The following is a 56,989-nucleotide window of genomic DNA, read 5'->3' as shown; positions in this document are numbered from 1 at the left end:
CACCAGCGGGTCGTCCTGCACGGCGGCTTCCACGGCCTCGGCGGGCAGCCGAAACAGGGTGCCCGCCGGCTCCCCGCTGTTCACCACGGCATCCACGATGATGAACCGCTCGTGCCCCGCCAGCTTAAAAAGCACCTCAAACGCCGACGTGCCCATGTCGAACAGGTGGATGTGCGCCGGCAAATCGGCCCGCTGCTGGAGCTGCTCGATGACGTAGCACCCCACGCCGTCGTCGCTACGCACGGGGTTGCCGAAGCCGAGAATGGCGGTTTTTGGGTTCATGGCAGGGGATAGAGGGATGGTGCCAACGGAATCTATTTGCCCTACAGCTTGAATTTCGCCAACTGCACCCCGCTCCTGGCATCGTGCGCGTGGACCGTACACACCAGGCACGAATCGAACGAGCGGGCCACCATTGCCACTTCCACCGGGTCGCTTTCGTCTTCTACCTCAATGCCTTGCAGGGCCGCTTCGATGGGGCCGGCCTGGCCCCGGTCGTCTTGCGGACCCACGTTCCAGGTGGTGGGGGCCACTACCTGGTAGTTTTTGATAACGCCGTTCTCGATTTCAATCCAGTGGGCCAGCGCACCACGGGCGGCCTCGGTGGCCCCGAAACCCTTGCCGTCGCGCTCCTCGGGCTTGATGTAGAACTCGCCGTTGAGGTCCAACTGGCTCAGCCACTCCGTCATGTAGTGGTAGAGAGTCGATGCTTCGTGCATCCGGGCCAGCACCCGCGTAAACACGCTCGGCCCGATTTGCTGCATGATGTCGCCGAAAAGCGGGTCGTAAATCTGGTGCGGCTCCCGGTGGTTGGGGTCGGCGGCGATGACGACGCGGGCCAGCGGCCCGGCCTCGGCGGCCATATCCAGGTAGCGCGGAGCCTTGGACCATGAGTATTTGCCGTTGACATCGGATTTTTGCAGGCTCTGCGACTGCACCGGGGTAGGCAGCGGCTCGTCCCAGGGGTGCAGGGCGGGCACGGTTTCGTACCAGGCGTGCTCCACGTGCTCCTTCACCAGCGCCTGGTCGAACACGGAGTAGTTTTTTCCGTCGTAAAAGCCCGCCCGGCTGATGAGCGCCTTGGTGCGCCCCTCGATGGTGGGGTGGTTATATAGGTCCTTCTGCAAGTAGCTGCCGGTGGTGATAAACCGCCCTACCCCCTGCCCGAACTTGTGCAGCCCAAACTGCATCCCGGCCCGAATAAACAGCCCTAAGTCGCTGTTTTTCTGCGACTCGTTTTCGTCCACCCAGGCCAGCAGCTGGTCCCAGGTTTTTACCTCGCGGTAGCGGGCCACCGAGCAGCCCAGCCACACGGTTTCGAGCCAGTCGTTCTTAAACTGGTTCTGGATGGCCGTGGCGCGGGTCACGTCCTTGAGGGTCGGGGCGCACATCACGCCGCCGGGCACCATGTAGCTGCTGTGCGGCCATTGCCCACCAAAGAGCGCGTAGATTTCCACCGGCCGCCCCGAAGCCGTGACGCCCTTCTGAAACGAAGTGCCCACGTAGGACGAAAACCGCTTCACCACTTCCGGGTACAGTGGGAAATTGGCGAATTTCTTATTCACCATATCGGGCGCGAAAATGGCGTAGAACCAGCGCGGAATACTCTGCAAGGTTTCGGCCGCCTGCCCGATACCGCGCAGCAGCAGCGCATTGGGGGGTAGGGTCGTTTTCCAGACCGTATCGAGCGCCGACGAGGCGCAGTATAAATGCGAGCCGCCGCAAATGCCGCAGATGCGCGGCGTCACGATAAGGCCCGCCTGCGGGTCCTTACCGGCCATAATGCGCTCGAAGCCGCGAAACATGGCCGCCTGCGTGTAGGCGCGGGTCACCACGCCGTTCTCGATGTACACGCGCACGTCGAGGTCGCCTTCCACGCGGCCCACGGGCGAGATATTCAATTCTTTAACAAGTGCCATGTTGGGTAGGAATAGGATGAGGGTGAGCTACTTGGAGCCTTCGTGGTAAGCTTCTTCCACGCCGGCCACCTTCTCGGCGGCCACTAGCGTTTTCTCGAAGCCGGCCCGCAGATAGTAGCCGATTTTAGAATCCCCGGTCGGCGTTTCAAGGGGCATTCCCAGGTAGGTCATGGTCTTGAAAATGCTGCCTTTCTTAAGGTCGTGGTGCGGGAAACCCGGCTCGGTGCAGCCCAGGCAGGGGTGGTTGACGCGCGTTTTGCTGGAATGCCGGTTCCACAGAATGCGGTTGCAGCTGGAGCGCGTCATCGGCCCCCGGCAGCCCACTTCGTAAAACAGGCAGCCGTTGCCGCGCTTGCCAAAGCCGCCGTCCACCTTGTGCAGGAAGTTGACCACGTTGGTGCAGCCCGTTTGCGTAAAGTCGGTGAAAAAGGTGCGTGGCCGCTGGTACTCGTCAATCAGCACGTCGCCGATGCGGCCCGTCGAAATGGCCACCAGTATCTGCGTTATCCAATCGGGGTGCGCCGGGCAACCCGGAATATTGATAACTGGCAGCCCGCCCTTCGACACGAAATCGGCCCCCAGGTAGCCGCCCCTGTGCTTCTTGAAAAACTGCATCCCCACTGAGTCGCTCGGGTTGGGCTCCACGGCCGGAATGCCGCCCCAGGTCGCGCAATCGCCAATAGCTACCACGTAGTTGGCGGCGGCGGCCAGCTCCTTCACCCAGTCCTTCATGGCCCGCTCGCCGAAGATGTTCATCATACCGGTGCCGTTCGGCCCCTGCACCACGGTGCCCTCAAACACGAAAATATCCAGCACCACCTTTCCCCCAATAATATCATGCAGCAGGTCCGTCACCTGATGCCCCAACTCCACGCCCAGCGACGGATGCCAGAGGATATTAATACCAAAGTCCGTCACGAGTTCGACGACGGTGGGTTCTTCGGCATTGAGGAACGACATGGTGTTGCCACTGCACGCGCCCCCCTGAAGCCACAAAACGTTTGCCATGAGATGGGTGGGGAAAAAGATGAAAAGAGCGATTAGTACCCGGCCGAAGCAGCCGGACAGCGCGTTGAAAAGCCGCCGTATTCTTTAGGCAACTGAGGAACTTGTTCGGCCCCTGCCTACCTGTTTCTGCACCGCTCAAAATTCGGCCCTACCCCCTGCCAACACCCTGATGAATAACGCCGGGCTACATGATTTTTATCAGGTTTTTGGGCAGTTGCTACCGCTACCTGGTTTCGTTGCTGCCCAGGCAGACCAGCCGTTGGGCCAGCGCGGCGGCGTGACAAACGTCAGGTAATAAGACCGTTATTGTCAGGGAATCGCTTTGAAGAGGCAGAGCTATTACCTGCCCGCCGCCACACGGGCCTGCCCGACGAAATGCCCCTGCGCATCCTGCTGCAACCAGCCGCAGCCCCCACTGCCGACGGCTACTACCCCTATCAGGCCCAGGTCGCCACCACCCGCCCCGCCAGTGATTTCACGGCCCGCATCCTGCCCGCCTACGAGGGCATCGCCGTGCCGCTGGAGGACCAGCACATTCGCTGGCAGCACTGAGGCGGGGGTAGCAGAGCGGCGAACAGTGTTAGACTCGTTTCGCGGAATTCTCCCTCAACACAACAAGGTTTCTCGGACAAATCTTGAAAATAGGCCATTTTTCGGCTCCTTTCCTAAGAATGGCCGGTGTGGTACTTTTCCAATACAGACTACTAAATTCAGGCTACTGTTACAAGCCTTGGCCTTGTTTTACAAAGCGAACCAGGGGCTGGAAATTCCCCTATCGAAGCACAGTAACTATTCTTTTTTACTGTTCGTCAGCGTCTTGCGCGGAATTACTACACTTGCCTCCCCCCAGCCAACCCTTCATTCAAAACTAGCATCTTCGGGGCATGAAAAAACTGGGAATACTTCTTTTGCTGACTGGTATAAGTGCATCAGCCCACTGCCAGACCGCTCCGGCGGCCTTGCCCGACTCCGTAGCAAGCTTTCTCGATAAGAGCCTTACCCTATTGCAGACCTACTCGCTGGAACGCAACACTGTCAACTGGCCCCAACTACGCCAAGTGGTACACCAAAAGGCCCAGGGAGCTACTACCGTCCGGGACCTGCTGCCCATTTATCCTTTCCTGTTCGAGCAACTGAGAGACGACCACGGCTGGCTCACCTACCAAGGCAAAATTTACAAATGGTATAATCCCGCCCGCCCTGCTTATGCGAATGAGGTAGTGAAGGCGGCGCTGAAGAAAAAGCCTGGCGTACTGGTGAAGATGCTGCCGGGCCGGGTGGGCTACATCCAACTGCCGGGCATCAACGCCGGGGGCAGCCTGGCGGCCATGCGCGTGGCGGCCCGAGTGGTGCAGGATTCGCTCTGCCGCCTCCCTCCTAACCAGGCCCGGGCCTGGATTCTCGACCTACGTCTCAACGATGGCGGGGCTATGGTGCCCATGCTGGCCGGCATTGCCCCGCTGCTCGGCGACGGGCATCTGGGCGGCTTCGTGGATAGCAACGGCCAGCCTGAACAGCAGTCGTACCTGCGCCAGGGTAACTTCTACATGGATACCATGCAGGTGACTATGCTGACCAACCGTTGTCCCGCTCGCCGCTCCGATTTGCCCATTGCCGTATTGCTCAGCGGGATGACGGCCAGCTCCGGCGAAATTGTCGCCATCAGCCTCAAGGGCCGCCCTGCCACCCGCTTCTTCGGAGAGCCTACCTATGGGGCCACCACCGCCAACCAAAGCTACCCCATCAGTGGTGGGTCCTACCTCACCATTGCGGGCTCGCAGGATGCCGACCGTACCGGCACCGCTTACAAAACTAGCCTCCTCCCCGATGTACTCATCCCGGGTGGCGACAACTTCACCGACTTGAGCCAGGACGCTAAAGTGACAGCGGCGCTCAAGTGGCTGAAGAAGGCGCGAAAAGGTGGGCGAGAATTGTAGGTCCTTTGCAACACGTAAAACCACAGCCTCAAAAGCTACCCCCCCCCTACTACTGTAGCACTACACTTTGTTAGTGTAATATGGATTTAAATTTCTTAAAGCCAGAATCTTAATCGTAAAAAACATAACAAGAAGGTTAGTCGGGGACTCTGGCTATCGGCGGGGGGTAGGGGAAACAGGGTGTGGGCAAGCTATCAAAAGCCCTCCGCCTCACAGCAAATAAAAGCCTTCGGGCGCGAGCGGCGCGGGCACGGCGCTCTCGTGCAGCAACTGCCGCAGGTTGATTTCTACGGTGCGGGCCAGGGCCGTGACCGGCGTGTCGGTGGGCTGGTTGCCGAAGGGGTCTTGTAGGTAGCGGGCGGTGCGCTCCAGAAGGAAAAAGGTGGAGCCGGTGGTCAGCAGCACCGGAATTTCCCACAGCCCAATGGCCTGCACCAGCCCCAGCGAGAGCGTAAATAGAAACAGGTAGATGAAAAAATGCACCAGCCGCCGGTAGCTGGCCGGAAACACCGTGTTCTTGAGGCGCTCGGCCTGGCCTAGCGCGTCGCAGAGGCGCACCAGCGTGGCATCCAGCTGCACCTGCTGGAAGGCGTTGAGCGCGCCTTCCTGGTAGAGGGTTTTGAGCTGCGCCGTGTGCAGGGCCAGCAGCGCCAGGGGCTTATTATCCTGATTATGCGTGTACGCCAGCTCGTCGGGGGGTAGGAACTTGGTGAGGGTGGCAGTGGAGTCGAGGCCGCGCAGAGTTTCGCCCAGGCAGTAGCACCAGGCTATCTGGCGGTGGGCCAGCGCGCGCAGCGGCCACGGCGCGGCGGCTAGCACGGCATCGGGCACGAAGCCGCCGGCTTGCAGCACCAGCGTGCGCGAGTCGTTAACGATGGCCCCCCACACCTTGCGGGCCTCCCACCAGCGCTCGTAGGATTGGTTGGTTTTGAAGGCCAGCAGCAGCGAAATCAGGCTCCCCAGAATGGTGGGTAATTGCAGCGGCACGGGCGGCAGGAAGGGCCCAAGTGAGAGCTTGAGCAGGTGGAAGAAGGTAGAAATTAGCAGCACCCGCACCAGGTCGGGGCGGATGCCCCGGAAGAGGTAGGCGGCCGGGAGCCTGGTATTGAGCAGCATAGTGGGTACGGGAAAGGGCGGACCTACGAAGCTAGCAGCAGCTGGCGGGCCGCGGCTTCCGAACTGAAGCCCACGAGCTGGCCGTCGCCATCTACCCGCGCCAGTACCAGCGCGGTGGCGAGGTGCCCGAAAAAGTCCTCGGCGAATACCACGGCGTGGTGCAGCAGGCCCGCCGCGTGGGCGCGCGGGTACCAGTTGGTGGCCATCCAGGTGGCCAGCTCATCCCACATCAGGCGCGAGGCGCGGCGGTCGTCAAGCAGGCGGTGGCAGTGCTGGGCCGGCAGCACGGCCAGTATCTGCTCGTAGCCGGCCTGGGTCGAGGCCAGCGTTTGCTCGGGGCCCCAGCGGGCGTGCAGCAGCTCGTCCACGGCGTCGTAGTCGAGCACGAGGGTAGGAGATTCAGATAAGAGGCGGTGCCGCATACGAAAAAACGCAACTGTTTGGAAATTGGTAAAGCTTCGGTTGAACATCATGCTCATCTAGCGTCCGCTTGTCGAAGCATGACGTTCTGTATTAATTTTCAAAAAGCTTCAACGAAACACCCTTCTACCCCACCAAAAAGCGCTAAAACGGGTCGATAAGAGCGCTCACGCGGATGAGCTTTTTATTGACGAACTCCTCGATGCCCAGCCCGGCCAGTTCGCGGCCGTAGCCCGAGCGCTTGGTGCCGCCGAAGGGCAGGTCGGCCTGCGTCCAGGTGGGGTGGTTGATGAAGACCATGCCCGTGTCGAGCTGGTCGGCCACGCGCTGGCCACGCGCCACATCCCGCGTGAAGACCGAGCCGCCGAGGCCAAATGGCGAGTCGTTGGCCAGGGCAATGGCGGCGGCCTCATCGGGCACGCGAAAAAAAGCCGCCACCGGCCCAAACAGTTCTTCATAAAAAACCGGATTGGTCGGGGTGAGGTCCGTGAGAATGGTCGGCTCCATAAATGCGCCCGGCCGGGCCACCCGCTGGCCGCCTAGCACCACCGTGGCCCCGCCGTGCACGGCCCGCTGCACTTGCTCCACCAGCCCGGCCGCGGCGGCCTCGCTGCTGAGGGGGCCCAGCTCGGTGGCCGGGTCCAGGGGGTCGCCCACGCGCAGAGCGGCCATTTTCGCCGTGAATTTCGCTAGAAATTCGTCGGCCACCGTCTCCACCGCGATGAAGCGCTTGGCGGCCACGCAGCACTCGCCGTTATTGTTTATCCGCCCCACCACGGCCCAGTCCACGGTCCGGTCAATGTCGGCATCTTCCAGAATAAGAAAGGCATCGCTGCCGCCCAGCTCCAGTACCGACTTTTTCAGGCTCTGGCCGGCGGCGGCGGCCACGCTGGCCCCGGCCGCTTCGCTGCCCGTCAGCGACACCCCCTTGATGCGCAGGTCGGTCACCAGCGTATCGGCCCGGTGGCCCGAAATCAGCAGGTTAGTATAGAGCCCGGCCGGGGCCCCGGCCTCGCGCAGCAGGCGCTCGATAGCCAGGCCGCACTGCGGCACGCTGGAGGCGTGTTTCACCAGCACCACGTTGCCAATCATGAGGTTGGGCGCGGCAAAGCGGGCCACCTGGTAGAAGGGGAAATTCCAGGGCTCGACCCCCAGCAGCACCCCCACGGGGCTGTGGCGCACCAGGGCCGTGCCGTGGTCGGGGTGCAGGGGCTGGTCGGCCAGAAACGCGGCTCCGTGCTCGGCGTAGTAATCAAAGATGTTGGCGCTCAGCTCAATTTCGCCCTCGGCCTGGGCCAACAGCTTGCCCATTTCCAGGGTAATGAGCCGAGCTAGGACCGATTTTTGGGCTCGCAGCCGCGCGGCCACTTGGCGCAGCAGCCGGGCCCGGTGGGGGTAGGCGGTCGTTTTCCAGGCCGCGAAAGCCGTGGCCGCCTGGGCAACCGCCGCCTCGATAGCCGGGTCGGTCATTTCCTCGAACGATTGGACGACCTCGTTAGTGGCGGGATTAATGGTTTGGATGGCCATGAGGGGGGTAGGATAAGTGCTAAGAATGAGGTGCTTGAATGATTAGTAAGCAGCTGTTTTTTCCCTCAGAGCCTGCACCAGCTCGTCCGAAGCGGCGGCGCTGTAGCTGCCGTAGCCGTTGACCAGGGTGCCTTTCAGGTTGAAGGTGGGCGATGAGATGGCGTACAACACGGCCTCCTCGTCGGGGTCGGAAGTTCCCTCGAAGCGGTAATGCTTGTCCACCGCAAACTCGTGCGGCGACAACCAGATGGCCGAGCGCCGGCCAGCCAGGTAGCGGTCTTGCAGGTTGAAATCTTCGGTGTAGCCCTCTTTTTTGAGTTGGGCCAGTAGCGCCGCAAGGGTGGTTATCGCTTCCATAGCAAAGTAGGATGGGCAGGGTAGTGGGAAGAATATTTTCTCGCTGCTGACCAACTCAAAGCTAGCGGCGCGGCCCCGCCGGAAGCCTGACGTAAATCAGTGAAAAACAGAATTTTTAGCAGGGCAGGCATTAGCTTCACGGCGGTACTTGCTGGCCTTTTCAGGCGGCCCATTAGGCCCTGCGCCCAGATGAGTTTCTGGATTACCTCTTTCCTGCGGAAACATTCGGCAGCGCTCGGTCTGGTCGGAGTGCTGGGGCTGGGTGGCGGACAGGCGGCCCTGGCTCAGCCGGCACCATCGCCCTACCAGACCCGGTTTGCCGTGGACGCGCCAATTACCCTGGGGCTGGCGGGCTTGAGCGCCACGGGCCTCTACCTGGTGCAGCACAAGCGCGTGGCAACGGCCGCCGAGCTAGCGGCGCTGGACCGCGCCCATGTGCCAGCTCTCGACCGGTTTTCAGCTGGCACGTACAGCGCGCGCGCTCAGGCAACCAGCGACGCGCTCTGTTACGGCACGCTGGCGCTGGTGCCCGCCCTGCTGGCCTTCGACGCGCCGGTGCACGGCCGCTACGGCCAGGTAGCGGGCCTCTACCTGGAAACGATGGCCACCACGGCCGCCATTTTCACACTCACCGTGGGCACCGTGTACCGCTACCGGCCCTACCTCTACGGGGCTGAGGGGGGTAGTAAACGCGGCGGGGCCGTGGCGGCCGACTCGTTTTTTGGCGGGCACGTGGCCCACACGGCGACGGCCACGTTTTTTGCGGCCCAGGTTTTTCACGACTTCAACCCCGGCTCTCGGGCGCAACCCTACGTGTGGGGCGCGGCGGCGGCCGTGCCGGTGGTGGTGGCCTACTTCCGCATCAAGGCCGGCAAACACTTCCTCACCGATAACCTGGTGGGCTACGTTGTGGGGGCCTCGGTGGGTGTGCTGGTGCCCCGGCTGCACCGCACGGCCGCCGGGTATGACGGCGCAGCCCTACCCCCCCAGCACTTCACCGACTCGCTCATCGGCTGCGCGGTAGGGGCCACGGCGGGGGTAGCCGTGCTGCACTTCTACAAAAAGCTGCACGGCAAAGACTTATACCTGACCCCCATTCAGGGCCTGAACATGAACGGCTACGCCTACGGCGGCGTGCGCCTAACCCGGCCGTTGTAGGCCGCCCGGCGCTAACCGATAAGACGGCTTAATAAACGCTAATAAATAGTAGAAAATTAATAATTTAGAGTATAATTTTTATTATTTAAATTAACTCTTAGTAGGCCGGGCTCATGCCCTGAAGCACCCTAGTGGCCGATTGGACCACAGTAGCCGAAGCCTCCGGCAAAGTGGTGGGTACGGCGGCCACCGTAGTGGGAAGTACCAGTATCGGCACAGGGCAATCGGCTAGCAGCCGGGCCGTCACGCTGTGGTGAAACAGCTCGCCCAGGTAGCTGCGCTGGCGGGCGAATACCACCACCAGGTCGGCCTGCGTGTCGCGCACGGCATCCAGCACGCCTTCTGCGTAATCATCTTGATTATAACCTCTTAGCTTTGGAATGGGCAGGCCCGCTACCAGGCCGCTATCCTGCACGGCGCGCAGGGCGGCGGCGCAGCCGGCATCGTCCTCGACCCCGCCCGAAACGTGGGCCACGAATAGCTCGGTGCCGGGCAGCGCGAGCAGCTCGCGGAGGGCCAGCGCCGCCGGGGCCAGGGCAAAAGCCTCGCGGTCGGCGGCCAGCAGGATGCGGCGGGGGGCGTGGTCGGCCGAGGCGGTGAGGGGCACTGCCAGCAGCGCGTGCTGCCCGGCCCGCAACAGCTCGGCGCAGTCGGCCACGACGCTGGCGGCGGGTTGGTCGGGGTCGGGCTGACTGAGCACGAACAGGGCCGGCTGGTAGCGGGTGGCCAAGTCATGGGCGATGGTGGGCAGCAGGTCGGTGGTGACGACCACGGTAGCCGGCGTGCGCAACGCCGCCGCCTGCCGGTGCAGGGCGGCCGTGGTGTCGGTTTCGACGGCCAGGTCGGCTTGGCGGTAGCGCTCGCCCACTATGAGGTAGGGGTCGAAGAGCGAAGCGCGGTTGACGTGCAGCAGCACCAGCTTGCTGCCGGGCAGGGCCTGGCCCAGGGTATCGACGTAGTGCTCCGCGTGGCGGGCCGCCTCGTAAAAACCGGCAAAAACAACGAGCGTCAGGGGCATGGTAAGGAGGAGAAAATGTGAAGTAGCTGACCAGCCCCTGACGCCAGCAAGCGCTAGTTCATCGCCACGGGCAGCAGGAGCACGGGCACCTGGGAGTAGCGCAGCACATCGGCGATGATGCTGCCGCTGAAGAGTTTATGCACCCAGCCGTGGCCCTGGTCGAGCAGTCCTATCAGGTCGGCCCCTAGCTCCTCGGCCGCCCGCCAGATACCCGTGGCGGGGCGCACGCCCACCACCCGGTGCAGCTTGGTGCCCGGCAGCGCGGCGGCCAGGCCGCAGGTTTGAGCGGCGAGCAGCCCGACCCCGCCAGCGGCCAGGGGATGGGGCAGGGGTAGCACGGTCACGGGCGTAATGGTGCAGGCCAGGGCATCGAGCAGCGGGGCCAGCGCCCGCACCGGCGGCGCGAGCTGGAAGGGCTGGTCCTCCACGGCCAGCAGCAGGTGGCGCGGTGGGCGCTGGGCGGCAGCGGGCAAGCGCTCAGGCACCAGCAGCAGGGGGTAGCCGGTTTGGTGCGGCAGCGGCAGGGTGCGGTTGCTCAGCAGCTCATCCAGCGGGCCATCGGTGGCGGTGAGGCCGGCCAGCACCAGCGCCGGCTGATAAGCGGCCAGCACCTGGGCCAGGGCGTCATGCCAGTCGCTTTCCAACACGTCCACGGTGGTGGGCACGGGCAGGCGGGCGGCGGCCCGCCGCAGGTCGTCGCGCACAGCCGGCACGTAGCTCGTACCGAGTAGCGGCAGGCCATATTGTATGGTGGCAATGGGCGGCATCGACGCCACGTGCACCAGGTGCAGGGTGGCCCCCACGGCGGCGGCCAGCGCGGCGGCGTAGCCGAGCAAGGGTTCACCGGTGGGGGCTGCATCGGTGAGGACAACGAAGGAAGGTTTCATAACTCAGAAGCGGCGGGTGAAGTAACGTTGAGACCTTAAAACCTTCAGGCAGCGCGCGACGAGTGAGCCCCCAAGTGCCAACCTACTAGAGCCAGCGCCGCGGCCAGCACTACCGAAAACAGAAAAACGGGCGTAACCAGGCGTAAAAAGGAGTTAGGAACAGCGAGCCGCCCAGTGAAGAAATAGGAGCTCCGTAAAAGTGCGGCGCTCATCCTGGCAATTACCTGATAATAATCTCCTTATCAGATGACATTTGTCAGGCTACCCTACCCCCCGCCCGGTGGCCGATACCCAGGGAAATTTTCGCGCTGATGCCCCAAGCACCTATTGGACGGCCCCCGCTGCTTGAAACATCTGGCACAGCCTGACCCTACTTCAAGCGCGGCTCCGACGCACGGCCTCATACACTTCTTCCTACTCTACTCCCATCAACGCGGCCAGCGCGCACCAACCCAACGCACCCGCCGATACCGGCGCGAAGCCGAACAGCCGCTGCGCCGCCGGTACCACCAGCGTAACCAGTAGCAGCACCAGCGTAAGGCCCAGCATCAGCCAGAGGATGCGGTTGGGCACGTGTAGGGTGCGCCACACCGATTGGGTAAACGAGCGGTTGACCAGGGTGAGGCCCATATTGCTGAACACCAGCGTGGTAAACACCAGCGTGCGGCCCACCGGCAGGGGTAGGCCCGCGTGCATGGCCACGTAGTACACGCCCAGCACCGCCGCCGCGATGCCCAGGCCCTGCGTCATGCTGCGACCCAACTCGGCCCCGGCCGGGAAGGTGCTGGCGAGCGGGTAGGGCGGCTGGTGTATCTGGCCGGCCTCGGCGGGCTCGTTTTCGAAGGCAATGGAGCAGGTCGGCCCCATTACCAGCTCTAGCAAGATGATGTGCACGGGCGTGAACAGGTTCGCCCAGGGCCAGCCCGCCAACAGCGGTCCCGTCACGGTGAACACCTACTATCTTGCTAATTCACTTACCTAACCCAAGTTGCGGCCTATAGGCCAGCCTGGTGCAAGGCGTGAGCAAAGATGAATAATGTAATTTTTAAGGCAAAACCGGCGGCCGTGACCGCATGAATCTGCTTAGGAAAGCGAGCGGTGAGCTGCCTAAAGCAGGTTTCGATGCCCTTGCGAAAATACTGTAGCAGAAAGGTTTGCGCCGGATGATGCGGGCGCTTGCTGTTTTTCCGACGGGCTGTCTGCTGCTGGCTACCGCTGGCCTCGTTGAACAGGTCTTCCGCTGCATAGTCCGTGTAGCCGGCATCGGTGTAGAGGACACTGCCCGCGGGCAGGTCCAGCGGCAAGCCGCGCTGGCCGGTTTGCTCCGACTCGGCTCCAGCATGAATATAGAACTCGACAGGGATGCCGTTGCTGGTGGCCACCACCTGCACCTTGAGGCCATAGAACCAGCTGCGTTTACTGGCGCAGCGGCCATGATAAGCCTTGCCTGTCAGCAGCTTACAGCGCGGGATGCGCGTCCCAAATGCTTGAAGCGCATTTTATGACACACGGCTACCGGAAACGAGTCCAGCACGTAGCGCGCCTCGGTGTGCAGCTGTTTGAGGATGTCGCCAAAGGTGGCGAACAGCGAGCAGAGCGTATCGGTGAGGGCGTGTAGGCGACGGGTAAAGCCGCTCTTGTCCAGGCGGTTCTGTCCCCAATGCTGCTCCATATAATGCTTGGCGACCACCAGGTTGCCCCCAAAAAAGCGGGCGGCTACCAGAGCCGTGGTCAGCACCTGGGCATCGGTCAAGCGCCGGCCCGAAGCCGGGGGCGGCGTGCCGGCGGGGCGAGAGAAGCGGATTAAATCATCAAGTACGCAGTACATTGCAACGGTCTGTTCGCGCATGGTCGGTTGGAGTTGAGGGGGTCGAATACCTCAAACCTAGCCTGTTCACGCCGAACAGACTTTTTTATGACCTCACCCTACCCCGCAACTTGGGTTACCTAACCCAAGTTGCGGAATAACTAACAGCCAGCTTGGGCAAGAGTATGAACGAAAACGAATAAAGCAATTTTCAAGGCGAAGCCGGCGGCGGTCACGGCGTGAATTTGTTTGGGGAAGCGAGTGGTCAGTTGACTGAAAGTAGTTTCAATACACTTTCTAACGTGCTGAACCAGGTAGTCTTGCGCCGGCGTGTGGGGGCGTTTGCTATTCTTCTTGCGGGCCGTTTGCTGCTGGTTGCCCGTGGCCTGCTCAAACAGTTCCTCCACAGCTTGCCGCAGGCCGGCTGCTGTCTCCTGCGCCACCACCCGGTAGAGGCTGCTGCCGGCCAGGGCTGGGGTCAGGCCGCACTGTTGAGCCGCCGCGAGGCCGTGTCGGCCGGCGGTGGGTTCATTGAGCCGGGCTACGGTGGTAGGCACCACGGTAGCATCCAGGGCTGCCAGGAGCGGGCGCAGGGCCAGGGCTTCGGGTGTAAGGGTAAATGCCTGGTCGCACACGGCCAGGGCCAGCCCGGCCACGTAGGATAGCGCCCGGTTGGTGACGGTGTAAAAATCGGTCAGCACGAAAAGGGGGGAAGGCATAGTGGTAGGGGAAAAGGGGGTGGGCAAATGGAAAAACCAGTAGGCGGCTCATCAAGCGCTAATCTATTGATTTACTGTAGTAAGCGCACTGCCTCGCGGTGGGATGCCTGGTGGGCGGGCTCCGCACTAACCCCGGTGTACTCGTGGCTCTCCGCTACCGTCATAGTCGCGTCGGCGTCCTACTTCATTCGCCGGCTGGCGGGGTCTAGGGGCAGGAAGGGCATCGCCCGGCTACGAAACCGGCCGTGCCAGGCCAGGCCGCTAGCCGTGCGCATCGGCGAGGAGTTCCAAGGTTTTAGCGGCCCGCGGCTCGTGGGCGGCAGGTTCCGCAGGGACCAGCACGCGCAGGTGGTTGTTTACGTCGCGGGCCCCGGCCTCGTAGGCGTCGAGAGCAGCCTGGTGGCGCTCAGGCCAGGTATCCACGGTACCGATGAGGGTGGCGCGGCCGTGGCTCACCCGCACCCCGATACCCTGGTCGTGCAGGGCGGCCGACCAGAAATGGCGCTGCCGGATGCGGCTGGCCAGCGCCTGGTCGGGGTCGGGACCCGTGGGCCGGGGCTCGGCGGCCCCCGGTCGGCTGGCCGGAAACTCGTCAGGGCGGGTCGTCTCCGGCTGCTGCACCAGGTTGGCCACGGACAGCACGCCGCTGGCCCCGGTGGCCACCTCTCCCGCCCGCTCGCGCTCAAACGCACTGTCTACCTGCCCATGTACGAAGGCCCGGCCCTGGCTTACGCGCACCCTAAAATAGAAGTACCCCAGGTAGGGGTCGCGGGCCAGCGCGGCCAGGATAGACTGACGAATTTCGGCATCGGACACCGGGCGCTTAGGTCTTATTTTCAATATATTATGCACATCGGACACGCCCACTACAAGACGGGCATCGCGCTCGGCTTCCTGGCGGGCGCGCAGGTTGCGCACCGTGCCGGCCAGCGTCACGGTGCCTTCCAGGGCCTGCACCAGCGTTTCGGAGCCGCATACGCGCGGGTTACGGTGCAGGGCCCCGCGCACGGCGCTGGCCACGTCGGCGTCGGTGCGGGGCGCGAACTTCTTGCGCCGCAGCTCGCTGCCTAGCGCCCAGTAGGCCACGAACAAGTCACGGGCATCCACGCGGGTGGCCCCAGTCTGGTAAGCGATGTCGATGATATAGTTCTTTTCCGTGGCCGAGCCCACCGTACCTGCCAAGTACACCACCTGCTCATTGGTGTGCACCTCCACCAGAGCGCTGTTCACTCGAATATCCCAGTCGAGCAGCTCCTGGATTTGGATGGTGATTTCCTCGTCCGAATTCGCGATTTCTCCCTCTTGGATAGTCAGGCGCTCCGCCACGAAGGTGGTTACGCCCCGCACGCCTTGCAGCACGCGCAGCACCAGTTGCTGCTCGGCCCAGCTCTGCACCATGCCCGTGAGCGTAACCACCCCCCCGGCCACGGTGCAGGCCACGTGGTAGTCGGTGGTGGCGGGGTCATCGGCCAGGGCCTCGCACACGTCGCGCTGCAAGTCGGCGTCGGGCAGTTCCACGGTGCGCACGGCCACCGTGCTGGTTACGCCGCGCACGCCGCGCACCGCCAGGGCAATTTCCTCGGCCCGCCGCCGGGCCAGCAGATTTTCAGTGAAGCCGGTCAGCGTCACCACGCCCTCGGCCGTGGCCACGTCCAGCAAATGCTCGGTCATCCCTCTTTGGGTGGTGAAGAGCCGTTCGATAGCCGTGGTAATGTCGGCATCGGCCATGATTTCGGCGGAGGCGGGGGCAACTAGAAGATAGGGGGTATTCATGGCGGGTGGAAAAGGAATTAGGGTAAAAGCAGAATAATTTAGCCTCCTGTGCCCCGCTAGGCGCAGCGACGGCAGGCTTCGGCGCACTGCTGGCAGTACAGGTACTCGTGCTGGCCGCACTCATCGGCGCAGGCGGCGCAGATTTCAGCGCACGCCGGGAGCAGGTGCGCGGCATACTCCGAGTCGCGGGCCACGAGGCGCAGGGTCAAGGCGCACACGTCGGCGCAGTCTGCTCGCAAGCCGCCACAGCGGCAGTCAGAGCATCGAGTTGGCTTTGGTTGTGGGTTTGCATAACGCTGGAAATCAATTGAAAATCGGGTTGATTAAAGGTCCGGCAGGGCAGCGGCCATGCCTATGACAAGAATCGCCATATCACATGACATCCGTCAAGTGAAATTTAAATGAAGAGCGCTCCGCCCTACCTCCCTATTCCTACCCCAGCGGCCAGCCCGCTGCTAACAGTGTGTAGCGCTGTACCCATGTTGTCAAACAGACAAAATAGCGAGGGTAGGCCGCGCGGTGAAAGGACCAGAATGGCAGCGCGTAAGCCCAAAAGATTGGCTACGCCGGGGCTAGCGCCGCCGGCCTACGCCCTGGCTTGGCAACTCCTTCCATCGTGGGCACCGCCGCCGCCCTAGCCCGCCGCCGACCAACTAGCTTTTGCAGCTCGATGGCCCAAAATACGACGCTCGAAATGGCCACCGTCAGCGCCAGCTCACCCCATGACAAAGGTTTGGTAGCAAATATTTTATTAAGGAAAGGCAGGTAAATAATCAGCAGTTGCAGGGCCACCGACAGCCCTACCGCGCCTAGCATCGGCTTGTTGGAAAATAGACCTAGCGTGAAGAGCGACTCGCGCGAGGAGCGAATGGCCAGGGCGCTGCCCAGCTGCGTGAAACAGAGCACCGTAAACGTCATCGTTTGCCAGTGCGCGTCACCGTCGCGGATGGCCCAGGCCTGGGTGCCCAGCGTGAGGGCCCCAATCAGCAGCCCCACCCAGCCGATAAACCAGCCCAGGCCCGCGTCCAGAATGGGTTGGTCCGGGGGGCGGGGCGGGTGCTGCATGACGTTAGCCTCGGCGGGCTCGTAGGCCAGGGCCAGGCCGGGCAGGCCGTCGGTGAGCAGGTTAATCCACAGAATTTGAATGGCCAGCAGCGGGATGGGTAGCCCAAAAAACGGGGCCAGGAAAATGGCCCAGATTTCGCCCACGTTGCTCGATAAAATATAGCGGATAAATTTGAGAATATTGTCATAAATCCGTCGCCCGTGCTGCACGGCCCGCACAATAGTGGCGAAGTTATCATCCAGCAAAATCATATGCGCGGCCTCCTTGGCTACCTCCGTGCCGCCGATGCCCATCGCAATGCCGATGTCGGCGTGCTTGAGGGCCGGCGCATCGTTCACGCCGTCGCCGGTCATGGCCACGAACTGGCCTTTAGCCTGCAAGGCGCTGATAATGCGTAGCTTCTGAGCCGGGTCCACGCGGGCGTACACCCGCACTCTTTCCACGATGGCGGCGAAGGCGGGCTCAGCGAGGGCCGTGAGCTCGGGGCCGGTGAGCACCAGCTCGTCGGGGCCGGCCAGGATGCCGAGCTGGCGGGCAATGGCCTGCGCGGTGAGCTTGTGGTCGCCGGTAATCATCACCGGAATGATACCGGCGGTTTGGCAGTCGGCCACGGCCTGGCGCGCCTCCTCGCGGGCGGGGTCGATGAGGCTGGCAAAGCCGATGCAGGCTAGGCCGGTTTCGAGGGTAGCCGCGTCGAGCTGCTTCGGCATTTCGGGCAGCAGCTTGGCGGCGTAGGCTAGCACGCGGTAGCCCTGAGATGCCTGGGCATCGGCGCGCTGCTCCAGGTCGGGCAGCTGGCTTTGCTGGTCGGCGGCGAGCTGGGCGAACAGCACGCCGGGCGCGCCTTTGGTGAGCACCAGCACCCCGTGCTCGGTCTGGTGCAGGGTGCTCATGCACTTGCGCTCGGCGTCGAAGGGCAGCTCGGCGAGGCGCGGAAACCGGGCTTCGAGCGCGGGGCGGGGGTAGGCGTGGTCGGCGGCGTAGCGGGCCAGCGCCACTTCGGTCGAGTCGCCCAGCCACTGGCCACCGGGCCCTTCGCTGGCATCGGTATTGAGGGCCATCGCGGTCAGCAGCGCGTCGCTTTTTTCTAAAACAGGCAGGGCAAACGCCGGGTTAGCGTACACTTCCTGGGTCGTCATCTGGTTGAGCGTCAGCGTGCCCGTTTTGTCGGTGCAGATGTAGGTGACCGAGCCCAGCGTCTCCACCGCCGGCAGCTTGCGGATGAGCGCGTGGTCTTTGGCCAACCGCTTGGCCCCCAGCGCCAGGGCGATGGTGACCACCGCCGGCAGCGCCTCTGGGATGGCGGCCACGGCCAGCGAGATGGACACCAGCAGCAGGTTGCCCAGCGGCTCGCCCCTCCACCAGCCCGCCGCAAAAAACACCGCGCAAATCCCTATTGCTCCCGCCGCCAGCCACTTGCCAAACGTGCCCAGCCGCTGTTGCAGCGGCGTCGGGGTTTCGGGAGCTTGCAGCAGGGCCGCGATTTTACCCAGTTCGGTGCCCATGCCGGTGGCCACCACGTAGGCCGTGGCCCGGCCGCTGGTGACGCTGGTGCCCTTGTAGCCCAGGTTCAGGCGGTCGCCGAGGGGGTAGGCACCGGCGGGCAGCGCGGCCGGGTTCTTCTGCACGTTGGCCGATTCGCCGGTCAGCGACGACTCATCGACTTTCAGGGCGTGGGTTTCCAGCAAGCGCACGTCGGCCGGAATGACGTTGCCGGCTTCGAGCAGCACCACGTCGCCGGGCACCAGGTCGGCCACCGGCACGGTGTGGGGCTGGCCGCCGCGCCGCACCTGCACCTGCTGGGGGGCCAGCTGCTGGAGGGCGGCCATTGCCTTATCGGCCCGGTATTCCTGCCCAAAGCCCAGAGCCGCGTTCAGCACAATAATGGCCAGGATGACGTAGGCCGACTGCGTTTCGCCCACCGCTACCGAGATGCCGGCCGCCGCCAGCAGCACCAGAATCATCACGTCCGTAAACTGGTGTAGCAGCAGCCGCCACCAGGTTTTCTTCTGGTTATCAGCTAGTTGATTAGGACCGTATTTGGCCAGCCGCTGCCGGGCCGCGGCGTCGTCGAGGCCGGCCGGGCTGGTGTGCAGCGCGGCGGCCACTTCGGCCACGGGGGTTAGGTAATAGTCCATCAAAAGTGGTTGCGGGTTACCGGGGATGGGTAGCGGGCTGCGGCGAAGCAATTGCACTGAAAACGAGCGTCATGCTGCCGAAGGAAGCATGACGCTCGCTCCGGAGGCCCGATTGAGTTTACTGCACCACGCGAGATGTTTCCTTCGTTAGCGTGACTTTTCTTGATTAAGCGCAAGCCTGATAAGTTGTCACGCCGCAAGGTTCCGGCAAGCACCCCGGCCGGGCCATGACAAAAATCAGGCGCTGGCCTGACGATAGTCAGGGCCGCGTGGCGGGCGGCGGCGGCACCTTTGCTAAATCGCCACCGGCCAGCGCTACTGCTGGCTGGTGGCTTCCTCCCCCACTTCTTAACTTCCTCCCCATGATAGCCGAAAAGCCCAAAAACAAGACTGGTAAAGTTTTTCTTACCCTCCTCGCCGGGGCCGGCTTAGGTGCCCTCGCCGGCGTCCTGCTCTACTCCGAAAAAAGCATTGAGCGCCGCCGCAAATTCCGCAACCTGCGCGTGGACCACCGCCTGCGCCCGCGCGGCGACTGGAACCAGCTCAAAGGCAAGCTGCAACAAACCTACCCCCATCTCACGGACGAAGACCTGACCTATGTGGAAGGCAAAGGCCACGAGCTGGTGGGCCGCCTGCAAGCCAAGCTCGGCAAGCGCAAGCGCCAAATCGTCAAGATGTTGAACGCGCTGTAAGGCACTCGCCAGCTAACGTACTACGCGCCCCCCACCGGGCGGCAGTACCGGACCAACCTGGTCCGGCTGCCGCCCGGCGGGGGGCGCGTTTGCGTGGCGGGCTCTTAATACGGGCCGCGGGGGGCTTTCGGCAGCAGGCCCCACTGCTGAAGATGACCCAGGCAATTATTTATCAGGTTTTTAGATGCAAATTTGAGCTTGGTGGCCCGTTCGTCGAGGTGATGGCTAACCTCTTGCTGCTGCTCGCTGGCCAGGCCAACGTATTTATGCGCCAAGCCTCTCAGGTTTTGGCGCATAGCCGCCCCAGCAGTGGGGGCCAGCAGCACCCCGCCAAGCACGCCTGCCCCTAATCCCGCCAACACAGCGAGCAATACGTGACCGGTTTGGGTATCCTTTTTGGTAATTTCCATAGGGAGAAGAGAGGTTAAAAAATTGTGAATAATATGCTGACTAGCAATAATTTGTGAGCGCATCCTATGCCGCGCCAGCCACTACCCTACCTGCCCCAACCGCCACATGGTTACAACGCGCCCGCTCCAGCAGCGCCTGCTGGGCGGCGGCCACGTTGGCCGCCTGCCCAGCCCAGATTTCCAGAGCTGGCTTTTGCAGTGCCCGGCCAAACGAAAAGGTGAGCGCCCACGGCAGCCGCCCGGCAAACCGCTCGTGCATGGCGGCCAAGTGGCGCGTGGCCTCCTCGGGCGACTGCCCACCCGACAAAAACGCCACGCCCGGCACCGCCGCCGGCACCGTGCGCAGCAGGCAAGTCACGGTAGCGTCGGCGACCTGCGCGGTGGTGGCCTGCTGGGGGGAGTCGGCCCCGGCCAGCGCCATGCTGGGCTTCAAAATCATCCCTTCCAAAGCCACGCCTTGGGTGCGCAGCTGGTTGAATACTTCGTGCAGCACGTCTTCGGTCACGTCGGCGCACCGGGCCAGGGAGTGGGGGCCGGTCAGCAGCACTTCGGGCTCCACGATGGGCACCAGGCCGGCTTCCTGGCACAGGGCGGCGTAGCGGGCCAGCGCGTGGGCATTGGCCGAGATGGCGGCCCGGCTGGGCCGGTCGGGGCCAATAGTGAGCACCGCCCGCCACTTGGCAAAGCGGGCCCCCAATTGCACGTATTCGGTCAGGCGCGAGCGCAGGCCGTCGAGCCCTTCGGTCACCTGCTCGCCGGGGAAACCGGCCAGCTCGTGCGCCCCCAAATCTACTTTGATGCCGGGGATGATGCCCGCCTGCTGCAAGATTTGCACGAAGGAAACGCCCGCCGTGGTGTGTTGCCGGATGGTTTCATCGAACAGAATGGCCCCGCTGATGCCCGCCTCGCCTAGCCCCGGCGTGGTCACCAATAGCTCGCGGTAGGCGCGGCGGAATTCTATGGTTTGCGGGATGCCCGCCGCGGCGAAGCGGGCGTTGCAGGTGCCGGTGCTTTCGTCCATCGCCAGCAGGCCCTTGCCAGGGGCCATCAGCGCCTGAGCGGTGGTGGTTAAGGTGTTTAGGTTCATGGCTTTGATATTCATGAAGAACGTCATGCTTCGACAGGCTCAGCATGACGTTCTAAATATTTCCTAAAAGCATTAATTTGCTAATAAATAGCCGCTTACGATTTCCACTTCCACTCGCGGATTTCGGGCATATCCTGACCGTGAATGTCGATGTAGCCCTTGTGCTCGATGAGTTTGTCCCGCATCAGCTGCTGGAGGTAGGCCCCCTTGCTGCCGGTGTTGGGCAGGCGTTCTATCGCGCTCTGCACCAGGTGGTAGCGGTCTATTCTATTCTGCACCCGCATGTCGAAGGGCGTGGTGATGGTGCCTTCTTCGATGTAGCCGCGCACGTGCAGGTGGCGATTGGTGCGGCGGTAGGTGAGCTGATGCACCAGCGTGGGGTAGCCGTGGAAGCCGAAAATAATGGGGCTGTTTTTCGTGAAAAGCGAGTCGTACTCGGCTTCGTCCAGCCCGTGCGGGTGCTCGCTGGCCGACTGGAGCTTCATCAAATCGACCACGTTGATGACCCGGATTTTCAGCTCGGGCAGGTGCTCGCGCAGGATGCTGGTGGCGGCCAGCACTTCCAGCATGGGCGTGTCGCCGCTGCCAGCCATCACCACGTCGGGCTCCGCCACGTCCTGGTCGTTGCTGGCCCACTGCCAGATGCCGATGCCGGTCGTGCAATGCACCACGGCCTCGTTCATGGTCAGCCACTGGGGTAGGGGGTGCTTGCCGGCCACCACCACGTTCACGAGGTTGCGGGTGCGCAGGCAGTGGTCCATCACCGAGAGCAGGCAGTTGGCATCGGGCGGCAGGTACACCCGTATGATGTCGGCTTTTTTGTTGATGACGTGGTTCAGAAAGCCGGGGTCCTGGTGCGTGAAGCCGTTGTGGTCCTGCTGCCACACGTGCGAGGCCAGGATGTAGTTGAGCGAGGCAATGGGCCGCCGCCAGGGCAGTTCGCGCGTGACTTTCAGCCACTTGGCGTGCTGGCTGAACATGGAGTCAATAATGCGCACGAAGGCTTCGTAGCAGTTGAACACCCCGTGCCGGCCCGTAAGCAGGTAGCCTTCGAGCCAGCCCTCGCACTGGTGCTCGCTGAGCATCCCGTCGAACACGTTGCCGATGGGGGCCAGGAACTCGTCGCCGGGCACCGTGCGGGCATCCCACTGCCGATTAGTCACGTCGAACACCGCCCCCAGCAGGTTGGAAATGGTTTCATCGGGGCCGAAAACCCGGAAGTTGGGCCGCTCCTGGTTAAGCCGGATAACGTCGCGCAGGAAGGGCCCGAGCACCTCCGTGTCGTGGGCCTCCACGGCCCCCGGCTTGGACACCTGCACGGCGTAGTCGCAGAAATCGGGTAGTAGGAGGTCGCGCAAAAACAGGCCGCCGTTGGCGTGGGGGTTGGCTCCCATGCGGTGGAGGCCCGTGGGGGCCAGCGCGGCCAGCTCGGGCCGCAGGCGGCCGGCTTCGTCAAACAGCTCCTCGGGGCGGTAGCTTTTCATCCAGGCTTCGAGCTGCGCCACGTGGTCCGGGTGCTGGGCATCGACGAGCATTGGCACCTGGTGCGAGCGGAAAGTGCCCTCCACGCGCAGGCCGTCCACTACTTTAGGGCCCGTCCAGCCCTTGGGCGATTTCAGCACAATCATCGGCCAGCGCGGGCGGGGGGCATCGTCGTGCAGCTGGGCCTCTTCGCGGATGCGCTGGATGTCGGCCACTACCTTATCCATCGTGGCGGCCATGAGCTGGTGCATGGTGGCCGGGTCGTCGCCCTCCACGAAGTAGGGCTCCCAGCCGCAGCCCCGTAAAAACTGGTCCAGCTCATCGGGCTCGATGCGGGCCAGCACCGTGGGGTTGGAAATTTTGTAGCCGTTGAGGTGCAGAATGGGCAGCACCGTGCCATCGGTGCGGGCATTGAGAAACTTGTTGGACTGCCAGGACGTAGCCAGCGGGCCGGTTTCGGCCTCCCCGTCGCCAATGACGCAGGCCACAATCAGCCCCGGATTATCAAACACCGCCCCGAAGGCGTGGCTGAGCGAGTAGCCTAGTTCGCCGCCCTCGTGAATGGAGCCCGGCGTGGTGGGGGCCACGTGGCTGGAAATACCCCCCGGCCACGAAAACTGAGTGAAGAACTTCTTCAGCCCGGCCTCGTCCTGGGTTATTTCGGGATATACCTCGGTCCAAGTGCCCTCCATATATACGTTGCCCACGATGGCCGCGCCGCCGTGCCCCGGCCCGGCCACGTAGAACATGTTCAGGTCGTGCGCCTTGATAACCCGGTTCAGGTGGGCGTAAATGAAGTTCTGGCCCGGCGTGGTGCCCCAGTGGCCCACCACCAGCGGCTTCACGTGCGCCAGCTTCAGGGGTTCCTTCAGCAGCGGGTTGTCGTAGAGGTATATCTGGCCCACCGAGAGGTAGTTAGCCGCCCGCCAGTAGGCATTGATGAGGGTGGCTTCGTCCGCCGTCAGCGGCGCGGCCGCCGGGCGCACGGCCGGCGGGGCGAGGGTGTCAGTTTCCATAAGGGGTTGGGGTTTAAATGGTTTTGTCTTTACCAGTCAGCAACAGCTGCTGGACGAGTTGCGCAATCTGGCGCTCCTCATTGGTAGGAATAATGCGGACGGTGACGCGGCTGGCGGCACTGGAAATCACAGCCGCGTGGGTAGCGTTGTGGGCCGCGTCGAGTTCGAGTCCCAGAAACCCCAGCCCCGCGCAGATGCGGGCGCGCACCTCGGCCGCGTGCTCGCCGATGCCACCAGCAAACACCAGCGTATCCAGCCCGCCGAGCACGGCCGCGTAGGCCCCGACCCACTTGCGGGCCTGGTAGCAAAACAGCGCCACCGCATCGGCGGCCCGCGCGTCGGTGGCCTGGGCGGCCAGTAAATCCTGCATGTCGGAGCTGGTTTCCGACACGCCCAGCAGGCCGCTTTCGTGATTGATGAGGTGGTTGAACTGCTCAGCCGTGAGGTGTTCGGCCCGGAAGAGGTAGGCGGCCACGCCGGGGTCGAGGTCGCCGGGGCGGGTGCCCATTACCAGGCCGGCAGCGGGCGTAAAGCCCATGCTCGTATCCTGGCTCTGGCCATTGAGTACGGCGGCCAGGCTGGCCCCGCTACCCAAATGCGCCAGAATAACCCGGCCCCGTGCCGCCGCCGGCCCCGCCTGCCGACCCAGCTCCTCCAGCAAATAGGCGTAGGAAATACCGTGAAACCCGTAGCGCCGCAGCCCCTGCGCCATAAAGCGGCGCGGGATGGGCAGCAGCTGCGCCACGCGGGGCATGTGCTGGTGAAAAGCCGTGTCGAAGCACGCCACTTGCCGCAGCTGCGGCTGGCGCGCTTGTACCGCTTCCATCAGGGCGATTTCGCCGGGCAGGTGGTCGGGGTCATCGGCCGTCAGCTGGCGCAGGTCGGCCAGCAGGGCGGGCGTGATGAGTTCGGGGTTTAGGTGCGCCGGGCCGCCGTACACGACCCGGTGCCCCAAGGCCGCCAGGGTGGCAAAAACTCCGTGGTGGTCCAGCCAATCGAGCAGGAAGCCGGCGGCGGCGGCCGGGTCGGGCGCGTGGGCCGGGCTGGTGGTGGGGGCCGCCGGCCCTTCGCTAAACGTGAGTTGAGTGCCGGGCAGGCCGATGCGGTCGAGGTAGCCGTGCAGCCGGCGCTGCGGCACTTCGCCCGGCTCGTACACGGCAAACTTGATGCTGGACGAGCCGCCGTTGAGCACTAGAATAAGGTCAGCGGCGGTAGCCATGCGGGAGGGGGTGTTAGTTAAAGTGTCAGGCCAAAAGCGGCCAGCTTGGTGCAGGTAGAAGGATAATCGACGTGGCAAATGCCCTGAATGCCCAGGCTGGCGGCCACGCCGATAAAAATGGGCTGGTCATCCAGGTACAGCACTTGTTGGGCCGGCACCTGCGCCAGGTCGAGCGCCAGGCGGAAGATGTTGAGGTCGGGCTTACCGATGCCCACGAAGGACGAGGACACGAAAAAATCCACGAATCCGGCCAGCCCGAACGTGTCAATCCGGTGGGCGTTCAGCTCGCGGCCCTCGTTGCTGACCACGGCGATTTTGAGGTGGTAGCGGGCTTTGAGCCGCGGTATCAGCGCCAGCATCTCGGGGAAGGGCTGCGACTGGGCGAACATGAATTCCCGAAAATCAGCCTCGCTAAACGACCGGGGCCGGTCGAAAACCACCTGCCGGAGGTAGTCGGCTAGGCTGAGCCGGCCCAGCTCGTAGGTGCTGAACATCAAGTGGTGGCGCTGCTCCATTTCGGCCGCATCCAGCCCGAAGGTTTTGGCGGCCAGTTGCCGCGAGACATGGCCCCAGCCGGGGCTGAGCAGCACGTCGCCAACGTCCACGAAGAGCGTGGTGATGGGCAGCGCGCGAGCTGGGGGAGGTGAAGAATCAGCCATAGAGAGGGGCGCGGACTAGCTGCTGGCGGTGGCACGGGCTATCGGGCGGGTGGCGGGCTTGGGGGCGTGCTTGCCCACGCCGCGGGCGGGGGCCTTGCGGAGCCCTGGCGGAACGGTGCTGGGGGTGGTCACTTTATCGGCCTTGGGCTGTTTGGCCAGGAGCTTGGTAAACGTCTTGGCTATTTTTTTGGCGGCGCGGGCCACGGTTTTATGCAGCTTTTTCCTGTGCTGCTCGTTCAGGCCCAGTAGGTTGGCCTGGAGATTTTCAATCAGGATGGTCCGCAGGTGGGCTTCGGATTTTTTCATTGGAGAAGGAGGTTGGAAAAGAAGGAGGGGGTAGGGTGTGCTTATTTAGCCAGGTAGCCGCCATCGACGGGGTAGTAAGCACCAGTGACGAACGAGGCTTTGTCGGTGCTGAGCCAGATGACCAGCTCGGCCACCTCCTCGGAGCGGCCCAGGCGGCCGATGGGGTGTAGCGCCACCAACGCCTCCTTAGTTTCGGCCGAAAAGTCACTGAGCAAGGGCGTGTCGATGTAGCCGGGACCCACGGCGTTGATACGGATGCCCTGGGCGGCGTATTCGATGGCGGCCGTTTGGGTGAGGCCCACGATGCCGTGCTTGCCCGCGACGTAGCCCGCCAGCTTGGGCGTGCCCACCTGCCCCAGGATGGATGACATGTTGACCACCGCGCCGTGGCCCTGCTTCAGCATCACTTCCAGCTCGTATTTGAGGCAGTAGAACACGCTGTTAAGATTCACATTGATAATGTGTTGCCAGCCTTCGACTGAGTAGTCGGCGGTCAGGCTCAACTCGCCGATGATGCCGGCGTTGTTGCAGGCCACGTCGAGGGTGCCGAAGGCGGCTACGGTGGCCTGCACCAGCTGGTGGCACTGGGCCGCGTCGCCCACGTCGGCTTTATAAAACTGAGCGTTGGCCCCGGCCACTTGCAGCTCGGCCACTACTTGCTGGCCCTGTTTTTCGTCGATGTCCGACACCATAACCTGAGCACCGTGCTGCCCGTAGAGCAGCGCCACCGCCCGGCCGATGCCTGAAGCACCTCCGGTAACCAGGGCCGTTTTTCCTTGCAAATCCTTGTCCATAATGTAGTTATTTTAAGCTGCGAAAGCTGCCCCTGGCCCAGTTAGGGGCAGGTAGTAAGCTGGGTATAAAGGTCTGGGGTAGGGCTTAGCAAGACTCTGACAATAATTAGCTTATTAGCTGATTTTTGTCAGGTCAGGGCAAGCGCTGTCCGGCACCGGGGAGCCCAGTCCACCAAAATGGCGCGCAGTAGCCGGCCGCTCTACCTGGCAAAGCAGGCACCGTGCGGGACTGGCTAATCCCGCAAAAAACCTGGCTGCCTCCGGCCCTGGTTTTCCCAGCCAGCGGCCCGGTTGCCGGCTACCCTGCTGGCGGGGGCTGGCTGGCCGCCGGGGCGAGCCGGGAAACTGCCACTTTCAGTAAGTCATTGATTATAAAGGAACAGACGGCGGCGTAGGCAATTACCGCCGCGGACTGCGTGAAGGGGATAGCCTGGAATCCCAGCAGCCCGAAAGTAGCCAAAGCAATTCCCAGCCCCATATCGGCCAGCAGGAGCAGCAGCAGGGTGCGGCTCGGGGCCGAGTGCCAGAAATGGCTTTTCTCGCGGACCACGAAGATGGAAAACAGCGCGAAAAAGAGCAGCAGCTCGAAGCAAAAAGTACTGAGCGCCGCATTGTTGGTGCCCAGCCGGAAGTAGCGCAGGCCCAGGTAAAGCAGCCCGAAGGCTTCCAGCGTCATCGCCAGGCCCATGACGATGCCCGTTTTGGCCAGGCCGCGGATGTTCCAGCGGGCCGGCTGCGGGGCCCACTGCACGTGGTCGGTAGCCAGGGAGATTTTCACGAAGTCGGTCATAAAAATCATCAGCAGGATGGCCGCGGCGGAAATCACGAATTTGCCCAGGACCAGGAAGGCCCCGACCACGAAGCAGGTTTTGAGAATGGTGAGGGCCAGCTTGTTGAGTATCCATACGTTGATGCGCTCGAACATCATCCGGCCCACTTTGATGGGCTCCAGGATGTTGACCAGCCCGTCCTGGGTGAGCACGATGCTGGCCGCCCCCTTGGCCACGTCGGTGGCGCTGCGCACGGCAATGCCCACTTCGGCCTGCTTTAGGGCGGGGGCGTCGTTCACGCCGTCGCCGGTCATGCCCACGATGTGGCCGCCCGCCTGCAAAGCCTTGACGATGGCGTACTTGTCCTCCGGGTAAACGCCGGCTACCCCGTCGTTTTTTTCCAACAGGGCCGCGACCTGGACCGGGTCCGCTTTTTTGAGGTCAGCAGCCTGGATTATAGCCCCACCCACGCCCACGGCCGTGGCAATCTGAACGGCAATGGGCCGGGCATCGCCGGTGAGCATCTTGACGGCCACGCCCAGGCTTTTCAACTCTTGCACGAGCTGCCGCGAGTCGGGCCGGGGCGCGTCGTGCAGGGTAGCCAGGCCCACCAGGCGGGGCTGGCCGACCCCCGTGGCCGTGGCCACGGCCAGCGTGCGGTAGCCTTGCCGGGCCGCGGCGGCGACCTTGGCGGCCCACGCGGCCGTGGCCGCCGCGTCGAGCCCGCACGCCCCCGCCAGGCTATCGAACGCGCCTTTCAGCACCAAAAACGTGGCCGGGCCGTGCTGAATCTGGGCTTCGGTGCGGCGGGTCTGGGGGTCGAAGGGCACGAACGTCTTTTGCACGAACGTGGCATCCAGCAGGTTTTTCTGGCGGGCCGCATCGATAAAAGCCAGGTCGATGGCATCGTGGTTGGCTTCCTGCGAGGCCAGGGCCCCCGTGCGCAGCACGTCGTCGGCGCTGAAACCGTCGGCCGGGTGCAGGGTACCCACGGTGAGCTTGTTCAGGGTCAGGGTGCCCGTTTTGTCCACGCACAGCACGTCCATGCTGGCCGCGTCGTCGGGCGCGCTGAGCCGGGTAACCAGCACTCCCTTGGCCACCAACTGCCGGGAAGCCAGCGCCATACTCACCGTGAACAGGGCCCCCAAGGCCACCGGCACGGCCCCGAGCAGCAGCACCAGCAGCAGGGGCATTAGTTGGAGCACGTGGAGGCCCTTGGTAATTATAGCCACGAGCGCCACGGCCAGCAACGTGCCCACAATGGCCAGCAGCCACCGGGTTACGCCGCCAACGACCGCTTCGATGTGCGACTTTGGCTGGGCGGTGTTGACCAGCGCGATGGTCTTGCCGTAGTAAGTGCTTGTACCAGTCAGGGTGACGGTGCCCGTCGCCTCGCCTTTGGTGATGACGGAGCCGGAGTACAGGGTGTCGCCCACCTTTTTGGCGACATCGCCCGATTCGCCGGTCAGCGCCGCCTGGTCGAGACGAACCGCGCCCTGCGTGAGTTGCACGTCGGCCGGCACGAAGTCGCCGATGCGCACGCGGATAACGTCGCCGGGTAGTAACTCGCGGGCGGCCAGGGTGTTCCATTGCCCATCCCGCAGGAGCTTGACGTTGATTTGCAGCTTTTTTTTCAGCGCTGCCACGGCCTTGGCGGCGTTGTGCTCCTGAATAAAGCCAATGACCGCGTTGAAAATCAGCAGCCCCAGCACGATGTAAACGTCGGCAAGCTTGTGCAAAAACCAGGAAAACCCGATTATCGCCTCCAGCAGCCACGCCGTGAGGCCCCAGAACTTTTTGGCAAACAACAGCACCGGATTGGGCTTTTTCCCCAGCACCTCATTGTAACCGAACTGCGCCCGCAAGCTCGCTAAGTCAGCCTGAACCAGGCCCTTAGCCGGCGGCGATGCGGGTGGTGGTGCGGCCGGCGGAGCGGCCGGGGTAAGGATGGCCGGAGCGGCCGGGGTTTTGGGGCTCATAGCGGAATTTGTTGATTTTGTTAACCCATCCCCGGTGGCTTCCGGGCAGCGGCGAGGGATGCCAGCGGTAAGCCCGCGGCCGGGTGCTACCCGGCAAAACGGCGCAGCAGCGAGGCGGCCCCCGCGAAACCGGCCCCGTAGACCAGGCTGCCGAGCAGAAAACCGCTAACAAATGACCGGGCGGCCCGTCCGCAATGCGCCGTAAAACGTCAGCCTTCTGCCTGATTTTCGTTATGTACCGGGACGGCTTGGGCGAGGAGCGACAGGCTGAGGCTGGCATTTGCCTAGTCTGCAAATTATGATAATAATTGACTGATTACTATTAGATTACATAGTAGATTTCGCTGGCTCACCCAGCTAAAAACCCCGGCTTCCGCTGTCGGGAAACCGGGGTTTTAGCCGCTAGCTGGGGCTACCTACTTGGTGCCGTGCTCTTCAGCGTGGCTCTTGCGCGCATGGGTGGCGTGCTCGGCGGCGTGGTCGGTATGAGCGGCGGCCGTGTGGGCGTGGTGCGCCGCTTTTTCGTGGCTGCCGGCCTCGTGGTGCTTGGCGGCCTCGGTGTGGTGCTTGGCGGCCTCCGTGTGGTGGGTGGCGGCCTTTTTGTGGCTGTCAACTGCTTTCTTCGACATGGGATTGGGGGGGAAATAGCGCACCGGAGTTGATGCGTTAGAGCGGGTCAAGGGGGTAGTAAGTAAGGCGTTCTGGCAGCAAGCCCTTGCTTGGCGCAAGGTTTTACACGTAGGTTTCGGCCAGGTAAAAATCCACTTGCTCCACCGAGTCGTCGGCCAGGCGCGCGTCGAGCTGGGCGAGGGTGACGGGGGCCGGCAGCAGCACTTTCTGGCCCGGCTGCCAGTTCAGGGGCAGCGACACGTGGTGCTCGTCCACGAATTGCAGGGCCTGGAGGGCGCGCAGCAGCTCGTCGAGGTTGCGGCCCACGCTCATGGGGTAGTAGAGCACGAGGCGGACTTTGTGGCTGGGGTCGATGAAGAACACGGCCCGCACGGCGGCGGTGTCGCTCTCCGCGGGCTGGAGCATGCCGTAGAGGCGCGCCACCTGCATATCAATGTCGGCAATGATGGGGAAGCGGAAGTACACGCCGCTCTTTTCGCGCACGTTGTTGACCCAGGCAATGTGCGAGTGAATGCTGTCGATACTCAGGCCCAGCAGCGCCGTGTTGAGGGCCGTAAACTCGTCCTCGCGCTTGGCAAAGCCGGTCAGTTCGGTGGTGCAAACGGGCGTAAAATCGGCCGGGTGCGAGAAGAACAGTACCCACTTACCGGGCGCAAAATCGGCAAACCGGATGGGGCCAGTAGTCGTGATAGCCTCAAAATCGGGGGCTTGCGCGCCAATGCCGGGCGGGCAATGAGCAGGTTGGGTAGTATCCATTTTTAGGAGAAAAAGCTGAAAAGAAGAAACTGGCGGAGGCCCTATCCCCCTACCCCGCCGTCGGCAGCAGCAGCACCGGCACCCAGGTGTGGCGCAGCACGGCCGCCGTGACGCTACGGTGAAACAGCGCCCCAAAAAAGCTGCGCGGCCGGGCAATGAGCACCAGCATATCGGCCTGCGTATCGGCCAGGGCTTGCAGGATGCCGGCGGCCGGGGCCACGTCGGCCACCTCGTATAGCTCCACAGGCGTGGCGGGGGGTAGGAGCTTGCTGGCCCGCACATCGGCCAGGGCGCGCTGTCCCTCAGTGCCCGGCAGCTCGCCGGATAAGTCGATGTGGGCCACGGTATAAGTAGCTGCCCAAGAGCCTAGTAACCAGCCCAGGTTGCGGGAAGCTGCCGTCAGGCCGAAGGGCTCGCTATCCACGGCCACCAGCACCCGGCGCGGGGCGGCGGCCGTAGCGGCGGCGGGCACCAGCAGCACCGGCCGCCCGGTGGCCCGCAACACGGGCAGCACGTGGGTGTGCAGCAGTGCATCGAGCAGGCTTTGGTCGGGGCCCAGGCCCAGGGCCAGCAGCAACGGCTGGTAGCGCCTGATGGCGGCAGCTACGTCATCCTTCAGCACCTCGCCCGCTTCTAGTACCTCGGTAGGTACGGGTAGGCGGCGGGCCAGGGCGTGCAGCGCGGTCATGGTTTCGGCCTCGTTGTAGTCGGTCTGCGCTATTTCCTCTTGCGCCAGCGCGGGCGTCAGCAAGGCGGGGTGGAGGTAGCAATGCAGCAGCGCCAGGCGCAGGCCCAGCGGCTGACTCAGGGCGGCGGCGTAGCGCGCCGTGGGGGCGGCGGCCTCCGGTAAATTGGCCAGCACGAGCAGGGAAGGACTCATAACTCAGAAAAGGATAGGGAGTTGGATGAGCTGGGCCTAGGCGGTGGGCAACGCCCCGGCCAGGGAGAAAACGGGGCTGGCGGCGGGCGTTTCGGCTATAAGCGCCGGCGCGGAGTAGTCGGCCTCCCAGCCATCGGGCGACATGGTGGCATCGGCTTCCTGGGCAATGCGCAGGGCGGCCGGGCTCACGCGGCCGGCATCGTGGTGGCTGGCCGCCCGCGGCGAGCCAGTAGCGCGGGTGCGGGATAAAGAACGCATGATACTGACCTATAACCCGTTGGCAGTAGACAGCAGCAAGTCGTTATCCACCCGTTGCGCGCCGGCCTCGTAAGCATCGAAGGCGGCCTGCTCGCGGTCGAGCCAGGTAGCAACGGTGCCCGTGAGGGTAGCGCGGCCGTTTTCCACCAGCACCTCCACGTCCTGGTTGTGCAGGCTGGCCGACCAGAAGTACAGCCCGCGGATGCGCTCGGCCAGGGCGAAGTCAGCGTTGGGGTAGGCGGCCGGGCGCAGGGCACCGGGGTAGGGATAACAGCCGGCCTGGCCGGCGCTGGGCAGCACGCGCACGCCGTTCTCCACTTCGGCCACGCCATTTACGCCGCTGGCCACCTCGGCGGCCTGGGCCTGCTCGAAGTGGCTGTTAACCAGCCCGTCGAGGTGGGCGCGGCCATTGGTCACCCGCACCTGAAACTCGAAAATGCTCACGTAGGGGTCCCGCGCCAGCGCGTCGAGGATGGCCTGGCGCACCTCCGCATCGGGCGTGAACCAGCGGGTGCGCACCTTCAGCAGGTTGTGCACGTTCCACACGCCCACCACGTGGCGGGCATCCTGCTCGGCGCTTTGCTTGGCGCGCAGGCTACTCACTTGGCCGGTCAGCGTCACCAGGCCATCGTGCACCACCACCGTGGGCTGGTAATCCAGCACGCGCGGGTCGTAGCGGAAGGTAGCGAGCACGGCCTGGGCAAGGTCAGCGTCGCTGCGCTGGACAAATTTTTCGCGCCGCAGCTCGGGGCTCTGAGCCCAGTAGGCCACGAACAGGTCGCGGGCATCGACGCGGCGCGCGCCGGCCTGGTAGGCCACGGCCACCACCTGGGCCCGCTCGGCGGCGGTGCCCACCGTGCCGCTCAGGTGCACCACCCGGTCGGTGGTGCGCACCCCTACCTGGTCGCTGAGCACGCGGATGTCCCAGGCCAGCAGCTCGCGGATTTGGGCGCTGATTTCCTCGTCCGAATTCTGGATTTCACCCCAGCGGATGGTCAGCTCATCGGCCACCAGGCGGCGCACCCCGCGCACGCCCCGCAGCACGCGCAGCACCAGTTGCTGCTCGGCCCAGCTCTGCACTATGCCGGTGGGCGTTACCACGCCGTCGGCCACGGTGCAGGCCACGTTATAGTCGGTGGTGGCGGGGTCGGCGCGCAGGGCCTGAGTCACGGCGTGGTACAGCTCGTCATTGGGCCGGTCGGGCGTGCTGATAATTAACTCATTGACTACCCCCCGCACGCCGCGCACGGCCAGGGCGATTTCCTCGGCCCGCTCGCTGGCCAGCAGGTTGTCGGTGATGCCCGTCAGCCGCACGATGCCCTCGTGCGCAGCCACGTCAATCAGGTGCGCAGGCACGCCTTTTTTGGTCGTAAAAAACAGCTCGATGGCGGCCGTAATGTCGGCATCTGATAGGTGGTCGGCCGGGGCGGGCGGCGCGAAGGTTTCCAGGGTTTGCATGGGAAAAGGAATAAGAGCGGGTGGCGGCCCGGCCGGGGTGGGGAAGTAAGCAGGCTACAAAATTCCGCCCCGCCGCCTGGCAATACCCTGACGATTATTACCTCCCTACCTGATTTTTATCAGGGAGCCTCCGGCCAGTTGGCAAGGCTGCTAGGGGAGCGACCCCAGGTACTGGGAACGGGGTATTTTCCGGCCGTCGGCCGTCAGCGTGACGGTGCGGCTGATGGCGGTTTCGCAGGTGGCCATCTCGTAGGTGAGGCCCCTGGTCCGGGCGTTGGTCACCTCAATAGCGCGGCAGAAGGTGCGGGTGGGGTAGTAGGTGGTCAGGGTGTGCTGGATGGGGAGCGAGAGCGCACTGAGCGCCATGTCCTGGCCCGTGGCCTCGATATCGCCGTTGCCATTGAACCGGACCAGCCGGTAGGTCTGACCCTGGAGGTAGCTGGCCTGGTAGCAGTCCTGAAACCGGCGCCAGGTTATCTGCCGGGCCAGCGGATAGTGCTCAAACATCGCCCCATAGGCCAGCGGCGGTACGTCGGCCGTGGCCATCGCCTGCGCGTGCACAACGGGGCCCGACACCAGGGCCACCCAGAGCAACCAGAGGATTTTCAGGGCGGTGCCAGCATGGCTTTTGGGGACGCTACGGGCTTCCGGCTGGCGCGGCGGCCCCACTTGCGGCCGCGCTACCACGGCCGGGCTATTCGCGCGGGTGTTGCCTGCGAAAATGGGGTAGCGGCGGCCCGCCGCCGCCCAGCAGCCAGCGTAGCGGCGACTATTTTAAGGGTAGAAAACATCGTTAGAGGTGGAAAGCGGGCCATCCAAAAGTAGGCGCGCCTACCCCCCCCTTTTTATGACAAAACGCATCCGTAAGGGATGACTTTTGTCAGGTAGCCCTACCCCCTCGCCCAACGCCCAGCTCGGGCGCAGGCCGGGGCCGGTTGGCCGGGGTAATTTCCGTGGTCAGGCGCACGAGCAGGGGGCCCAGTTGGGCTAGCGGTACGATATAGTCGGGCGTTACCAGCGCCAGGGCGTTGGTGGGCATGTCGGGCTGCTCAGCGTCGTGCGGTTCCTGCACGATGGTCAGGCCGCCGTGCCGCTGCACCGACCCCAGCCCCAGCGCCCCGTCGTTCAGGTAACCCGTGAGTACCACGCCAATCACGCGCCGGCCATGCGTGCGGGCCGCCGAGCGAAACAGCGCATCAATGGAGGGCCGAAACCGGTTTTCCGGCGGGTCCTGCGTCACTAGCACCCGGTCGCCTTCCAGCAGCATCTGGTGGGCGGGCGGGGCCACGTATAGTATTCCTGGCGCAATAAGCTCCCCGTTTTGCGGGTGCCGGGCCGGCAGCTTCGCCACGGCGCTGAGCAGCTGCGGCAGAATGCAGGGCAAATCGGCCCCCAGGTGCAGCACGATGAAAATAGGGGCTGGAAAATCAGCCGGTAGGGTTTTGGCCAGGGCCAGCAACGCGGCAACGCCCCCCGCCGAAGCCCCGATGACGACGATAGCGCGGGGGCTGCCAGAAGCCTTTGGAGGGTAGAGCGTTGCCATAAGGATTAAGGCTGCGGGGCCAAGTCGGTGAGCGGTGTATCCAGCTAACTAGCAGCTAAGATTTCGGGCCAAATAACCCCCGGCGTATCGTCTCGTCGCGGTGGCAGAAATCGGGCAGAAAGCGCAGGTGGCCGCCCTCGGCCGTGCAGGTGGCGTAGCGCACGAACAGCGGCATGGGGCGGCGCAGCGGCACGTTACGAGGGCGGGGCTGGCGGGCGCACTCGGCCGCGCTGGGCAGCTGCACCGGCTGGCCGCCGCGCCGCAGCAGGTAGGCGGCCAGCGCGAAGGGGTTTTCCAGGCGAATGCAGCCGTGGCTCAGGGCGCGGTAGGGCCGGGCAAATACCTGGCGCTCCGGCGTGTCGTGCACGTACACCGAATACGGATTAGCGAAGCGGAACACGATATTACCCAGCGCATTATCACAGCCGGCCGACTGGCGAATGGTATAGGGAAAATTCCGCGCCGTGACCCGCGCCCAGTTGACGCCACGCGGGTCAAGCAGCCGGCCCCGCGCATCGTAGAGGGCGTAGTTGCCCAGGGCCAGGTAGCCAGCATCGCGCTTTAGGTGGGGTAGCATTTCGCGGGTGGCAATGGAGCGGGGCACGTGCCAGTCGGGGGCCAGCGTGAAGTGGTCGATGCTGCTGCTGAGGGTGGGGGTAGGCGTAGCGGGCTTGCCCACCACCACCCGGTGGCGGCGCAGCACCGAGTCGCGGGCCACCACCAGCAGCTCGCAGGCCGCGATGTTAATCAGCACGTAGTCAGAATCGGCGGCCGGCAGCGCGTCCCAGCGCCAGCGTTCCAGGTTGGCGGCCGCCTGCTCGTAGCGGGCCTGGTGCTGCGCCACCGAATCCGGGGCGCTGGGCAGCGCCAGCCACTGCGCCAGGGCCTGCTGCAGCTGGCGGTACTCGCGGTTGGCGGGCTGGCCGGCCAGCAGGGCGGCGGGCACTGCGTGGCTGGCCAGCGCCGCCCGCAATCGGGCCACCGGCTGGCCACTGGGTCCGGCGGCTTTTTCCCTTAGCGAAGCCGTGTAGCGGTGCAGCCGGCCGCGGTCGATGTCGCGCATGAAGCCCAGCACCGCATTGCTGAGATAGACGTCGAAGCGCACTTGCTGGCGGGCGCGACCTTCCGGTTCGCCGGGCCGGGCCAGCGAATCGCGCAGCAGCAACAGGCGCTCGCTGTCGTAGTCCGCCGGGCGCAGGCCGTGCGCGGGGGCCTGGGCCAACAGGGTCAGGGCCGCCGTCGCATCGGGGCTGGGGCTATCGCCAGCCACCCAGGCAGGCGCGCCGGTCGTTCCGTAAAAAGCCCGCACCGCTACGCCGGCTTGCAAGCCCAGGCGCTCATCGGCGCGGCCGGCGCTACCTGCCGTGGCCGTATCCAGCAGCGCCCGGATGCTAGCGGCTACTGGCTCATCGGTTGGCACTTTCGCAGCCACGGGCCGGGTGGCTGGCGGCCCCGACTGCACGGGCGCAGAGCCGCACTGCGCGGCCAGCAACAAGCCGGTGCAGCAGCCTAACAGACGAATATTAGCGAGTAGCGCCACGGGCGAAACGGGGTTAGCGGTGGCGGGTGGACTGGCTATCCAGCGCATGCGCCGGCCCCGTTTCGACGGAGCCTTGCGCCACGAAGCTTTCCAACAGCGCCAGCAGCTGCGGGCGGGGGTAGGGCCGGTGGGTGAGCCCCAGGTCGTTGGCCGGTGCTTCGCCCAGCAGCGTGCGCAGGTCGTCGGGCCGGGCCAGGCGGCAGCCCATCGCCCAGCCGGCAAAGCTGCGCTGCGCGCACGGCCCCTCGCTTATCACCTGGCAGTGAAAATGGCGGGTGTCGGACAGGATAACGTGGTAGTAGAGGTGCCGCACGGCCGTTATGGGGCCTTCCAGCACCTGCAAAAACTGGCCATCGGCCGTGTGCAGCAACACGCCCGAGATGTTAGCGGCCTGGTTGTGCGCCCGGCCCCGCCGCAACAGCGCGGCCAGCTCGGCCTCGCCGAATTCGCCCAGCGTCTGGCTCTCGTAAAGGAGGTGGTAGAGTTCCACAGGTAAGAAATGAAGGATGAAAAAAGCGTTACTCCACCGGCAGTACCAGCAGCGGCAATGGGCAGTGTAGCAGCACCTTGGTCGTTACGCCGCGGTGAAAAAGCCGGCCCAGCACGCTGCGGCGGCGGGCCAGCAGCACCACGGCATCGTAGTCGGCGGGGAGGGCGGCGGCTAGGATGCCCGCGGCCGGGTCGGCGGCCTCCACTTGGCGGGCGCGGGCCGGCGGCAGCCCCAGGGCCAGGCCGGCTTGCTCCACCGAGGCCAGGGCCGTGGCGGCGGTAGCGGCGGCCAACGCCGCGTCGGGGGCGCAGTGCAGCACGGTCAGCTCGGCGTGCAAGGCCCCGAGCAGGTGGCGGACCGGGTCGGCGTAGCTGCCCAGCGCAAAGGGCTCGCCGTCGGCGGCCAGCAGCAGGCGGCGCGGCGGGGCCGGGCGCGCCAGGGCGGGCGGCACCACCAGCAGGGGGTAGGGGGCGTGGCGCAGGATTTCCAGGGCCGTGGAGTCATTCAGGGCATCGGGCAAGTCGTCGTGGTTGGGGCGGCCCAGCACAATGAGCAGGGGCTGATGGCGTGCGGCGGCCTCGGTAATGGTGGGCAGCAGCCGGCCGTGGCCCACCTCGGCCACCACCGGCACGGGCCGGCCGTGGGCGAAGCTGCCCAGAGCTACCCCCGTATCGGCCGTGCTCAGGTGGGCAAACCCGTCATCGCCCGGCAGGGCATCGGGGTTCAGCGGGGAGTCGCGGCGCACGTGCAGCAGCACGAGACGGCTCCCCAGCGGCTTGGCCAGTCTGGTGGCGTAGGCTAGGGCGTGGTCGGCGGCCGGAGAAAAATCGGTGTGTACGAGCAGGACGGGGGCTTTCACGGGGTAGCAGAAAAATGGGCGGGCCAGCCAGCCGGCGCGAACGATAGCCGGGCGCGTCGCCGCCGCTAGCCAACTGGGACTCCCGGCTTAGGGAGCAAAATTGGGGCTTGGTCGAACTAGCGAGCATGAGCAAAATCAGCTGATTTACTTTTCAAGTACGCTAGTTAAAGCTATGCCCTTTAGGGCAAGACTTTAGTTGCTACTCACTTTTGCCGGTCTTGTTCAGGCAAGGCTGTTTAATTTTTGATTGTCAGTTAGTTATTGCTATTTGCTCAATGACCGACGCCAGCGTTTAGCCAGCAGAATTTTATTCTAAAGCGACCCACTTTCAGTGGCTTCTTTCAGTCGGCTTTAGCCGAAACCGCCGAATTCCATTCGCTTTCAAACCTATGGACTTACAGTCCATAGTCGTTTAGTGATTATTGTCAAGTTCACGCGCAGGTTATCGGGCCACCTTCACGGCCCTGGCTTTTCGCGGAAATGTCGGGGCCCCAACCTGCGGCACGGGCGGGAAATCACCAGCCGCGACAGCGTAAGGTGACAATCCCACGGGCCGAAAACGCCAGCTACTCCCCAGTCCTGACCAATGTCAGGTAATCGCCGGCTGCTAGTCATTGGGCCGCGGCGGGCGGCGGGCGAACCTTTGGGCCTGCCCCCGTCGGGCGGCCCCGGAGATAGTCTCCCCACTCATCCTATTCCCATTTTTCCCTTACCCCCCTCGTGCAAACTCTCGAAATTGTAGCACCGCCCACTGACCACCTGGCCGATGGTGACATTACCACCGCCCTGGAGTTGCTGTACCTTACCCAAAAAGGGGTGAGCGCGCATCTACTTGACGTCGAAACCCATGAGGGTATTGTTAAGCTAACCGGCATTACCGACAACCTGCTCTCCAGGGAGCGGGCCGAGGATATCGCCCTGGCCCTGCGCGGGGTACGCGGGGTCGTCAACGACGTGCTCATCAGCACGCCCACCGTACCCGATGCCGAGCTGCAAGCCTCGGTAGCCAGCGCCCTGGCTACTGACCCCGCCACGAGCTTCTATAATGTCCTCGTCGCCGCCAGCGACGGGGTAGTTACGCTGACCGGCACCGTACAGAGCTGGGCCGAAAAGGCGCTGGTGCTGCACGTGGGACGCGGCGTGCGCGGCGTGCGCCGCCTAGTGGCCGATGAGCTGACCATTAGCTGGGACCGCCTACAAAACTCCGACCATGAAATCACGGTCCAAGTGCGGGAGGCACTGGATTGGGATGTTCGCGTGAATGCCGCCCTGGTGGACGTGCGCACCCATGACCGGGCGGTCTATCTGTCGGGTACCGTGGGCACCCCCGCCGAACTGGCCCAGGCGGAAGCCACCGCCTACCAGGCCGGCGCGACCCACGTGGACATCCGCGCCCTGAACATACTGCACTGGGCCGCCCACCGCGACCTGCGGGGCGACAAGTACGCGCCGCGCTCCGACGAGGACATTGCCGAGGCCGTGCGGGCGGCCTTTCGCTTCGACCCCCGCGTGCGGGCCTACCAGCCGCTGATACTGGTGCGTAACGGCGTCGTCACGCTGAGCGGCCCGGTGAGCAACCTGCTCGCCAAGCAGCACGCCGAGCGCGATGCCCGCCACGTGGTGGGCGTCACGGACGTGCTCAATCTGCTGAAAGTGCGCACGCCCTGGTTCATTCCCGACCTCTACATCGGGCACACCATCCGCGAGGCGCTGGCCCGCGACCCCTACGTGGGCCTGGACGAATTCAGCGTGCACGTGCGCAACGGCAAGGCCCAGCTCTACGGGCAGGTCAGCAACTACTTCGAGCAGGACCAGGCCGGCCGGGTCGCCGCCGGGGTCAAGGGGGTCGCCGAAATAGCTAACTGGATAACTGTGCCCGGCAACGGCCACTTCGACGCCTACCAGACGTCCTGGAAGCCCGGCTTGGCCCGCCCCAACGCCGACTTCGCCCTGGCCGAGCGCATCCGCAGCCGGCTGTTCTGGTCGCCGAGCCTGCACAGCCAGGCTATCGAGGTAGGGGTGGAGCAAGGCCGGGCTACCCTCACGGGCACCGTCGATACCTGGCACGACCGCGACCTGGCCGGCCGCGCTGCCCACGCGGCCGGTGCCTGGGACGTGGACAACGACCTAGTGATTAACCTGGCTTACTAGCGCTCGGGATACCAATTTAACGTTGGTGGGGCTTTTTTTAAGCCCAGCTTTAAGGCACTCCCCACTCAAAAGACAACGTTACGGCCGACCTTTTTTAGTTACCGATTGGGTGGTCAATAATGGCTGCCCCCTACCCCACCCTTTTTCCTTTATCCATGAATACCACCGCTCATTTGGACACTGACCCCGCCACGCCCGCCGTGTGGGTGCAGCCCGGCGTCCCGTTCCGCCTCGCCGACATTGACCCGAGCAATACCGAGCCGTTTTCCCACCACCAAAAAAAGCTGCGCCACCGCCAGCACGAATTGCGCAAGCAACTCAGCGACTACCAGGTAAACCTCTATGCGGAGGACCGCCGCAGCCTGCTGCTCGTGTTTCAGGCAATGGATACCGGCGGCAAGGACGGCACCATCCGGGTACTGCTCACGGGCGTAAACCCGGTTGGTATCGAGGTGGCGGCTTTCAAGCAGCCCAGCGCCGAAGCGCTGGCCCACGATTTTCTGTGGCGCGTTCATCAGCACACGCCGGGCAAAGGCCGCATCGGGGTCTTCAACCGCTCGCACTACGAGGATGTGCTCGTGACGCGAGTGCACGGCCTCATCCAGCCCCTGACCTGGCAGCAGCACTACCAGGACATCATCAACTTTGAGCAATTACTAACCCGCAGCGGCACCCACGTCATCAAATTCTTCCTCTACATCTCGAAGGAGGAACAGGCCAAGCGCCTGCAATCCCGCCTCGACAAACCTAAAAAGCGCTGGAAATTTGAGCCCGAAGACTTGAAAGAGCGCGCCCTTTGGGACAGCTACCAGGTGGCCTACCAGGAAGCCCTGGCCGCCACCTCGACCCTCGACAGCCCCTGGTACGTCATTCCCGCTAACAGCAAACGCGCCCGCGACCTGGCCGTGGCCGAAATCGTAGTGGCCGCCCTGGCCGCCATGAACCCCCAACCCCCCGCCGCCACCTTCGACGTAGCGGCGCAGGTGATTAAGTAAGGAGTACGTGGGACTACGTACCTAAGCTGTTTAACAGGACTTACGCCCGGCGTGCCAGCCCATATTTCTCGCCAGGTTTCGCTGGGGAAAAATATGGGCTGGCACGCCGGGCGTAAGTCCCGTTACAGACTGGCTGAACGGTCAGACGCGGCTTAGTGCGGCCGGCGGCGGGGCCGTATCAGCCGCGCCGCAGCTCGCCCGTGTCCAGCAGCTGCATGTGCTCCTGGTACTGCTCGGGAGTGATTTGCCCCGACGCGAGGCGCATCCGCAGCACGTCGAGCGGGGTGCCGGGCCGGTGGCGCTGGCCGGGGATGCGGAAGGGAGTAGCAAAAATCCAGACCAGTAGCATAATCCACATGAACCACCAAACGAAGTTCATACCCCAGAAATAATTACCGTACATCATGACTTTTGTGGTTGAGAGTGAGGGAAATGGGAAAAGTGATTGGGTTAGCGAAGCGCGGCGGCTAACGTCAGCGCCGCGCCGGTTTAGCCGCCGGGCCGCTCACGCGGCCAGGTTCACCGGCTAAGCTTCTTGCCCTACAAAGGTGCCAGCTACCCGGCCGCCCGGCCATGACGATTAGCAAGCCGGTAGCTGATTATCGTCATGGCCGGGCGGCCCCGGCGCGGCGCTCTGTAGCAGGTGGTCTGGCTATCCCCCGGATGCGCTTACATTCGTTTCGCTAGGCCGCGGGGCCCTAAAGCCTGTTAGCAGCGCTAGCAGTTGAGAACGGGGGTAGGGCCGGTGGACCAGCCCGCGGCGGTCAGCCGGTGCCTCGCGTTGGCCCTACAGCTCGTGCGGCGCGGGCTGGCCCGCGGCCCAGGCATCGAGGCCGGCCACGACGGCCGTGGCGAGGCTGGTCAGGGCCTCGCGGGTGAGGTAGCCCTGGTGCGCGGTCACGCGCACGTTGGGGTAGGTGAGCAGCTTCGCAAACACTTTGTCGCGTAGCTGGTCCTTCGTGTGGTCAGCAAAAAAGAGCCCTTGCTCCCCCTCGTACACGTCCAGGCCCAGGTAGCCGAGCCGGCCGCTGTCGAGGGCCCGCAGGGCGGCGGCCGTGTCGAGCACGCCGCCCCGGCCGGTGTTGATGAGCATCGCGCCGGGCTTCAGTTGGCCCAATACCTGGTCGTTGAACAGGTGCCGGGTCTGGGCCGTCAGGGGCGTGTGCAGGCTGATAATGTCGGCCTGGGCGCACAGCTCGGGCAGGGCCACGTACTCTAGGTCGTAGCGTCGGCACAGCTCGTCGTTGGGCTGCACGTCTTCGCCCAGCAGCCGGCAGCCGAAGCCGTGCAGGATGCCCGCCAGCACGGCCCCGATGTGCCCTACCCCCACGATGCCCACCGTTTTGCCATATAGCTCAAAGCCAATGAGTTTATCGAGGCAAAAGTCGTTGGCGCGCAGCTGCTGGTCGGCCTGGCGCAGGTGGCGGGCCAGGGCCAGCATCAGGGCCACGGCGTGCTCGGCAATGGCGTGGGGCGAGTAATCGGGCACGTGGGCCACGCGTAGGCCCAGCCGGTGGGCGGCCGGCAGGTCTACCTGGTCGGTGCCGGTGGCGCGCACCAGCACGTAGCGCACGCCGTGCGCCGCCAGCCGCTCCAGGGTGGGGGCCGCCAGGTTATCGTTGGCCGCCACGCTGACCGCCAGCGACCCCTGGGCCAGCGGCACGGTCTGGTCCGCCACATCCGCCTCATAAAAATGCAGCTGGTGCCGGCCCGCGTTGGCTTGCTCCAAAAAGGAGCGCTCAAAGGACATAGTGCTAAAAACGGTGACGTTCATGGTCAAAATAAAAGAGGGTTAACAAACAGTTAAACAACATCTTATGCTATCGCTTAGCGGTGCATGGTTTGCAGGGCATCGTAGAGCACTTTCGGGCTGTGCTGCCCTTTATAAATCGCTGGGGGCTGCTTGTCGAGCTGCAACAGCTCATACACTGCCAGCTGGGCCGAGCGCACGGAATACTCCACGGTAAACACCACATCATCAGGCATTTCGGTGAACTGGCCCAGAAAGGCGAAGTTGGTCGAGCCCGCGGGCACCACCGGCGGCCGGTCGCCGGGGGCGCGGGTCAAAAACTGGCTGGTGATGTAGGGCAGCAGCGCCGGAATGCAGTTGGCCTCGGCGATAATGGCCGGCAGCTGCGCCGTAAAATGCAGGTGATTAAGCAATTCGGTCAGAATCTCCTCGCCCGAGCAGTCGCTCATCTTCTTGGGCACGTAGTTCCCTACCCTATCCGGAAACAGCCCGTAGCCCCAAAACACCGTTACGCCGGCCGGCTGGTTGATAAAGTGCGGCTGGTAGGCCAGCACCACCGACAGCAGCCAGCTGGAATCTTTGAGCGTGACCAGCGCCCCGGTGCCAGCCTGGTTACCCGAGAATTTTTCCATCAAATCGAAAAACAGCGTGCCGTGGCTGGTCACCGTAAACGATTCCCAAATCGACTCATCCAGCCGCTGGTCGAAGACGTAGGGCCGGCCGAAGTCGGAGTATTTCTGGGCCAGGGTTTCCCACAGGGCCCAGGCCCCGTCGCCGGGCGCGGCGTTGAGCACGGGCGCGGTGCTCATGGTGCCCAGCGTCGAGTTGGCCGTCATCGAGCCGTTGGTGACCAGCACCAAATCGTGGGGCTGCACGTCCTGGGTTTGCGACGATTGGTCGCGGGTGTAGTGCACGCGCACTACGGTTTTGGTATCGGCGTGGGGCGCAAAATCCAGGTCCGTTACCTGGCTGCCCAGCCGGAAGTCTACCCCCTGCTCTTGCAGCCACGTCAGGATGGGCAACACGATGGAATCGAACTGGTTATACGGCGTGCGGTCAACGCCCGCCAGCGTGTCGATGCGCGGAAACTCCTGCAAGAAGCGCAGCAAATACCGCTTGAATTCCACCAGACTGTGCCAGGGCTGGAAGGCAAACATGGTGGCCCACATAAACCAGAAATTCGTCTCAAAAAAGCCGGGCTTAAACCACTCATCCACGCGCTTGGTACCGAGCAGGTGCTCGGGCATGGCCAGCAGCTCCACAATGGCGAGCCGGTCGGGCTCGGTGAAACCCATCGAGGTCACGTCCACGATGTGGCCGGCGCGGTCCACCACCCGCGCCAGGGCGTGGGTTTTGAGCTGCTCGTTGAAGGCCATAATATCGTCGCGCACCGACTGGCCCGCGTGCGCCAGCGACGGGATGGAGGCCAGCAACTCGTAGGTGCAGCGGTAGCTGAAGTTCAGCATTCGGCCCCCGCGCATCACGTAGCCCTGGTCGGCCTGCCCGGCCGCGTCGAGGCTGCCGCCGACCAGCTCGGCTTCTTCAAAAATATGAATATTCGCCCCCGGTAGCTGCCCGTCACGAAGGAGAAAAGCCGCTGCGGCCAGCGAGGCAATGCCGCCGCCCACCAGGTAGGCGTGGCGGGCGGCGGGCGAAATAGACTGGGTCATAAACTTGGTGGGTGAAAAAGCTTCCCTCCCTAGCGCTTTGATAGTCAAGCGTAAGGCGGTGGGCCTGAGAGGCTGCAAGGTTCCATTAGCCACCCGGCCCAGCCCATGATTAAAATCAGGCAGTAGGGCTGATACTAAACATAGCAAGGGGCCAGCTACGCCCGGTTCTTTGCCAGCGTTTCCCTACCCCCTTACAAAATGACGCTCTCGCTGCTGGTACTCACCGATTTTTTCCAACCCGCCGACCACGCCCTGGCCTACGCCGACGCGCTGGCCGGGGCCATCGGCGCGCAACTGGTGCTGCTGCACGTGCGCCGCGACTCGCTCCTAGACCCTGAGCACCTCACCGGCCGGGTAGATAAGCTCAGCCAGGCGGCCATCGACCTGGCGCTCGAAAGCCTGACGCGAGAGCTTACCGCGCCCGTAGTGGCCGAAGCGGCGCACGGCCGGGTAGCCGAAGCAGTGGCCGATGCCTTGCGCCGCCACCAGCCCGCGCTGGTCGTCCTCGGCCACCGCAACACCGACGCCACGCCCGACGCGCTGGTGTCGAGCGCCGCACTGGACATCTTACGCAACGCCCCGCAGCCCATGCTGGTGGTGCCCGCCCCCACCCGCCCCATCATCCCGCACCGCGTGCTATGGGCCCTCGATGCTGAAGTGGTTAGCCTGGGCACGCACGCGAGCCTCGTCCGGCACCTGCTCGATGCGCTGCCTGCGGAGCTGACCGTGCTGCACGTCGGCTCCGATGAGGCGAGCGCGGCGGCCGGCACGGCCGCCGCCCGCGAGGCGCTGGAGCGCACGGGCCTCGCCCTGGACCTGACTACCGGCCTGCGCACCCAAAGCCTGGTGCACGCTACGCCGGCGGGCGGCATCTTGCAGGCCGTGGCCGGCGGCGGGTTCGATTGGGTAGTACTGGTGGCGCGCCCCCGCAGCTTCCTGGGCGAGTTGTTTCACCGCAGCGTAACGGTGCACGTGCTGCTGCATAGCCCAATACCCGTGCTGGTGCTGCCCGCCGCGTAGCGCCGGGCGGGGCGGTTAGAGACCAACGAAAGCCCAGAACCTGACCAAGGTGAGAAAAGCGCCGGACAAAGGCCTGTCCGTAACTGAAACGGTAGGGCCTAACCAGCACCAGTTTCTCTCGCGTCAAACGCTACCGCAAGCATTTGCAAGCGGCAATGTGCTAACACAATGGTCCAAATGGGTTTAGTATAATTTTAGCCCCCGCTGCCACAAGAAGACCAAATCCACCGCGAGAGTAAGCGCAGCATTTTTGTTAATTGTAAATTATTTTCGATTATGGTAAATTTATTGTAACTTTGTCGTGTTAGCCACTAAAAAGCCAACTATGAGATAGGAAATAAAATAAATTAATAAACAGATTATGAATGTATTAAGCAAAGAAAAAGTAAGAAGATATGCTATTGAACACCTAGACGTAGCGAATGCTATTCTGGAACTCTACGACGATATGAGCGCCGCGAATTGGGCCAATGCCGCTGAAATAAAGGCTTTTGACCCGAGCGCTACCCACGTTGGGAACAACCGTTGGGTTTTTAATTTATTGCGCAACCGCTACCGCGTGGTTGTCAAGATTAATTACTCACAGTTGCCCGCATTTACCGGCCAGATTTTTATCCGCTTCATCGGCACGCACGCGGAGTATGACCGCATTACTGACATAGCGAATTTGTAAGCTAAGAAATTATCTCTTAGTAAATTGTAAATTTTAAAAACTGTAAAAATGACTATCCAAAATGATGCAGCGTACCAAGTGGGTATGAGCCGCTTGGAAGCCCTCGATAGTAACAACCCCGATAACCTATCGGAAATGGAAGCGCTGGGCAATGCCCTCGAAGCGTATGAAGATAGCCACGGCCACGCGCCAGTACGGCCGGATTCGCTCATTTTTCGCATGGAGCGCTATATGTTTGAGCACCGCCTAAAAAAGCAGGACCTGGCGCAGTTACTCGGTATTACGAACAGCCGCCTAAGTGAAGTGCTCAATGGCAAGCGGGCCGTGAACATGGACTTAGGCCGGCGCTTACACGCCAAGCTTCAAATTCCTGCTGAATTTGTGCTGATGCACGCCTAGCAATATCTTGTTAGACAATCAAAAGCCTTGTTTATAAAGCGGGGCTTTTATTTTTTAATGTCAGATTCTGGGGGTAAAGCCCTCGCCTTTAGGCGAAGGCTTTAGCTCAACTTAGCAGGAGAACGATGTTGAGTGAGCCGAAGCGTTTGCTACTACTGCCCAACTTTAGTCGGCTTCAGCCGAATCTAATTCTATCGGCTTACAGCCGGTAGTAGTTTAATCAGGTTCGGATACTTGCGGAACTGGTGCCGGGAGAAGGTGGTAATCGTCTTGCGCTTGCGCTGCCGAATGAGCAAGTTATTGGCCGCCAGTAGATTAAATAAGGCATCGCGGCCCAGCTTAATGCCTTGACTGACCAATGGCTCCTTCAGCAGATAGTACAGCTTCTTGCCACCCATGCGGGGGTGGTCTTCCCGCACCTGGGCCACCAGCTCCAACACGCGCTGGTCGCGCTCTTCGCTGGTGAATTGCTGATTCTCGTGTTGGTAGTACGCCTGCCGGCTGAACCTAAATAGCCCGCTCATCCGCCGCAGGCAAAACCGCGGATGGCTTACTCGCAGGAGTTGGACTACTTGGTAACGGACTTTTTTTCGAGGCTCACCCCGAGTTCCTGCTCGGCGACGCGGATAACGGTTTTGGAGAGCATCAAAAAGTGTGGGGCAGGCAAAATCACCCTGCTCTTGGCCACTGCCAATAGAACCACTATTGATACGTGCTTAGGCCGTCTGCCCCACACTTTTTGATGCTCTCACGCTCCTTAACGCAATCTAGAACGGGTAGCAAAAACGAACGTTAAGACTATCATTTCGCCCTCTTACCAAGTAATGCCCTATCAACCAGCGCGCTAAACATGGAGATTAGCTAGTTGCGCGGCTGAGTCGGAGGTTTTACCCTACTTGTTTAACAACACCCCCCTTACCGTATTTCTTTGTCCAGTTACTCGTATGATTGCTTAGAAGCTGTTTAAGTTAACTTTGTGGCTGATTTAATCGTGACAATCACTAATGAGAATAAAAAAATATACCTCCGACCTGGACCTGGCTGATTGGCAACGCATCGAGCCGTTAATTACGGTGCGGCGGCGCAGCAAATGGCCCTTGCAAGAAGTACTAAATGGCATTTTATACGTGCTCAAAAATGGGTGTGGCTGGCGCGATTTGCCCGGCGAGTTCCCCTGCTGGAATACGGTCCACTACTACTTCGCCAAGTGGGGCAAGGACGGCACGTGGGAAAACATAAATCTTTGCTTAGTAGTTGATTACCGCGAAAAATACCCCGCCGCTGAAAAAAAAAGCTGAACCCACCACCCTCATCCTCGACTCGCAAAGCGTCAAAAACTCGGCCACTGGCACGGAAGCCGTCGGCTTCGATGGCGGCAAATTAATCAAAGGCCGCAAGCGGTTTGTCCTTATCGACACCACGGGGGCCACCCTGGCCACGCTCGTGCTGCCGGCGAACGCCCACGACGGGCAAAGTGCCCTGGCCTGGTGGGCGAAACTGGCCCACCATCCCCTGCTGAAGCAGGTCAAAAGAATCTTCATTGATGGCGGATTTCGCGGGGAGTTTGTCGAGCAAATGGCCAAATTATATGGGATTGAAGTCCTCGTGCCCCAAAAAGTAGTTCGCCAAGTGGGCAAATTCTGTATTCACGCGACGCGCTGGCTAGTTGAACGAAGCATCAGCTGGCTAACCAATAACCGCAGACTAGGAACTGTTCTCAATTAAGGTACAGTGTAATGACACGTAAGCAGATAAATGAATCGAATGTTCGGTCTAGTTTATCATAGCGTGTGGCAATGCGTCGGAATTGCTTGAACTTACTGAAGGTCTGTTCAATGTGATGGCGTTTCCGATACGCCAAGGGGTCGAAATGCGGCGGGTTGTTCCGGCGCGGGTTCGGTTTGATAACCGCATTGGCCCTGGCTTCGGCAATTAGCGCGCGCAAGGTATCGCTGTCGTAGGCGGCATCGCCCAGCACCTCTTGGGCCGGGGCTACCCACGGCGCGAGCAAGGAAGCCGCCGCTGGCGCGTCCCCCGCCTGCCCGGCCGTGACCTGCCAGCCTAACACGTCCCCGGCCCCGTCACTCACCAAATGAATTTTGCTCGTATTCCCACCCCGGCTACGACCTACTCCCTGTTCGCCGTTTTTTTTTCAGCCCCCGTCCCGTGCTGATGCACCCGAATCACCGTGGAATCCACCTGCACTTGGCGTTGCTGGGAACGCGGAATCTGGCGCTTGTTGCGTATCAACCAAGCTGTTGCCAATTCCCACGTCCCTTTATCCCGCCACCGAGCAAACCGCACGTACACCCGGTGCCACTGGCCCAAGTGGGGTGGCAGGTCGCGCCAAGGAGCACCGGTGCGGCCCAGCCACAACACTGCTTCCACGAAGCCCCGCGTGTCCGTAGCTGTCACACCACAGTCCCCGGCTTGCCCTGGCAAAAGAGGCGATAACTCCTGCCACATGGCATCAGTCAATAACGTGCGGTCTGCGTTCATGGAAATATAAACAACTCCTTAATTGAGAACAGTTCCTAGGCTTCCGGCACGGGGACGCTGGCTTCCGGGTATTGGTCTAGTAACTGGCTCAGCGCTTGGTTGACCAGTCGGCTGCGGGTCTGCCGGCACCAGTAGCTGACGCGCTCCAAGCGCGTGACCAGGTCGGGGTGGATGGAATAGGTTTGCTTGGTCGGCTGCACCGCCACAACCGCAGGAGGAGGCGCCGCGGCCGCCGTCGGTGCCGCCGCCGCAGTAGCCCGGTACCGGGTTTCGAGATACTGCACCAGCGCCGCGAGGCCATCTGTGGAGAAGCTGGCTGGTCCGTCGCCGAACCGGAAGAGCGGCAATTGCAGGTCATCAAAGGCCTGGTGCCACTGCGCCTCCACTACAAAGGGGTAGGCCGCTCCCAGAATCTGGTGCGCAGTGGCCATCGCCTGGGAGCGCAGGAAAGGAGAGGCCTGGGCGAAGGGCAAACCAGTTAGGCCTTCAGGGGGAACTACGGACATGAGAAGCGGAACGATAAAAGCAAGTAGCCAGGCGGAACTGTCCTACCCCGTTAGCCGGCTCGGTGGTGGAAACCCGCCAGGATTGCGTAGAAATGGCTAGCGCAAAACAGCGGGCAGGTATCCCTAACGCAGTCTGAGTGAGCGGCTACGCTACCCGCCAGGTGGGCAAAAAGACAGGGGCCTACTCGTGCTAAATCACTGTTGTAAGATGCAGCAAATTAGGCTCCGAAAGCTGCATTATGCAAGATAAAATTTAGCAATTTGCAGTAAAATACAGATTTACAGGCCGGTAATTTCGCTTGATTTTCCGGATAGTCATGTACTTTGCTAAAAACCTGCGCTTTTTACGGCGGCGCGCTGAACTATCGCAGTCCGAACTGGGCGACCAGCTCGCCACGGATTACAACACGATTAGCCGCTACGAGAATGGCAAGTCCACGCCCAAGCTCGATGCACTGACCAAGTTGGCTCAGATATTTCAGGTAAGTATTGAAGCGCTCCGGAGCCAGGACCTTACCCAGCAGTTGGCGCCGGCCGCACCGGGGGGTATAAGCAAAGCCAGCGAGGGTAGCGCGCCCAAAGGCGAAGGCCTGCCCCGGCCGGCAAAGCACCCGCTTGTGGTATCGGTCGAGCTGGATGGTACGGGGGCGGGCCTGGCGCGGGTCGTGGCCCGGCTGACGGCTATCAACGAGGTAGTGGCCGATACGGATTAGTGCTACTGGGTAAGCCACAGACTGGTCCGCCAGTTCAAGGAGGTACTACTGGAGAGCATCAAAAAGTGTGGGGCAGTCGCGGTCACCAATCTTTTGAAACCTGTCGGCGAAAGCTCTGCCGTTGGTCGCTGGTCCAACTGCCCCACACTTTTTGATGCTCTCCAACTTAGTGCCCTAAACTGTCCAGCGTAACTGGACCACGTCAAGTTAACTGACCAACTGACCGGCCCCCAACTTGTGCGCCGCGAGGCCCTGCACAAGTTGGGGGCCTATGCCTTGGTTTGCCCCGGTGACCAAAGTGACAAGCTTATCGTGCCTAAGCGTTTCTTAGCTGGTTCCCAGCCAGCAAGAGAAGGTTTGATTCTAGTAACTTTGTGGGATGACTAGTAATTCAGCCTCTGAGTGGCCAGCTTTCCCCCTTGATGAGTTAAAGCTGCAAGGCTTCAAAGCGTACAAAATTACGGAACCTGTCCATTCTTCCCCAACTTCTAGCCGCCGGGATTTTTATAAAATAGTGCTGGTAACCGGTCAGATGACCATCTGCCACGGGGAGGAAAGTACGCGACTGGATGGCACCTTTTTATTTCTTGGCAATCCGCTAGTGCCGAATTCGGCGGTGCATCATTCTACCAAAAACAACGGGTATGCTTGTCTGTTCACCGATGCTTTCCTAGCGGGCAGAAAGCACTCGGCAGGACTACAGCAGTCCCCCTTATTTCATATAGGTGCCCCCCCCATTATTCTGCTAAATGACGAACAAGCGGCGTTCATGACGGCTCTTTTTCAGCAGCTACTGGCGGTGCATAATGGGGGCTATGCGCATAAAGATGAGCTGATTAAAACCTATCTGGCCCTCCTTATCCAGGAAGCCCTGCGGATGCAGTCGTCACCAAAGGGGCTGCCCCAAAAAAACGCCGCCGGGCGGATTACCCAGCTGTTTCTAGAACTGCTGGAAAGGCAATTTCCCATCGAAAGCCCCGCCCATCCGCTGCGCCTGCGAACGGCCCAAAGCTATGCCAGTAGCCTTTCGGTGCACGTCAACTACCTCAATCGTTCGGTGAAGGAAGTCACCGGCAAACCGACCTCCGTCCACATTGCGGAGCGCCTGGTTCTGGAGGCCAAAGCGCTGCTGCAACATACGACGTGGAGCATCGCTGACATTGCCGACGGGCTGGGCTTCGAATACTCCACTTATTTTAATAATTACTTCAAGCGCGTGACCGGCCTCATCCCGACCTCATACCGAGCGCGTAAAGTTTGATAATCATACTTTTTGGTTTGATTATCATTAACCAGCAATCTCCGGGCAAGTGAAACTTTGCGTTATCAAAAAGCGGCCAGTAGTACCGCCGGCCGGTAACCCACGCAACGACATGAACCCAACCCCCACCACCTCGCCGCCGGCCCCTGGCCGGGGCGAGGCCGCTGCCAGCGACGCTACGCCCGTCATCTCCATCAGCCCGGTAGTGCTCGCGGCACCGGGGCGCGTCGCCGCGCTGCACCTGCGCATCTCCGCGCCTGCCACCGGGCAGGCGCTGCCCATCCTACTGCTCTCGCACGGTCATGGCCGGTCGAATAACCTCGCCTCGCTGAACGGCAACGCGCCACTGGCCAATTACTGGGCGGCGCACGGCTTCGTCGTAATCCAGCCGACCCATCTGGATTCCAAAACCTTGGATTTGGGCCCGGAAACGCCCGGTTGGCCCTTGTTTTGGCGGTCCCGCGTGGAAGACATGACGCACATCATCGACCAACTCGCCGACCTGGAAGCGTCTGTTCCGCTGCTCAGCGGGCGTCTGGACCACACGCGGATTGCGGTCGCGGGCATCTCCCTGGGCGGTCACACGGCTGGCATGCTGCTAGGGGCGCAGCTGACCGACCCGGCAAACGGCGAGGTGGTAACGCTGGCCGAGCCGCGCATCAAAGCGGGGGTGCTGTTGTCGGCGCCTGGCGCTGGCGGGGTGGCCCTCAGTGCGTTTGCCACGGAGAATTTTTCCTTCTTCCGGCAGCCCAGCTTCGCCGAGATGACGACGCCGGCCCTCGTGGTGATGGGCGACCAGGATAGCTCGCCCCACCTCACGACGCGCGGGGCAGATTGGCACGCCGACCCCTATAACCTGAGCCCCAGCCCTAAATGCTTGGTGACGGTAGTGGGCGGCGAGCATTTGCTCGGGGGCATTACGGGCTATGATGTGGCGGAAACGACGGATGAAAACCCTGAGCGCGTGGCGCTGGTTCAGCAGCTTACGTGGGCTTACCTACGCACCACGCTCTACCCCGAAGACTCCGCCTGGCCCGTAGCGTGTGCTGCGTTGCAGGACAGCCCTGCTCCGCAGGGCCGGGTAGTATGTAAATAAGCGCTTTAGCCGGATTACCCCCAAAAAAGGGCCGCTGCTGAGCAGCTCTTTTTTGCGGGGTAATCCGGCTAGAGAAGGAGCCTTTAGAATGGTTAATGCTTCACACGTAGAAGCTGGCTATTGCTTTTTCCAACGCCTTTTCCTTCAGGTCGGGCATATTGACGCCTTCCACCCGAACGACGGTCAGGTCGGTCATGCCCAGGAAGCCCAGGATAGTTTTTAGGTAGGGAGACACAAAATCGGCACTTGCCCAGGGGCCTTCGGAATAAACGGCCCCGCTGGCCATTGCCACGTACACTTTTTTACCTTTCACCAGCCCTTCGGCCCCGGTGGCCGAGTACCGAAACGTGACGCCGGCGCGGGCGATGTGGTCAATCCACGCCTTGAGCGTCGAGGGGATGCCGAAATTGTAGAGCGGTGCCCCAATCACGATAGTGTCGGCGGCCATGATTTCGGTAATGGCCTCGTCGGAGTGGCGAATGGCCTGCTGCTGCTCGGGGCTGCGATGCTCCGTAGGGGTGAAGAACGACTTCAATTGGGCCTCTTCCAGGTGCGGGAAGGGCTTGTTAGCGAGGTCATGCACCCGCACGGTGCTACCGGGGTTGGCCGCCACGAGCTTGGCTACCATCGCGTTGCTGAGTTGGTTGCTGTACGAATCGGTCCCGCGGGGGCTGGATAGGATTTGGAGTATCTGCACGGCAGAAAATAAAAATAGGGTGACTAAAAAGAGGAAATGATTAAAGAGGCAATCAACTTATTTGAAGGCTATACTGGAAGCAAAAAACCCATTTCACCTCGTTGCTGGCGCTGGCGCGTCTCCTGCATTTGTTGTTGAGTGGTCATCACAAAAGGCCCGCCGTAAATAATAGGCTCGTGGTGCGGGGTGCCGGAAGCAAACATAAAATTTGCGTTATCCCCGCTCGTCGTTACCACTATGCTCTCGCCCTCATCAGCAAACTTAACCAGACTGCGACCGGCTATTTCTTTACCATTTATCACAATCCTGCCCGAAATCAAGTAGATAAAGGTCATTTCCATAGCTGCTAATTCAAGGACAGCATTTGGTTGCATGGCGACATCAAAAAGCAACGTTTCGGTCACCAGTTTCAGGGGCGATTGCAAATCCTGGTAGTTGCCCTGGATTACCCGCAGCAGAACCTGCTCGGTTTTGAACTCGGGTACCTCTTTTGCAGGCAGATGCAGGGCTTTCGGCTCCACCAACCGGTCCTTGGCACCATGATTTATCCAAATCTGAAAAGCGTGGCAATTGGTACCAGGAATTTCCGGTAATTCATCGTGATAAATACCGCTTCCCGTCTGCGTTACCTGGACACCGCCGGGGCCAATAATAGTGTGGTCGCCCAGACTATCCCGGTTCAGAAAGGAGCCTTTGCTATCCGGCAGCACATACGTCATAACCGAAACTCCCGCGTGCGCATGAGGCCCGAAAACGGACCGGTCCATGTAAAATTCCCCAAATACCAAATAAGGTTCGGTGTTATATTCCGCGTTCATCACGCCGGTAGAAGTAAAACCCGGGGTTTGTTCTGCTAAATGCAGGGAAGCTATTTTCTTGATTTTCTTCTCCATTTTATTTTGTAAATATTTCTATTAAATCGTGGCTGATAATTAGGAATTTGCTAACGCGCGGGCTAGCCTGTGCCAGGCCCTGGGTTCTTTACTAAAAGCCTGCTTCTAAAAGACTCAGGCAAAATTACTCCGGTGCAAGAGCCTCTATACCATAGGTTTCATGGAGGAAACCAGTTTCCTCCATGAAACCTAGCGCAGAGCAGCAGCATGGCAAAACCCCGGAAGAATATGACTGGGAAAGGGAATAGTTACTCCCACCGACTTGTAGCAGCCTCCTGAACGGGAGCCATGTTACCTACCCTAGTGAAACCAACGGCAGGTATCCTGTGGAGTAGCCCAGTGAATGGCCGTTTGTCGGGCTTCACCCAAGGTGCGCCGGACCGAACCTCGGCTGACGATTTATTTGCACCCGACCCGCAGCAAGGTCTGTAGCTCAGCTACTAGGGCGCTCGGCTGGGCAGCCACCTGCGCACCTAGCCCGGCCTGCGCTGCCGCATCCTACCCAAGCGGGTTTTGAACCGAAGGGAATGCCAAAAGTCTCCGCCTATGGCAATTGGAAGTTAATTGGCCGGCTTAAGTTGCAACTGTAACTCAGGGTAAGCCTCAGACTTCGCTTCCTTGCCGTTCAGGCCGCTGATTCACCCTTATCCGGTGCTGGATGCCCCAGGTAGCCATTTGGTCAATGATAGGCTTGAGCGAATGCCCATATTCGGTAAGCTCATATTCCACCATGATGGGCTTCGTATTCAGCACGATCCGTTTAACGAGCCCATTTAGCTCCAGATGCTGCAATTCGCTGGAAAGCATCTTGGCGGCGATGCCTTCTACATGACCGATGAGTTCCATGAAGCGCTTTTTGCCGAAGATGAGGGAGCCGATGATACGCATTTTCCATTTGCCGGAAAGAAGGTCCATCGAGTCCCGCAGCCCCGTTAAATAGATCGGACAATAGGCTTCGTTACTAGTTTTATTTTCTTCCATTGTTTCAATAGGTTTCTCGAAAAAACAGGTTTCCTCAGGTAAGCCCCTTACGAAACCTAACGACTATGAACTGGAAGTCCACAGGTTTGATAGCGAATGAAATTCAGCGGTTTCGGCTAAAGCCGACTGGAAGGCCGCCACTGAAAGTGGGCTACTCCAGAATGAAATTCTCCTCCTCATTGGGATAGTCTTTGTGCTGATTCGAATACGCCTACAAGAGTTCGTCCGTGATGTTATCCACACTCCACGCCCCGTAGCCAATACCCTAGAAATGCCCGCCCCAGTACCGCCGCTTGAGTTCGGGAAACTCCGGCAACAGCAACTTGGCGCTTCGTCTTTTTAGCCGCATTAACTCGCTCAGGCTCACCGAAGGCGGATTGGGTACGTGCAAATGAGTGTGGTCTTTGCTTACTACCCCTTTTAGAATCTGCACGTCCAGCGCGTTGCAGGCCGGCCGCAATAGGTTCCGGCAGCGTAGTTGCCCCTCGCCGGTCAGCACCTAATAACGGTGTTTCGTGCGCCACACCAGATGCCCTTCCAGTGTATAAACTGAATAACTACCCGTGCGCAACTGCTTCATCCAGCAAAGCTATACGCCGCCTCGAAGTGAGCGGCAACTAAAAGTCTTGACCTAATTAACATAGCATTAGCTAGCGTGCTTGAAAAGCAGAAATTTGCGGCGATAAAGTGACGAGTGAGAGCTGATTTTCTACCCATGTAGCATTTGGACCAAACTTTTAACCAAGGCCAAACTTGAAACTAAGAAGCCAATTCGCGGCGCAGTCGGCGACGCGGTTCCAGCTCACTAGCGTACACGCATTTTTGGCCGTCGCCCAAAGAAGCTTCCGCATCCCGGATGTCGCGCACCATCTTGGCCAGGCCGCCGGGCTCCACGCTGGCGGCGTGGTCGGAGCCCCACAGGGCGCGGTCCAGGGTAAAGTGGCGCTCCACGAACGTCGCGCCCAGGGCCACGGCCATTACGGTGGTACTTAAGCCAGTTTCGTGGCCCGAGTAGCCGATGGGCGTGCCCGGAAACTGCGCAGTCAGGGTCTGAATCATGCGTAGGTTCAGCTCCTGGGGGGGGCATGGGTAAGCCGACGTGCTGTGCGCAATCAGCAGGTTATCAAGGCCTATGTAGGCCACGGCGTCGGTTATCTCGCTTTGAGTGCTCATGCCGGTGCTCAGCATCAGGGGCCGGCCAGTGGCCCGCACGCGGTCGAGCAGGGGCTTGTCGGTGAGCGAAGCACTCGCCATTTTGTAGAGCACGGGCTGGAACTGCTCCATGAAATCCACGGAGGGTTCATCCCAGCACGAGGCGAACCAGTCGATGCCCCGAGCCTTGCAGTAGTCGTCGATGACTGTGTATTCTTCAAGGCCAAACTCGGTTTTGCGCTTGTAGTTGATGTAGCTCATGCGGCCCCAGGGCGTATCGCGCGTTTTTTCCCACTGGTCCTTGGGAACGCACAACTCCGGCGTGCGCTTCTGAAACTTCACGGCGTCGGTACCGGCCGTTACAGCCGCGTCGATGAGCTGTTTGGCTAGGTCGAGCGAGCCGTTGTGGTTGATGCCGATTTCGGCAATGATGTAGCACGGTTGGCCGGGACCAATGGCGCGGTTTTTCTTGATTTGAACGGTAGACATAAGACGAAATACTTAAGATAAATGGAAAAACGAGACTGAATACCAGCCGAGCTGGGTACAGCAAGAAGTTTTAGGTGCCTAGTGAGGCGGCATCATTTCATTCGCGGTAAATTATCCTTGCGCGGGCCAGCCGCTGACGGGTGCCCTTGCTGGCGTTCTAAAATGTCTTAATGGCCACCTGCACGCGCTGAGTTAACTGGCACACCCAATGTGAGCAACTTGAACGCCGCTTCTCCGAAGAGAGTCATGATGTTGATTTCCTGCTGGTTGGGTGGCAGCGGGTGGATGCCGGCCTCTGAAAGCTATAAGCAAATGCAGAACAGACGCCAGAGACGGCTCTTGCCGAACCCGTGGTGTACGCTTGGT

57 protein-coding genes and 1 pseudogene (1 of these 58 only partly in view) are annotated in these 56,989 nt (G+C 62.1%); 13 read left to right on the top strand and 45 right to left on the bottom strand.

Annotation, left to right across the window (positions count from 1 at the left end):
- The 3 genes in view from A0257_23155 to A0257_23145 are tightly spaced (at most 41 nt apart) and all read right to left on the bottom strand, a layout consistent with a single transcriptional unit that may run on beyond the window.
- A protein-coding gene (locus tag A0257_23155) for a hydrogenase maturation protease (GenBank protein AMR25587.1) crosses the window boundary here: on the bottom strand, positions 1-282 show its 5' portion. It extends 222 nt beyond the left edge of the window; only the first 282 of its 504 coding nucleotides appear in the window; the start codon lies at positions 280-282; its stop codon lies off the left edge, out of view.
- A gap of 41 nt (positions 283-323) precedes the next feature.
- Positions 324-1,919, bottom strand: a complete 1,596-nt coding sequence (locus A0257_23150) for a cytochrome-c3 hydrogenase (GenBank protein AMR25586.1) — start codon at positions 1,917-1,919, stop codon at positions 324-326.
- A gap of 27 nt (positions 1,920-1,946) precedes the next feature.
- Positions 1,947-2,927, bottom strand: a complete 981-nt coding sequence (locus A0257_23145) for a hydrogenase (GenBank protein AMR25585.1) — start codon at positions 2,925-2,927, stop codon at positions 1,947-1,949.
- A 1,004-nt stretch (positions 2,928-3,931) separates the two neighbouring features.
- On the opposite strand from A0257_23145, the gene A0257_23140 reads away from it, so the two are divergent.
- Positions 3,932-4,864, top strand: coding sequence for a hypothetical protein (locus A0257_23140; GenBank protein ID AMR25584.1), 933 nt, complete (start codon positions 3,932-3,934; stop codon positions 4,862-4,864).
- Between the two features lie 210 nt (positions 4,865-5,074).
- On the opposite strand, the gene A0257_23135 is transcribed toward A0257_23140, so the two are convergent.
- The 4 genes from A0257_23135 to A0257_23120 form a co-directional block, all read right to left on the bottom strand.
- Positions 5,075-5,980, bottom strand: a complete 906-nt coding sequence (locus tag A0257_23135; protein ID AMR25583.1) for a hypothetical protein — start codon at positions 5,978-5,980, stop codon at positions 5,075-5,077.
- Between the two features lie 23 nt (positions 5,981-6,003).
- Positions 6,004-6,459, bottom strand: a complete 456-nt coding sequence (locus A0257_23130; GenBank protein AMR25582.1) for a hypothetical protein — start codon at positions 6,457-6,459, stop codon at positions 6,004-6,006.
- Positions 6,460-6,544: 85 nt separating this feature from the next.
- A complete protein-coding gene (locus A0257_23125) occupies positions 6,545-7,927 on the bottom strand; it encodes a succinate-semialdehyde dehydrogenase (protein ID AMR25581.1) in 1,383 nt (460 codons plus the stop codon).
- A gap of 42 nt (positions 7,928-7,969) precedes the next feature.
- Complete coding sequence (locus A0257_23120; protein ID AMR25580.1) at positions 7,970-8,284, bottom strand: hypothetical protein; 315 nt, start codon at positions 8,282-8,284, stop codon at positions 7,970-7,972.
- Positions 8,285-8,533: 249 nt separating this feature from the next.
- On the opposite strand from A0257_23120, the gene A0257_23115 reads away from it, so the two are divergent.
- On the top strand, positions 8,534-9,442 hold the full coding sequence (locus A0257_23115; GenBank protein AMR25579.1) for a hypothetical protein: 909 nt from the start codon (positions 8,534-8,536) through the stop codon (positions 9,440-9,442).
- A 97-nt stretch (positions 9,443-9,539) separates the two neighbouring features.
- Here the strand turns inward: A0257_23115 and A0257_23110 are convergent, their stop codons facing one another.
- The 8 genes and pseudogenes from A0257_23110 to A0257_23075 all read right to left on the bottom strand — a co-directional run bounded on the left by A0257_23110 (position 9,540) and on the right by A0257_23075 (position 18,850).
- Entirely contained in the window at positions 9,540-10,460 is a 921-nt protein-coding gene (locus tag A0257_23110; GenBank protein ID AMR25578.1) for a hypothetical protein, read from the bottom strand.
- Positions 10,461-10,513: 53 nt separating this feature from the next.
- A complete protein-coding gene (locus A0257_23105; protein AMR25577.1) occupies positions 10,514-11,347 on the bottom strand; it encodes a hypothetical protein in 834 nt (277 codons plus the stop codon).
- Between the two features lie 414 nt (positions 11,348-11,761).
- A complete protein-coding gene (locus A0257_23100; GenBank protein ID AMR25576.1) occupies positions 11,762-12,301 on the bottom strand; it encodes a hypothetical protein in 540 nt (179 codons plus the stop codon).
- Positions 12,302-12,342: 41 nt separating this feature from the next.
- Entirely contained in the window at positions 12,343-12,738 is a 396-nt protein-coding gene (locus A0257_23095; GenBank protein ID AMR25575.1) for a hypothetical protein, read from the bottom strand.
- A gap of 59 nt (positions 12,739-12,797) precedes the next feature.
- A complete protein-coding gene (locus A0257_23090; GenBank protein AMR25574.1) occupies positions 12,798-13,100 on the bottom strand; it encodes a hypothetical protein in 303 nt (100 codons plus the stop codon).
- Between the two features lie 215 nt (positions 13,101-13,315).
- Positions 13,316-13,873 (bottom strand): hypothetical protein, encoded by a 558-nt coding sequence (locus tag A0257_23085; GenBank protein AMR25573.1) that lies wholly within the window; start codon positions 13,871-13,873, stop codon positions 13,316-13,318.
- 261 nt (positions 13,874-14,134) lie between these two features.
- Positions 14,135-15,646: a hypothetical protein gene (locus A0257_23080; protein ID AMR25572.1), complete on the bottom strand. Its 1,512-nt coding sequence runs from the start codon at positions 15,644-15,646 to the stop codon at positions 14,135-14,137.
- A gap of 642 nt (positions 15,647-16,288) precedes the next feature.
- Positions 16,289-18,850 (bottom strand): annotated as a pseudogene (locus A0257_23075) (ATPase).
- 503 nt (positions 18,851-19,353) lie between these two features.
- Here A0257_23075 and A0257_23070 point away from each other — a divergent pair.
- The gene (locus tag A0257_23070) at positions 19,354-19,542 is read left to right on the top strand and encodes a general stress protein CsbD (protein AMR25614.1); all 189 of its coding nucleotides are present in this window, start codon (positions 19,354-19,356) and stop codon (positions 19,540-19,542) included.
- A gap of 104 nt (positions 19,543-19,646) precedes the next feature.
- On the opposite strand, the gene A0257_23065 is transcribed toward A0257_23070, so the two are convergent.
- From A0257_23065 to A0257_22975, 19 genes are all read right to left on the bottom strand, one after another.
- Complete coding sequence (locus tag A0257_23065; GenBank protein AMR25571.1) at positions 19,647-19,952, bottom strand: hypothetical protein; 306 nt, start codon at positions 19,950-19,952, stop codon at positions 19,647-19,649.
- Positions 19,953-20,016: 64 nt separating this feature from the next.
- Entirely contained in the window at positions 20,017-21,039 is a 1,023-nt protein-coding gene (locus tag A0257_23060) for a fructose-bisphosphate aldolase (GenBank protein ID AMR25613.1), read from the bottom strand.
- Between the two features lie 95 nt (positions 21,040-21,134).
- Positions 21,135-23,537: a phosphoketolase gene (locus A0257_23055; GenBank protein ID AMR25570.1), complete on the bottom strand. Its 2,403-nt coding sequence runs from the start codon at positions 23,535-23,537 to the stop codon at positions 21,135-21,137.
- Positions 23,538-23,550: 13 nt separating this feature from the next.
- Positions 23,551-24,756, bottom strand: coding sequence for an acetate kinase (locus tag A0257_23050; protein AMR25569.1), 1,206 nt, complete (start codon positions 24,754-24,756; stop codon positions 23,551-23,553).
- 17 nt (positions 24,757-24,773) lie between these two features.
- Positions 24,774-25,415 carry a hydrolase gene (locus A0257_23045; protein AMR25568.1) on the bottom strand — a complete coding sequence of 214 codons (642 nt, stop codon included), beginning with the start codon at positions 25,413-25,415 and terminating at the stop codon, positions 24,774-24,776.
- A 15-nt stretch (positions 25,416-25,430) separates the two neighbouring features.
- Positions 25,431-25,721 (bottom strand): hypothetical protein, encoded by a 291-nt coding sequence (locus A0257_23040; protein AMR25567.1) that lies wholly within the window; start codon positions 25,719-25,721, stop codon positions 25,431-25,433.
- Between the two features lie 41 nt (positions 25,722-25,762).
- Positions 25,763-26,515 carry a short-chain dehydrogenase gene (locus A0257_23035; GenBank protein ID AMR25566.1) on the bottom strand — a complete coding sequence of 251 codons (753 nt, stop codon included), beginning with the start codon at positions 26,513-26,515 and terminating at the stop codon, positions 25,763-25,765.
- A gap of 298 nt (positions 26,516-26,813) precedes the next feature.
- Complete coding sequence (locus A0257_23030; GenBank protein AMR25565.1) at positions 26,814-29,150, bottom strand: hypothetical protein; 2,337 nt, start codon at positions 29,148-29,150, stop codon at positions 26,814-26,816.
- Positions 29,151-29,178: 28 nt separating this feature from the next.
- The gene (locus tag A0257_23025; protein AMR25564.1) at positions 29,179-29,361 is read right to left on the bottom strand and encodes a hypothetical protein; all 183 of its coding nucleotides are present in this window, start codon (positions 29,359-29,361) and stop codon (positions 29,179-29,181) included.
- A 319-nt stretch (positions 29,362-29,680) separates the two neighbouring features.
- Complete coding sequence (locus A0257_23020; GenBank protein ID AMR25563.1) at positions 29,681-29,893, bottom strand: hypothetical protein; 213 nt, start codon at positions 29,891-29,893, stop codon at positions 29,681-29,683.
- Between the two features lie 103 nt (positions 29,894-29,996).
- Complete coding sequence (locus A0257_23015) at positions 29,997-30,650, bottom strand: peroxiredoxin (protein AMR25562.1); 654 nt, start codon at positions 30,648-30,650, stop codon at positions 29,997-29,999.
- 49 nt (positions 30,651-30,699) lie between these two features.
- Positions 30,700-31,530, bottom strand: coding sequence for a hypothetical protein (locus tag A0257_23010; protein AMR25561.1), 831 nt, complete (start codon positions 31,528-31,530; stop codon positions 30,700-30,702).
- A 36-nt stretch (positions 31,531-31,566) separates the two neighbouring features.
- Positions 31,567-31,788 carry a hypothetical protein gene (locus A0257_23005; GenBank protein AMR25560.1) on the bottom strand — a complete coding sequence of 74 codons (222 nt, stop codon included), beginning with the start codon at positions 31,786-31,788 and terminating at the stop codon, positions 31,567-31,569.
- A 9-nt stretch (positions 31,789-31,797) separates the two neighbouring features.
- The gene (locus A0257_23000) at positions 31,798-33,246 is read right to left on the bottom strand and encodes a hypothetical protein (GenBank protein ID AMR25559.1); all 1,449 of its coding nucleotides are present in this window, start codon (positions 33,244-33,246) and stop codon (positions 31,798-31,800) included.
- 150 nt (positions 33,247-33,396) lie between these two features.
- Entirely contained in the window at positions 33,397-33,933 is a 537-nt protein-coding gene (locus A0257_22995) for a hypothetical protein (protein ID AMR25558.1), read from the bottom strand.
- Positions 33,934-34,126: 193 nt separating this feature from the next.
- Entirely contained in the window at positions 34,127-34,789 is a 663-nt protein-coding gene (locus tag A0257_22990) for a hypothetical protein (protein ID AMR25557.1), read from the bottom strand.
- Between the two features lie 55 nt (positions 34,790-34,844).
- Entirely contained in the window at positions 34,845-36,284 is a 1,440-nt protein-coding gene (locus A0257_22985) for a hypothetical protein (protein AMR25556.1), read from the bottom strand.
- A gap of 58 nt (positions 36,285-36,342) precedes the next feature.
- Positions 36,343-36,819: a hypothetical protein gene (locus A0257_22980; GenBank protein AMR25555.1), complete on the bottom strand. Its 477-nt coding sequence runs from the start codon at positions 36,817-36,819 to the stop codon at positions 36,343-36,345.
- 28 nt (positions 36,820-36,847) lie between these two features.
- Complete coding sequence (locus A0257_22975) at positions 36,848-37,678, bottom strand: hypothetical protein (protein ID AMR25554.1); 831 nt, start codon at positions 37,676-37,678, stop codon at positions 36,848-36,850.
- A gap of 720 nt (positions 37,679-38,398) precedes the next feature.
- On the opposite strand from A0257_22975, the gene A0257_22970 reads away from it, so the two are divergent.
- Together A0257_22970 and A0257_22965 are read left to right on the top strand one after the other, a co-directional pair.
- On the top strand, positions 38,399-39,829 hold the full coding sequence (locus A0257_22970) for a hypothetical protein (GenBank protein AMR25553.1): 1,431 nt from the start codon (positions 38,399-38,401) through the stop codon (positions 39,827-39,829).
- Positions 39,830-39,984: 155 nt separating this feature from the next.
- The gene (locus tag A0257_22965; GenBank protein AMR25552.1) at positions 39,985-40,824 is read left to right on the top strand and encodes a hypothetical protein; all 840 of its coding nucleotides are present in this window, start codon (positions 39,985-39,987) and stop codon (positions 40,822-40,824) included.
- A 178-nt stretch (positions 40,825-41,002) separates the two neighbouring features.
- Here the strand turns inward: A0257_22965 and A0257_22960 are convergent, their stop codons facing one another.
- The 3 genes from A0257_22960 to A0257_22950 all read right to left on the bottom strand — a co-directional run bounded on the left by A0257_22960 (position 41,003) and on the right by A0257_22950 (position 44,244).
- On the bottom strand, positions 41,003-41,230 hold the full coding sequence (locus A0257_22960; GenBank protein ID AMR25551.1) for a hypothetical protein: 228 nt from the start codon (positions 41,228-41,230) through the stop codon (positions 41,003-41,005).
- Between the two features lie 381 nt (positions 41,231-41,611).
- On the bottom strand, positions 41,612-42,598 hold the full coding sequence (locus A0257_22955) for a hypothetical protein (protein AMR25550.1): 987 nt from the start codon (positions 42,596-42,598) through the stop codon (positions 41,612-41,614).
- A 53-nt stretch (positions 42,599-42,651) separates the two neighbouring features.
- Positions 42,652-44,244: an oleate hydratase gene (locus A0257_22950; GenBank protein AMR25549.1), complete on the bottom strand. Its 1,593-nt coding sequence runs from the start codon at positions 44,242-44,244 to the stop codon at positions 42,652-42,654.
- Between the two features lie 198 nt (positions 44,245-44,442).
- Here A0257_22950 and A0257_22945 point away from each other — a divergent pair, with 198 nt between their 5' ends.
- The 3 genes from A0257_22945 (at position 44,443) to A0257_22935 (ending at position 46,336) form a co-directional block, all read left to right on the top strand.
- Complete coding sequence (locus A0257_22945) at positions 44,443-45,264, top strand: hypothetical protein (protein AMR25548.1); 822 nt, start codon at positions 44,443-44,445, stop codon at positions 45,262-45,264.
- Between the two features lie 448 nt (positions 45,265-45,712).
- Entirely contained in the window at positions 45,713-45,937 is a 225-nt protein-coding gene (locus A0257_22940) for a hypothetical protein (GenBank protein AMR25547.1), read from the top strand.
- Between the two features lie 48 nt (positions 45,938-45,985).
- Positions 45,986-46,336 carry a hypothetical protein gene (locus A0257_22935; GenBank protein AMR25546.1) on the top strand — a complete coding sequence of 117 codons (351 nt, stop codon included), beginning with the start codon at positions 45,986-45,988 and terminating at the stop codon, positions 46,334-46,336.
- A 191-nt stretch (positions 46,337-46,527) separates the two neighbouring features.
- Here the strand turns inward: A0257_22935 and A0257_22930 are convergent, their stop codons facing one another.
- Positions 46,528-46,860, bottom strand: coding sequence for a hypothetical protein (locus A0257_22930; protein AMR25545.1), 333 nt, complete (start codon positions 46,858-46,860; stop codon positions 46,528-46,530).
- 480 nt (positions 46,861-47,340) lie between these two features.
- Between A0257_22930 and A0257_22925 the strand changes: the two genes are divergently transcribed.
- Together A0257_22925 and A0257_22920 are read left to right on the top strand one after the other, a co-directional pair.
- Complete coding sequence (locus tag A0257_22925) at positions 47,341-47,634, top strand: hypothetical protein (protein ID AMR25544.1); 294 nt, start codon at positions 47,341-47,343, stop codon at positions 47,632-47,634.
- Positions 47,591-48,061, top strand: a complete 471-nt coding sequence (locus A0257_22920; GenBank protein AMR25543.1) for a hypothetical protein — start codon at positions 47,591-47,593, stop codon at positions 48,059-48,061. The genes A0257_22925 and A0257_22920 overlap by 44 nt, the downstream gene beginning before the upstream one ends.
- Here A0257_22920 and A0257_22915 read toward each other — a convergent pair.
- Genes A0257_22915 through A0257_22905 form a run of 3 tightly spaced genes read right to left on the bottom strand, consistent with a single transcriptional unit; the run spans position 48,054 to position 49,266 of the window.
- A complete protein-coding gene (locus tag A0257_22915; GenBank protein AMR25542.1) occupies positions 48,054-48,428 on the bottom strand; it encodes a hypothetical protein in 375 nt (124 codons plus the stop codon). The genes A0257_22920 and A0257_22915 overlap by 8 nt on opposite strands.
- A gap of 35 nt (positions 48,429-48,463) precedes the next feature.
- Entirely contained in the window at positions 48,464-48,835 is a 372-nt protein-coding gene (locus tag A0257_22910) for a transposase (GenBank protein AMR25541.1), read from the bottom strand.
- A gap of 35 nt (positions 48,836-48,870) precedes the next feature.
- The gene (locus tag A0257_22905) at positions 48,871-49,266 is read right to left on the bottom strand and encodes a hypothetical protein (protein ID AMR25540.1); all 396 of its coding nucleotides are present in this window, start codon (positions 49,264-49,266) and stop codon (positions 48,871-48,873) included.
- Between the two features lie 392 nt (positions 49,267-49,658).
- On the opposite strand from A0257_22905, the gene A0257_22900 reads away from it, so the two are divergent.
- The 3 genes from A0257_22900 to A0257_22890 all read left to right on the top strand — a co-directional run bounded on the left by A0257_22900 (position 49,659) and on the right by A0257_22890 (position 52,411).
- A complete protein-coding gene (locus tag A0257_22900; protein ID AMR25539.1) occupies positions 49,659-50,054 on the top strand; it encodes a hypothetical protein in 396 nt (131 codons plus the stop codon).
- Positions 50,055-50,433: 379 nt separating this feature from the next.
- Positions 50,434-51,315: a transcriptional regulator gene (locus tag A0257_22895; protein AMR25538.1), complete on the top strand. Its 882-nt coding sequence runs from the start codon at positions 50,434-50,436 to the stop codon at positions 51,313-51,315.
- A 112-nt stretch (positions 51,316-51,427) separates the two neighbouring features.
- A complete protein-coding gene (locus A0257_22890; GenBank protein AMR25612.1) occupies positions 51,428-52,411 on the top strand; it encodes a chlorophyllase in 984 nt (327 codons plus the stop codon).
- A gap of 100 nt (positions 52,412-52,511) precedes the next feature.
- Here A0257_22890 and A0257_22885 read toward each other — a convergent pair whose 3' ends face one another.
- The 4 genes from A0257_22885 to A0257_22870 form a co-directional block, all read right to left on the bottom strand.
- Positions 52,512-53,108: an FMN-dependent NADH-azoreductase gene (locus A0257_22885; protein AMR25537.1), complete on the bottom strand. Its 597-nt coding sequence runs from the start codon at positions 53,106-53,108 to the stop codon at positions 52,512-52,514.
- 68 nt (positions 53,109-53,176) lie between these two features.
- Positions 53,177-54,001, bottom strand: a complete 825-nt coding sequence (locus A0257_22880) for a hypothetical protein (protein ID AMR25536.1) — start codon at positions 53,999-54,001, stop codon at positions 53,177-53,179.
- Positions 54,002-54,604: 603 nt separating this feature from the next.
- Positions 54,605-54,982: a hypothetical protein gene (locus tag A0257_22875; GenBank protein ID AMR25535.1), complete on the bottom strand. Its 378-nt coding sequence runs from the start codon at positions 54,980-54,982 to the stop codon at positions 54,605-54,607.
- 759 nt (positions 54,983-55,741) lie between these two features.
- Positions 55,742-56,623 carry an N-acetylneuraminate synthase gene (locus tag A0257_22870; protein AMR25534.1) on the bottom strand — a complete coding sequence of 294 codons (882 nt, stop codon included), beginning with the start codon at positions 56,621-56,623 and terminating at the stop codon, positions 55,742-55,744.
- Between the last annotated feature and the right edge of the window lie 366 nt (positions 56,624-56,989).

Origin of the sequence: Hymenobacter psoromatis (genome assembly GCA_001596155.1) — a bacterium.
Taxonomy (GTDB): domain Bacteria; phylum Bacteroidota; class Bacteroidia; order Cytophagales; family Hymenobacteraceae; genus Hymenobacter.
The sequence above is the reverse complement of the archived record's forward strand: the minus strand, read 5'-3'. Positions and strand labels throughout refer to the sequence as shown.

Coding starts and splice junctions, on each gene's coding strand:
- A0257_22890 (AMR25612.1), top strand. CDS start 51,428: ATGAACCCAACCCCCACCACCTCGCCGCCGGCCCCTGGCCGGGGCGAG.
- A0257_22930 (AMR25545.1), bottom strand. CDS start 46,860: ATGAGCGGGCTATTTAGGTTCAGCCGGCAGGCGTACTACCAACACGAG.
- A0257_23045 (AMR25568.1), bottom strand. CDS start 25,415: ATGGCTGATTCTTCACCTCCCCCAGCTCGCGCGCTGCCCATCACCACG.
- A0257_23120 (AMR25580.1), bottom strand. CDS start 8,284: ATGGAAGCGATAACCACCCTTGCGGCGCTACTGGCCCAACTCAAAAAA.
- A0257_23015 (AMR25562.1), bottom strand. CDS start 30,650: ATGGATACTACCCAACCTGCTCATTGCCCGCCCGGCATTGGCGCGCAA.
- A0257_22870 (AMR25534.1), bottom strand. CDS start 56,623: ATGTCTACCGTTCAAATCAAGAAAAACCGCGCCATTGGTCCCGGCCAA.
- A0257_22880 (AMR25536.1), bottom strand. CDS start 54,001: ATGGAGAAGAAAATCAAGAAAATAGCTTCCCTGCATTTAGCAGAACAA.
- A0257_22950 (AMR25549.1), bottom strand. CDS start 44,244: ATGACCCAGTCTATTTCGCCCGCCGCCCGCCACGCCTACCTGGTGGGC.
- A0257_23005 (AMR25560.1), bottom strand. CDS start 31,788: ATGCGTTCTTTATCCCGCACCCGCGCTACTGGCTCGCCGCGGGCGGCC.
- A0257_23065 (AMR25571.1), bottom strand. CDS start 19,952: ATGGAAATTACCAAAAAGGATACCCAAACCGGTCACGTATTGCTCGCT.
- A0257_23085 (AMR25573.1), bottom strand. CDS start 13,873: ATGCCTTCCCCCCTTTTCGTGCTGACCGATTTTTACACCGTCACCAAC.
- A0257_23040 (AMR25567.1), bottom strand. CDS start 25,721: ATGAAAAAATCCGAAGCCCACCTGCGGACCATCCTGATTGAAAATCTC.
- A0257_23080 (AMR25572.1), bottom strand. CDS start 15,646: ATGAATACCCCCTATCTTCTAGTTGCCCCCGCCTCCGCCGAAATCATG.
- A0257_23110 (AMR25578.1), bottom strand. CDS start 10,460: ATGCCCCTGACGCTCGTTGTTTTTGCCGGTTTTTACGAGGCGGCCCGC.
- A0257_22900 (AMR25539.1), top strand. CDS start 49,659: ATGTACTTTGCTAAAAACCTGCGCTTTTTACGGCGGCGCGCTGAACTA.
- A0257_22925 (AMR25544.1), top strand. CDS start 47,341: ATGAGAATAAAAAAATATACCTCCGACCTGGACCTGGCTGATTGGCAA.
- A0257_23125 (AMR25581.1), bottom strand. CDS start 7,927: ATGGCCATCCAAACCATTAATCCCGCCACTAACGAGGTCGTCCAATCG.
- A0257_23060 (AMR25613.1), bottom strand. CDS start 21,039: ATGAACCTAAACACCTTAACCACCACCGCTCAGGCGCTGATGGCCCCT.
- A0257_22955 (AMR25550.1), bottom strand. CDS start 42,598: ATGAACGTCACCGTTTTTAGCACTATGTCCTTTGAGCGCTCCTTTTTG.
- A0257_23135 (AMR25583.1), bottom strand. CDS start 5,980: ATGCTGCTCAATACCAGGCTCCCGGCCGCCTACCTCTTCCGGGGCATC.
- A0257_23055 (AMR25570.1), bottom strand. CDS start 23,537: ATGGAAACTGACACCCTCGCCCCGCCGGCCGTGCGCCCGGCGGCCGCG.
- A0257_23010 (AMR25561.1), bottom strand. CDS start 31,530: ATGAGTCCTTCCCTGCTCGTGCTGGCCAATTTACCGGAGGCCGCCGCC.
- A0257_22945 (AMR25548.1), top strand. CDS start 44,443: ATGACGCTCTCGCTGCTGGTACTCACCGATTTTTTCCAACCCGCCGAC.
- A0257_23130 (AMR25582.1), bottom strand. CDS start 6,459: ATGAGCATGATGTTCAACCGAAGCTTTACCAATTTCCAAACAGTTGCG.
- A0257_23150 (AMR25586.1), bottom strand. CDS start 1,919: ATGGCACTTGTTAAAGAATTGAATATCTCGCCCGTGGGCCGCGTGGAA.
- A0257_22875 (AMR25535.1), bottom strand. CDS start 54,982: ATGGAAGAAAATAAAACTAGTAACGAAGCCTATTGTCCGATCTATTTA.
- A0257_22910 (AMR25541.1), bottom strand. CDS start 48,835: ATGAACGCAGACCGCACGTTATTGACTGATGCCATGTGGCAGGAGTTA.
- A0257_23020 (AMR25563.1), bottom strand. CDS start 29,893: ATGTCGAAGAAAGCAGTTGACAGCCACAAAAAGGCCGCCACCCACCAC.
- A0257_22905 (AMR25540.1), bottom strand. CDS start 49,266: ATGGCCACTGCGCACCAGATTCTGGGAGCGGCCTACCCCTTTGTAGTG.
- A0257_22960 (AMR25551.1), bottom strand. CDS start 41,230: ATGATGTACGGTAATTATTTCTGGGGTATGAACTTCGTTTGGTGGTTC.
- A0257_22965 (AMR25552.1), top strand. CDS start 39,985: ATGAATACCACCGCTCATTTGGACACTGACCCCGCCACGCCCGCCGTG.
- A0257_22895 (AMR25538.1), top strand. CDS start 50,434: ATGACTAGTAATTCAGCCTCTGAGTGGCCAGCTTTCCCCCTTGATGAG.
- A0257_23000 (AMR25559.1), bottom strand. CDS start 33,246: ATGCAAACCCTGGAAACCTTCGCGCCGCCCGCCCCGGCCGACCACCTA.
- A0257_22940 (AMR25547.1), top strand. CDS start 45,713: ATGAGCGCCGCGAATTGGGCCAATGCCGCTGAAATAAAGGCTTTTGAC.
- A0257_23105 (AMR25577.1), bottom strand. CDS start 11,347: ATGAAACCTTCCTTCGTTGTCCTCACCGATGCAGCCCCCACCGGTGAA.
- A0257_23050 (AMR25569.1), bottom strand. CDS start 24,756: ATGGCTACCGCCGCTGACCTTATTCTAGTGCTCAACGGCGGCTCGTCC.
- A0257_23035 (AMR25566.1), bottom strand. CDS start 26,515: ATGGACAAGGATTTGCAAGGAAAAACGGCCCTGGTTACCGGAGGTGCT.
- A0257_22990 (AMR25557.1), bottom strand. CDS start 34,789: ATGGCAACGCTCTACCCTCCAAAGGCTTCTGGCAGCCCCCGCGCTATC.
- A0257_22935 (AMR25546.1), top strand. CDS start 45,986: ATGACTATCCAAAATGATGCAGCGTACCAAGTGGGTATGAGCCGCTTG.
- A0257_23145 (AMR25585.1), bottom strand. CDS start 2,927: ATGGCAAACGTTTTGTGGCTTCAGGGGGGCGCGTGCAGTGGCAACACC.